Genomic DNA, 56110 nt, shown 5'->3' with positions numbered 1-56110 from the left:
CGGTGACACTGAAGAGCCTGACCATCGCCAATGCGGTGGCGCAGGGCGGAGCCGGTTTGGGCTCCGGTGCCGGCGCCGGACTCGGCGGCGCGGTCTTCGTCTCCAGCAACGGCGCATTGACCTTGTCGAACGTCGCCGTCTCGAACACGCAGGCCAAGGGCGGCGGCGTCGTGGACAACTTCGGAGAGGTGGGCGGCGGGGGCGGCATGGGCGGCAAGTCCTATCCTCTGACTCCGGCTGGAGGCGGTGGACTATTCGTCGGCTCGGACGCCAACAGCTCGGGCACTGCCGGCGGTTCGAGCGGTGGGGTGCATAACGGCGGTAGTGGTCCCCAGACCGGAGGCGCCGGTGGTTTCGCCAGCGGTGGCGGCGGTGGTTCGTCCGGCGGGGGGCCCGTGGCTGGAGGCGCGGGCGGTTTTGGCGGTGGCGGTGCCAATGCGGGCGGAGCAACAACGGGCGGTTCGGGCGGCTACGGCGGCGGAGGTGGCTCGGCAGCCGGATTGTCCACCTCGACCGGCGGTGCCGGCGGCTTCGGGGGAGGCGGCGGCGGCGGGATCACGGCTGCCGGGAGCGGCGGCTTTGGCGCCGGCAATGGCGGCAGTGGTGGGACCGGATCCAACTCCGGTGGTGGTGGCCTCGGTGCCGGCGGTGCCATCTTCGTGCAGAGCGGCGGGACGGTGGCCGTTCAGGGCGATCTTTCAAACGCGCTGACGCATTCGCGATGATGACAAAAGCCCCGCCGCAGACCTTTGCGCAACGCTGGAGCGTGTGGGCCGCGGGCTTCGGCGGGTCGCAGTCGACCGACGGCAACGCGGCGGGCGGTTCAAATGCAGCGACCAGCCGCATCGTTGGCACCGTGGTCGGAGCCGACTATCGGCTCTCACCGTACACGTTGCTTGGCTTCGCGCTCGCCGGTGGTGGCACCAGCTTCGGTGTGAACGGCCTCGGCTCGGGCCGCTCCGACCTGTTCCAGGCCGCCGCCTATCTGCGACACACGAGCGGGTCGGCTTATCTGTCGGCGGCGCTGGCCTATGGCTGGCAGGCCATCACGACCGACCGTACTGTAACGACCGCAGGCGCCGATCACCTGCGAGCCGAGTTCGACGCCAATGCGTATTCTCCATGTCGCGCCGTGGATCGGCGGGATCGGCATCACACCCTATGGCGCGCTACAGTTCACGACGCTCGATCTGCCGGCCTATGCCGAGCAGGCCGTTGCCGGCTCCGCCGCATTCGCCTTGCGCTATGCCGCCAGGACCGTCACGGACACCCGCAGCGAGCTGGGCCTGCGCACCGACAGATCCTTCGCCATGCAGGCCGGCGTGCTGACGCTGCGCGGCCGCCTCGCATGGGCGCATGATTTCAATCCGGACCGCTCGATTGCCGCGACCTTCCAGGCGCTGCCGGGCGCGAGCTTCGTCGTCAACGGCGCTGCGCAGGCTCGTGACTCCGCGCTCACCACGGCTTCCGTGGAGATGAGCTGGCTGAGCGGCTGGTCCGCGGCGGCGAGCTTCGAAGGCGAGTTCTCGAACGTCACCCGCAGCTACGCCGGCAAGGGCAGCGTTCGCTACGCCTGGTAGGCCGGCGACTGCGTCACGCGCTCCTCGCGGGCCAGGGCACGACCTGTCCCGACATCACCAGCCGGTCGCGGCCGCTGTCCTTGGCGGCATAGAGCGCGCGGTCGGCGGCCGCCACCAGCGCGCTGGAGTCGGTCGTGGTCTCGGATGGAAACGCCGTCGCGCCGCCCACGCTCGCGGTGACGAGCCGTGAGGGCGGATTCTGTGCATGCAGCATGGCGAGGTCGCGCAACGCACCGCGAATCTCCTCGCCGACCCTGGCGCAGCCGTCGGCATCGGTGTTTGGCAACAGCACGGCGAACTCCTCGCCGCCGTAGCGCGCCGCGAAGTCGGCCGGCCGCCGGGGATGAGCGGACAGGATCCGCCCCAGCGCACGCAGGCAGCCGTCGCCGGCCAAATGTCCGTAATGGTCGTTGAACGCCTTGAAATGATCGACGTCGATCAGCAGGAGCGAGAGTTGGGTGCCATCGCGGCGGGCGCGGGCCCATTCGTCCGCGAGGCGCTCATCGAATGCGCGCCGGTTGGCGAGCCCGGTGAGGCCGTCGGTCGCCGCGAGCGAGGCGAGCTTGTTCTGCAAGTCCTTCTGCTCGGTCATGTCGCGCACCACCGCGACGACGCCGTCGATCTCGCCGCTGTCGGATGCCCGGGTCACGTGCAGGGCCGACTCGGCCCAGATCTCGCCCTTGTCGCGATGGCGCTGACGGTAGACGAACCTCGCCTCCTCGGCCTCGCCATTCTTCAGCGCGGCAATGGCCTGCTCGACCCGTTCCATGTCCTCCGCGTGAACCCCGGCCACGGCCGACGTCCCCAGGAGTTCGTCGGAAGACCAGCCGATGATGCGCGCGCATGACGGAGAAACGTAGATCAGCCGGTTGTCCAGTCCGATCCGGGTCACCATGTCGCTGGATTGCTCGGCCAGCAGGCGGAAATGGGCTTCCTTGGCGATCAGAGCCTGTGCCATGCGCTGCCGCTGCAAGAGCTGACGGACCAGGTAAAAGCCGATCGCCGCGATCAGCAGGACGAGGCCGACGACAACGGTCATGCGTGCGCTCGCCGCGCGGCGCCAAGGGGCCAGCACGTCGTCTTGCGACTTGCTCGCCAGCACCATCAGGGGATAGCGGCTGCTGCGCTGGTAGTAGCTGAGCCGCTGCACGTTATCCAGCGGCGACTTGAAATAGTAGACTGCCGCAGCCGGACGGCTTTTCCATTGCTTGAACAACGGCGCGTTGGACAGGTCGCGTCCGACGAAGGCGCCGCTCTCGTCGTGGCTGCGCGCCAGCATGATGCCGTCGTTGTTCAGCAGCGACGCCGAGCTGTGCGGACCGAGGTCGAAGCGCTCGTAGAACTTGACGAAATAGCTGACGTCGATCGTGAGCAGGGCAACGCCGGCGAAGCTGCCGTCGGGATGGTTGACCCGGCGCGACGCGGTGATGATCCACTGGCCGCCGGCCCGGCTCTTGACGGGGCGTCCGATCAGCGTGCCCGGATCCGGCGAGTCGCGATGACGCTGGAAATATTCGCGGTCGCTGTTGTTGAATTTGGAGAAGTCGATCTGCTCGGTCGTGGCAAGCCAGCGGCCGGTCTCGTCATAGACGAAGATGCCGCGGATGCGGTCCGATGATTTGCGGGTCGGCAGATAGGTCTGGAGCTTTGCGATCGTGTCCGGACCCGTTCCATCGAGCTCGAGCCGATGGACCAGCCCGACGAGGATGGTATCGACGAGCTCGAACGTGTCGTCGGCATGCTGGATCAGCGATTGCGCGAGGTTGGTCACGTCGATTTCGGCGGTCCTGAGCTCGGCATTGCGCGTTTCCCATTCGCGCCAGCCGCTCAGGCCCAGGATGGCGAAGCAAGTCAGCATGACGAAACCCGCCGCCCAGAGCGGAAGACGCGTTTTCCCGAGGTCGCGGCCCGTATTCATCAGGCTTGCTCCATTTCGGTGCAAACCTCTCACTTTCGCCTTAACGGCCTGTTGCGTCATCCGCGCTGATTGTGCGAATCCCGTATTCGGCCGGAACCGGTCCTCGATGTTTCGACGGGTTATCGTCGGCTGATGTTAACCACGCTGACCTCACGCCGGATCCGCCCGGCGTTCCTGCCTCACTCCTCCAGTGTAAACCCGACGCGCAGTGTCACCTGGTAGTGGCGCACGGCGTTGTTCTCGATGTGGCCGCGCGTCTGCACCACCTCGAACCATTTCATCTCGCGGATGGTCTTGGCGGCGCGGCTGACCGCGTTCTTGATCGCATCCTCGATCGAGGTCTCGGACGATCCGACCAGTTCCAGGATCTTGTAGACGTGATCTTTCTCGGCTGTGGGCATGGCGCGTCTTCCCCTGTGCTTTGACGGGCCCGGATACCGCTCCCGCAGTGTATTCGAGAGCGTTGGGCCTCCAGATTGAACGGACGCCCGCGCTTCGGGTTCCGTGCTCCGTGATGGCCCGCATGCCAGCCAAGGTGGAGCAGGCCGCGCCCGCGAGTGTTGCCGCGGTGAAGAAGAGATAGCCGATGCCGACCGACAGAAATGCGAGCGGCGCCGTCAGCAGTCGTATTGCGGTGGATTGGTCCAGGGCCTGAAGCCATATGCCGCCGGCGACCTCGAACCTGACGGAGCGCCGGCCCGCCCACACCGCTGGTTCCCGGTTTGTGCAAGTGCACGAAAATATGGCTCCCGCCTGCGGGCGGTACCCTCAAATTCGTGCGCCGCCGCATGGCCGCTCTTGCTCGCGCCAATGCGGGCGCGTTAGCCTCAATCCGCTTCCTTATACCTTCGATGTGCAGCGATGATCGGCCGTTGGACGAAGAGCGCTTTGGTCGCAATCAGTCTGTCCGCCGTGCCCGCGATCGGCGCAGTGCAGGACGATCTCGACGGCGCGCCCGGCACCATGTCGCTGCAAGTGACGACCGATCCGTCGATGATCGAATGCCGCAAGCTCGAAACGGTCAATCCTGCCTCGCTGATGTTCCTGCCGTTGCGGCGGACGTTCAACGAGGATTTCGACGAGCACCCGCTGTCGGGCGGACGCTGGGTGCCGCACTATGCCGGCGGCGCGGCGTGGCCGGAGGCGCGCTATTGGGGCGGCGACGGCTCCGACTTCAAGCGCAAGACCAGCGCCAATGGCGAGCAGCAGATCTATGTCGATCCGCGCTACACGGGGCGCGCATCGGCGCCGCTCGGGCTTGATCCGTTCAAGGTGAAGGACGGCGTGCTCTCGATCGTCGCGAGCCGCACGCCGCAGGAATTGAAGTCCGTTCTGTTCAACAACGAGTACATCTCCGGGATCCTGACCACGCAGGGCAGGTTCGCGCAGAAGCACGGCTATTTCGAAATCCGCGCCAAGGTCCCGGTCGGCCATGCGGTGTGGCCTGCGTTCTGGATGCTGGCGGACGACGGCGGCTGGCCGCCGGAGGTCGATGTGCTGGAAGGCCGCGGCGAGCGGCCTGGCGATCTCGTGATGACGACGCATTGGCGGATTCCGTCGACCCAGAAGATCCAATCCTGCGGCTTCGACTTCGCGGTCGGCGACGCTTCGAGCACATTCCACAATTACGGTGTGCTGTGGGAGGAGGATCGCCTGGTCTACTTCATCGACCGCGAGCCGGTCTCCGACATCAAGGTGCCGATCGGCTTCGACGATCCCATGTATCTGATCGTCAATCTCGCGATCGGATCGAAGTTCTTCGTCGGCGTCGGTCCCGTCGATGCGGAATCGCCGCCGAGCGTCGCATTCGAGATCGACCGGATTTCCGCCTATCAGATCGATATGGAGCAGGCGCGGAGATAGATATGTCAGCGGATTTCTCGCGGCGTCATTTTGCCAAACTGGCGGGCCTTGCCGCGTTGGGAGCAGCGACGGGCGTCGGCGCTGCGGAGAGCGAAACGCCAGCATCGGCCGGGCGCGGTGCGCCTTTCCCCAAGGATTTCCTATGGGGCACGGCGACCTCTTCCTACCAGATCGAAGGCGCCGTCAACGAGGACGGCCGCGGCAAATCGATCTGGGACGTTTTCAGCCACACCCCCGGCAAGATCGAGGACGGCTCCACCGGCGACCGCGCCAACGAGCACTATCACCGCTACAGGGAGGACGTCGCGCTGATCAAGGCGCTCGGCGTCAGGGCCTACCGCTTCTCGATCGCTTGGCCGCGGGTGTTTCCTGATGGGACGGGTCAACCCAATCCCAAGGGGCTCGATTTCTACAACCGCCTCGTCGACGAGCTGCTTGCGAGCGGCATCGAGCCTTATGCGACGCTCTATCACTGGGACCTGCCGCAGGCGCTCCAGGACCGCGTCGGCGGCTGGCAGTCGAGCGACACCTCGAAGGCCTTTGCCGACTACGCTGCGTACGTCGCCGCACGCCTGACTGATCGCGTCAAGAACGTCTTCACCGTGAACGAGGTCGGGCGCTTCGTGAATTTCGGCTATGGCTGGGGCATCGACGCGCCCGGCCTCAAGCTGCCGGCGGTGCAGCTGAACCAGGCCCGCCATCACGTCGCGCTGGCGCACGGGCTTGCGGTGCAGGCGATTCGCGCCTCGGGGCGCGCCGGCACAAGGGTTGGCGCAGCCGAGAACATCGCGGCCTGCGTGCCGGCGATCGCAACGGCGGAAAACATCCGTGCCGCCGAGATCGCGACGCGCGAGCTTAATGCCGGCTTCCTCGGCGTGGTGCTGGAGGGCAGATATACCGACGGCTTCCTCGCCTACGCCGGCGCGGACGCGCCGAAATTCACCGCCGAGGAGTTGAAGATCATCGGTGCGCCGACCGACTTCGTCGGCCTCAACATCTACGCGCCGCAGTTCTATGTCACCGCCTCCGACCGCGCGCCCGGCTTCCATGTGCTGCCGTTCCCCACCTCGTTCCCGCACATGAATTCGGAATGGCTGCGGGTCGGCCCCGAAGTGATCTACTGGGCGCCGCGCCTTGCCGCGAAGATCTGGAACATCGAGACCATCTACATCAGCGAGAACGGCACCTCGTCCGAGGATAGGATCGCCGCCGACGGTCAGGTCTACGACCTCGACCGCATCATGTTCCTGCGCAACTATCTGACCCAGATGCAGCGCGCCGTCGCCGAGGGCGTGCCGATCCGCGGTTATTTCCTCTGGAGCCTGATGGACAATTTCGAGTGGATTTTTGGCTACGGCAAACGCTTCGGCCTCTACCGGGTCGACTTCGAGACACAGGCGAGGGTCGCGAAACTGAGCGCGGCGTTCTATCGCGACGTGGTGGCGAGGAACGCGATCGGGGTTTGAGGAGCTATTGCCTATTGACGCTTGCGGATCGGGTATTCGTGCTCCAGCCGCGCGATTTCTTCGGGGGGCGTGGAAATCAGTTTCAATTCGAGCGGCGAAAGAACCCCGCCGCCGCATGGACCAAACTGGCCGTCGATCCGCCCGCTTTTGATCCGGCCCACGCTCATTTTGTCCGCCGCGTTAGCCGCGGCCGCAACTCCAATTGTGAGCAATGCGCCTGGGTGCCACCGCTGCTGCTCCTCGGTACAGCCTCCATCGCACCACTCGTAACTCGCGATGACTGCCCTGCGATCGATCCTGCTCCGAGGTAAATCGCCACGCAGAATCTTGACGTCTACGAATGTCAGCAGTTCGGTTGGCAGGTTTGTCCCCGGACCGGGCAGCGGGCGAACCTTGGCAAGGCGGCCACTCAGGACGATTGGGCTTAGATTGGCCAGAGCCTCGCGGGCCCGAAGGTCCTCGGCCCTCTTGGCCTGATCGACATGGTTATCGAAGGATTCGAAGTTGGCAATTCTCGCGCAATCGAGAGCGTAGACGGAGGTAGGCCATCCAAATCCGAGTGCAATTGAAACCGCCGCTGACAGCACGCGGTGAGGGAAGCCCGGCTGCATCATCCGTAGCTCCTACGGATCCAGTTCGGTATCCCAGTAGAGATAGTCCAGCCAACTGTCGTGCAGGTAATTCGGCGGGAACATGCGGCCGTTGCGGTGGAGCTGGTGCACGGTCGGCGCGAAGGCGCTCTGGCGCGGAAACATCTTGGCCTGCGCCGGGGTGAGATTGCCCTTGCGCAGATTACAGGGCGAGCACGCCGCGACCACGTTTTCCCAGGTGGTCTGGCCGCCCTTGCTGCGCGGGATGATGTGATCGAAGGTGAGGTCTTCGGGCGAGCCGCAATATTGGCAGGCGAAACGATCGCGCAGGAAGACGTTGAACCGGGTGAAGGCGGGGTGGGTGGTCGGCTTGACGAAGGATTTGAGCGAGACCACGCTCGGCAGCTGCATTTCCAGCGTGGGACTTCGGACCGCCTGATCGTAATGCGCGACGATGTTGACGCGGTCGAGGAACACCGCCTTGATCGCGTCCTGCCACGACCACAGAGACAGTGGGTAGTAACTCAGCGGCCGGAAGTCCGCATTCAGCACCAACACCGGCCAACTGCCTTGCGAGACATGTGCGTTCAAGTAACGCTCCCGGCCTCCATGTACGCTGCGAAGCAGCATGTATTGACATACTACATGCAGCGTGACGGGATTGTGAAGCCCGTTGAGCGACTTATTCAGGCGCAGGCAATGCGGCGGCGGGGTGGCAAAAGCGCTCAAAAACGCCGTGATTCGAGGAGGGGCCGGCAACTGGCGCGGAACCGCCTTTGGCGGCGCGTCGTGGCTTGCCGCGGCGGCTACTCCCGTACCCGTTCCAGCTTCTGCAAGCACCGGGTTGCGCGCACGACGGCCGGCATCTCCTGGTCCGGGAAGCTTGTCGCCCAGTTGGTGACACCGACCTCACCGACGTAGATGTCGCCCTTCGAGTCCAGCGCGATGCCGTGGGGGGCCAGGAATTTGCCGCTGGCCACACCCGGACCTTCCTCGCCGCCGAGCCGCGCGATGCGATTTCCCTTGGCGTCCACGATCGACAGCCGCGGGCCGAGATTGGGCACATTGCGGTTGATATCGAGGCCGGGGCCCAGCTCGCCGATCACGAAGGTCGGGCTCCTGCCGCCGCAGCAGCACAGCGCGCAGGGCCGGTGCAGGTTGTTCCACTGCGTCTCGTATTTGCCCTCGCCATTGAACACCTGCACGCGATGGTTCTCGCGGTCGGCGACGTAGACCCAGCCATCGGAATCGGTGGCGATGTTGTGCACGATGTTGAACTGGCCGGGGTCGGTGCCGGGCTCGCCCCAGCTCTTGATCAGCTTGCCGTCCGGCGTGAACTTGTGCACGCGCGCATTGCCATAGCCGTCGGAGACATAGATCTCGCCTTTCGGCGACAATGCGGTGTGGGTGCAGCGGTGGAACGGCTCGCCGCTCATGAACGGTGCCGGCTTTGCGGGGATCCCGATCGTCAGCAGCACCTTGCCGTCGCTGGTGCATTTGCGCACGGTATGGTCGCCGTCGTCGGTGCAGTAGAGATTGTCGTCGGCATCGATGTGCAGGCCGTGCGCGCGCGAGAACAGGCCCTCGCCCCAACTGCGCAGGAAATTGCCCTCGCGATCCAGCACCACCATCGGATGGGCGCCGCGGTTGAAGACATAGACGCGGTCGAGGCTGTCGACCGCGACCGCGGCGACGTCGGTGAGCTGCCAGCCGTCCGGAAGTTTCGCGAAGTTTTCGACGACGCGGTAGCGGTGCTCGCCGGTGCCGAGAATGGCTGGCATTGGGTTTCTCCTCTTGTCATTCCGGGGCGCGCGTAGCGTGAACCCGGAATCCATCGGGCCGCATATCCCGGGGGTAGATGGATTCCGGGCTCGCGCTACGCGCGCCCCGGAATGACGTGTGTGTTACCTTGTATCCACCTCACGCCCCAAAATCCCTTCCTCGATGGCCTTGATCTGGAGCGCGAGATATTTCGAGTTGATCCGGCACTGGGCGAGGCTGCCGGCGATGAACCACAGGCCGGGCTGCTTCGTGCGCGCATACATGTTGCGCAGCTCGAAGCCTTCGCCAATCCCCAGACCGGGCCGACGCGATCGGCTACGCCATCGCCGAACAGCTTTCGCACCAGATATTCCTGCGGTTTGTAGCCGGTCGAGAGCACGATCAGGTCGGCCGGAATGGTCGTGCCGTCCTTCATCCGAACGCCCTCGGCGACGAAGCTTTCGATGTCGGAAAACTGCCTGAGCTTGATCGCCCCCTCGGCGATGAGGTTGGAGCAGCCGACGTTGAAATAATAACCGCCGCCGCGGGTGAGGTATTTGAACTGCCAGCCGGTGCCGGCCTCGCCGAAGTCGAGCTTGAAGCCGACGCGGGAGAGGCCGTCGAGCAGCTCCCTGTCGAGCTCCTTCGACTGCTCCGTCAGCATCACATGGGTCTTCTTCGCCAGCGGCGTCGGCATCGAGGTCGCGATCAGATCGTTGTCCTCGAGCGTGCCCTCATTGTAGGTCGCATAGGCCAACTGCGCCGACGGCTCGATATTGGTGACCAGCGTCGGCGAGCGCTGCACCAGGGTCACCTCGGCGCCGCTGGAATAAAGATCCTGCGCGATGTCGTGGCCGCTGTTGCCGGTGCCGATGACGATGGCGCGCTTGCCTGTCCAGTTTTCGCCGTCCTCGTAGCGGCTGGAATGCACCAGCGTGCCCCTGAAATTGTCGAGGGTCGGAATGTCTGGAACATTGGCGATGCCGCTGACGCCGGTCGCCATCACTACATGGCGCGGATGCATGGTGCGCTTGTCGCCGTCCGCGCGGCGCAGCGTGACGGTCCAGCGGCCTTTCGCCTCGTCGTAAGCGCCGTCCTCGAACTCGGTGCCGGTCCAGAAGTTCAGCTCCATCGCGTCGACGTAAGCTTCGAACCAGTTGGCGAGCTTGTCCTTGGGGATATAGACCGGCCAGTTCGCCGGGAACGGCATGTAGGGCAGGTGATTGACCTGCACCTGGTTGTGCAGCGTCAGCGCGTGATAGCGCTTGCGCCAATTGTCGCCGATCCGCGCCTCGCGATCGACGATCAAGGTATCGACCTTCAACTGCTTCAGCCGTGCCGCGATGGCGAGCCCGGCCTGGCCGCCGCCGACCACCAGCACGGCCGGGTCGCGATCGGCGTAGTCGCGCGACGTGTTGCGCTGGTCGAGCCAGTTCGGCCCGCGGAAATCGCGCGAATAGGCCTGGCCGCGCGGCCGTGACGTGCCGAGCTGTTCCTCGAAGCCTTTGAGCTCGTCGAGCGCGGTCAGCAGCGTCCACGCCTTCAACCGGTCGCCGTCGGTGCTATCAGGCACGAGCCGCAGGATGCCGCTGCCGCGGCCGAGCGCGGTCTCGAAATTGAAGATGGCTTCGATGTTGCTGGTGCCGGCGCGCGTCACCCAGCGCGGTGGCGCACGGTTCGGTGCGATCTCGAAATGGGTCGGCGCAGCCCTGGACGCGAGCGCGGCCAACGCCTGCGCGATTGCGCGGCGGCCGGCCAGCGTTTGCAAGTTCCAGCTCAGCGCCAGCACATCGCGCCAAAAGCTGTCGGGGAGGAAGAGGAGGTCCAGCGCGGCGGCGGGTTCCGGATTGCCTAGCGCGCCCGCGAATTCATCGAGCCAGGCCTGCGCGGCGACGGAAATATCCTTCGTCCTGTCCAGCATTCGCGACCTCGTGGCCGTCTTCGCGGCGTTTCCTCTGGAGCATGATCCGGAAAAGTGTGTAGCGGTTTTCCGAAGAGATCATGCTCCAATAATAATAGAGGTCGAACGCTATACTGGATCAGCCGATGTCAAAAGCGCTTTACCCGAGCAGCGAGAGCATATGGCCCTGCTCGGGCGGAATGCGCCCCTTCAACGTGCCGAGATAAATGCGCTGCACCGCCTCCGGCCCGCGGCTCTCGATCACACGCAGGCATTTCTCCAGCAGCGGCGCGAAGCCCGACCATGCCGCGCCAAAGCGCTGCTCGATGCCGCCAGGCCCCCAATCCTTCGCCCGCTTGCGAATATGGTCCGGCGCGAAGAACCAGCGCGGTTTTGCGCCGGGCAGGGCTCCTTCGTCGGCCTCGGTGGCGCGATGTGTCAAACCGACGCGCACCGAGCATTTCATCTGGTCACCAAAATGCCGGTGCAGTTCGGCGCGCAGGGCGCTGCTGCCGGCCATGTCGACGAAGGCGACCGGCGCATTCGATGGCAAGGACGTCACGCGGTCATAGGTGACGACCTCGTCGTAACATCCGAGCGACGTCACGAAGCCGGTATTACCGGCTGAGGTCAGGCCGATCACCTTGCGGCCGCGTGTGTGCAACAGATGCGCAAGGCCGAACGCGGTCTTGCTCGAGGCGCTCGACAGCAGCACGGTCCGCGCGCCAAAATCATCGTTCTCGGCGAGGAAGTCGTCGACCAGGAACGACAGCATGAACAGCGGTCGCAGCAGCGCCTGGTAGTCGCCCTGCCGGCCTGCGTAGGCGGGGTCGCCGGTGACGCGGGAGTAGAGATTGTAGACCGGCGCCACGCCTTGCCGATGCGCAGCCCCGTCGCGCAAGCCGCGCTTGCTGACGTCCGTGGCTTCGATGACGAGATGTGTCGCCATCGGAAAATAGCCGAACAACTGCTCGCCGGCTGCGACGCCGGGATGTTTCGAGGCGATCACCTCGCCAAAACCCCACACCGGAATGTTGCCGAAGCCCTGCGGCGCCGGAAAGATCTGCCAGTATTTCAGCTCGTCGCCCATCACGGCATAGGTGATGTTGTTGGCGGTGAGCGCGAAGCGCTCGACCTTCACCAGCAGCGCATCCTGCGGCAGCGCGGCTGCATCCGGAATGGCGGTCTCGATCAGCTTGCACTGCTCGAGATCGTTGCGCGCAACGACGAAGTCGGTCGAGGTCATGGCGAAGGTCCCGGCTTTTTTCGTGCCGGCATCTTCTCTTTCACCTGTGAGGGCTTTGCAACAGCAACATTGTTTAAAACGGCGTTCGCCTCGCCCGCGAGCACGCCCTCGCGTTTCTTCACCGCGCGGTAATAGCTCCACCACAGATGCGCCGCCGCGCCGCGCAGCGGACGCCAGGGTTCGGCGAGCGGCACCATCTGCTTCTCCGTCGGCCGTGCCTGAAGGCCGAGGCCGATCTTGATGCCCTCCTGCACCGCGAGGTCGCCGGCCGGCCAGGCATCGCCATGGCCGAGGCAAAACAGGAGATAGACGTCCGCGGTCCACGGTCCGATGCCGGGCAGCGAGATCAGCGTGTGATGCGCGGCGTCGGCATCTTCCTCGGCGAGCACGTCGAGGTTCAGCCGCTCCGCCGTGATCTCGCGCGCAAGATGTTTCAGCGTCTTGATCTTGGCGGCGGACAGGCCAAGCCGTCCCAGCCGGTCGGTGCGCGCGCGGCCCACCGCCTCATGATCGAACGGATCTAATGCGGCCGACAGCCGTCCCCAGATCGCCGCGGCGCTGGCGGTCGAGAGCTGCTGCCCGCAGACGATATGCGCGAGCCCGGGGAAGCCCGGTTCGCGTCGCCGCAAGGCCGGCATGCCCGCAGCCGCAAGCACGGGCTTGAGCCGAGGATCGCGCTTCACCAGCGCGTGGACGGCCTCTTCGAGATCGGACTGGGTTTCGAGGTGGATGGTCATTGTGGCCTAACTCGTCATGCGCGGGCTTGCCGTCTCTGCTAAAGCTGCGCTGGCCCAATACCGAAAAGCCCGTTGATGCCTTCGGCGTAGGCGGGACCCGCGCATCCATCTCCCATCGTAACAGAGTCATGGAAGATGGATGGCCGGGTCAAGCCCGGCCATCACGAGATCCTGTCATATGTCGCCACCCGTTTTCCGATTTGCTCCGAGCCCGAACGGCTTCCTGCATCTCGGCCACGCCTATTCGGCGTTGCTCAACTTCGACCGCGCGCGGGAGGCCGGCGGGCGGCTGTTGCTGCGGATCGAGGACATCGATGCGACGCGCTGCCGGCCTGAGTTCGAGGCGGCGATCTACGAGGATCTCGCCTGGCTCGGCATTGCCTGGGAAACACCGGTGCGCCGGCAGTCGGAGCATCTTTCCGATTACCGCGCCGCGCTGGAAAAGCTCTCTGCGCTCGGCCTCGTCTATCCCGCCTTCGAAAGCCGCGCCGAGATCGCAAGACTTGTGGCCGCGCGCGAGGCCGATGGGCCGTGGCCGCGCGATCCCGACGGCGCGCCGCTGTATCCCGGAGACGCCAAGTCGCTGTCCGCCGGCGAGCAGGCGCGGTTGATCGCATCCGGCGCGCCCTATGCGCTCCGGCTCGACATGGCGGCCGCCTGCTGGCGCGTTGCCAGTCTGGCCTGGAATGAACTCGGCGAGGGGCCGGACGGCGAGAGGGGCGTCGTTCCCGCGCGGCCGGAGGCCTGGGGAGACGTGATCCTGGCTCGCAAGGAGACGCCGACCAGCTACCATTTGTCCGTGGTCGTCGACGACGGCCTCCAGGGGATCAGCGAGGTGGTGCGCGGCCAGGACCTGTTTCACGCCACCTCCGTCCACCGCCTGCTGCAAACCCTGCTTGGCCTGCCGGAACCCGCCTACCGCCACCACGCCCTGATTCGGGATGAAGCCGGGCGGAAGCTGTCGAAATCGAGCCGCTCGACCGGCTTGCGGGAGTTACGCGACGCCGGTGCATCGCCCGTCGGCATCCGCGCTCTGGTGGGATTAGGTGAAGTTTCTCTGGGGTTTAGCCAAACACCGCCGTGACTCCAGGGGTTCCGCCGTGCCATGCTCGACTGACGGCCCGGGGGTTCGAAGGGGATACTTCGAAGGGGAATTATGGCGGCGAAAACGCGCCCAGCGCGCACTACGCGGACGTCCAGGCGATTGCCTCGGAAGCGGTCCGGGGCGGCCGGAAAGGTGCGCAAGCGCACCACCAAAGTGGTCGCGCCGGACGTGGTCCAGGCGGCGCTTGCCGCCTTTGCCCATGAGGTCCGCACGCCCCTGACCGGCATTCTCGCGATCAGCGACCTGCTCGCGACCTCGGATCTCGGGGAGCGGGAGCGGCGCTGGGCTGACACCATCAAGGCCGGTGCCGAGCATCTGGCGAGCCTCGCCACCCTGTTCGTGGACGCCGCCCGAACCGGGAAGGGTGGCGGCGCGCTGCGGCAGGATCTGTTCGACCTGCGGGCGCTGGCCCGCAGCGCCGGCGATTCGCTCGCCGGGCGCGCCGCGGCCAAGGGCCTCCAGGCCCAGGTCGAGCTCTCCGAAAAGCTGCCAGGGCTGGTGGTCGGCGATCCCGTCCGCCTGCGCGCTGCACTCGAGAACCTCATCGACAATGCGGTGAAGTTCACCGACCAGGGCGGCGTGGCGCTCGTGGTCGCGCCTTGGCGTCCAACCAAAGGCAAGAAAAACGACAAGATGAAGGGCAGGGTCGGCGTCGCCTTCGCGGTGTCCGACAGCGGCATCGGCCTGACCATGGCCGAGATCAAGCGGCTGTTCCGCCCGTTCACCCAGGCCAATGTCACCATCGCCTCGCGCTTCGGCGGCGCGGGCTTGGGGCTATCCTCGGTGAAGCAGCTGGCGCGCGGGATGGGTGGCGACATCTCGGTCGCACCGCGGCGCGGCGGCGGCGCCACCTTCACATTGACCGTGTCGCTGGACGCGGCGGGACCGGCCAGGTCCCGCAAGGCGAAGGGCGAAGCCGAGGCCGATGCGGCGGCCGCGCTGCGCGTGCTCAGCGTCGAGGACAATCCGTTCGGTCGCGTCGTGCTCAACACCATTTTGACCGAGCTCGGCCATCATGCCGAGTTCATCGGGCGCGGCGAGGACGCGGTGAACCGGCTGGCACAGGGGGCTTTCGACGCGGTGCTGATGGACATGGTGCTGCCGGGCATCGACGGCGTCGAGGCCATCCGGCGGATCCGCACCATGCCGGCGCCGCTCGCTCAAATACCCATCATCGGCGTCTCCGGGCGCGGCGAGGACGAGGCGGCCTCGCGCGAGGCGGGCGCCGACGCCTTCCTGGTCAAGCCCGTGTCTCCGCGTGCTTTAGCGACTGCGCTGCTTGAAGCGACACGCCGTGAGGTAGCCGCGACTTGATGATCGCGGCGTTGAGCTCGCCGCCGTAGACGAAGATCGCGGCGATGAAATACAGAAACACCAGCGCGATGATCACCGAGGCCAGCCCCGCATACATCGTCACGTAATTGTTGGCGAAGCGCGCCAGATATTGCCCGAACACGATGCCCGAGATCAGCGACGCCACCATGGTGAAGACGATGCCGGGCAGGATCTGGAGGAAGCTGCGCCGCCCCGCCGGCACCCACGCATGCAGGATGATCAGCGCCACCACCAGCGCGCCGATGGTGATGCCGTAGCGCAGCCAGGTGAGGATGCTCTCGTTGGACTCGACGAACAGCGGGATGTGGCGTCGCGTCGCCTCGATGATGAGTGGGCCGAGCACGATCAGGAACGCCATGGCAAGCGCGGTGAAGGCCGCAACCAGCGTATAGCCGATCGATTCCAGCCGCAGCCAATACCAGCGCCGCATCTCCACCACCGCATAGGCGCGGTTGAGCGCGACGCGGAGCGCCTCGACTCCGTTCGAGGCGAAATAGACCGACAGCGCCGCGCCGATGGTCAGCACGCCGGTGCGGGTCGTGGTCAGCACGTCGTGGATCTCGCCGGAAAGGCTGTCGGCGACCTGCTTGGGCCAGACCTCGAGCATCAGGCTGGCGGCCTGGTCGGCGAGCTCCTTGGAACCGAAGAAGCCGGCGAGCGAGGTCAGCACGATCAGGAACGGGAACAGCGCCATCAATGTCGACAGCGCGATGTGGCTCGCGATCGCCCAGCCGTCGTCGGCCAGGAACGTGTAGAACGCATCCATCACGACGACGTAGATGTAGCGGATGGCTTTCACGGCTTGCCCCGGCGCATACCATCTCCCCGCTTGCCGGGAGAGGCAAAGAAGACAGGCGACCTATGCAGATCAGAAATCATCCAGCTAGCTTCTGATATTATTGGCTTAAAAGCCAGATCGGCGACCAACCCAGTCGTCATTCTGGGGCGATGTGACGGGACCGCGCAAAGCGCGACCCAGAGCATCGAGCCCGGAATCCATTTCGCCGCGCGTGACGCTGCTTGATGGATTCCGGGCTCGCGCCACCGGGCCGCGTTGCCGACCCGTTGGCGCGCCCCGGAATGACGGGTGGGGGGAGATAGCGGACCGGCGCGCACGGTGTTATCTACCCCCGATGGCATCTATCCTGAGTACTTTCATTCTGCCGGCGGCGGCCGGTGCCGTGGCGTTGGTGCTGCTGCTCGGTCTCGTCAACATGATGCGCGGCGGCTCGCCCAACACCTCGCAGAAGCTGATGCGCTGGCGCGTGCTCCTTCAGTTCGTGGCGATTGTCATTGCCATGATCGCGGTCTGGGCGATGGGGCGTTGAACATGGTTGTGCTGAATCGCATCTATACGAAGACTGGTGACGACGGCACGACAGCGCTCGGCTCGGGCGAACGCCGTCCGAAGTATGATTTGCGCATCGAGGCCTATGGCACGGTGGACGAGACCAATGCCGCGATCGGCGTCGTGCGTCTCCATACCCATGATGCGCCCGAGTTCGATGCGATGCTCGGCCGCATCCAGAACGACCTGTTCGATCTCGGCGCCGACCTCGCCGTGCCCGAGCGTGAGGGCAAGGTGGAACGGCTGCGGGTGGTGGCAAGCCAGGTCGAGCGGCTCGAGCACGACATCGACGCGCTCAACGACAAGCTCGCGCCGCTCACTTCCTTCGTGCTGCCGGGGGGAACGCCCGCTGCCGCCTACCTCCATGTCGCACGCACGATATGCCGCAGGGCGGAACGCGTGATGGTGGAACTGGCGGCCCAGCCGGGCGAGCCGGTCGGCGCTGCTGGTATCCAGTATATGAATCGCCTGTCGGACTTCCTGTTCGTGGCCAGCCGCGCCGCCAACCATAACGGCGCCGGCGACGTGCTCTGGGTTCCAGGCCAGAACCGCTGACCCATTGGGGCGGCGCATTTCTAAGGTCTAAAATTTGGCCCCTTCGCGCGTTGACCGGGCCGGGTCAGGCCTTTAGGTTCCGCGCCAGTTGATACCCCCCTCCCAAATTGAGTGAAAGAGGATCGATGAAGGTCTTAGTGCCGGTAAAGCGGGTGGTCGATTACAACGTCAAGGTCCGCGTCAAGGGCGATGGATCGGGCGTTGAACTCGCCAACGTCAAGATGTCGATGAACCCGTTCGACGAAATCGCGGTCGAGGAAGCGCTGCGCCTGAAGGAAGGTGGCAAGGCCACCGAGGTCGTGGTGGTTTCCATTGGACCGGCGCAGGCGTCGGAGACGATCCGCACCGGTCTTGCCATGGGCGCCGATCGCGGCATCCTGGTGAAGGCCGAGGGCACCGTCGAGCCGCTCGCCGTCGCCAAGATCCTGAAGAAGGTCGCTGAGGAAGAGCAGCCGGGCCTGATCATCCTCGGCAAGCAGGCGATCGACGACGACAGCAACCAGACCGGCCAGATGCTGGCCGCGCTGCTCGGCTGGTCGCAGGCGACGTTCGCCTCGAAGCTCGAGGTCGAAGGAAGCGACTTCAAGGTCACTCGTGAAGTCGACGGGGGCTTGCAGACCGTGAAGCTGAAGGGACCGGCGATCGTGACCACCGACCTGCGTCTCAACGAGCCGCGCTACGCCTCGCTGCCCAACATCATGAAGGCGAAGAAGAAGCCGATCGCGGAGAAGACCGTCGCCGATTACGGCGTTGACGTCACCGCGCGCCTCGAGGTTCTCAAGACGACCGAGCCGGCGGGCCGCAAGGCCGGCGTCAAGGTCAAGGACGTCGCCGAGCTGGTGTCGAAACTCAAGAACGAAGCCGGGGTGCTCTGATGACGACGCTTCTGATTGCCGAACACGACAACGCGTCGTTGAAGGATGCGACCAACAAGGCCCTGACCGCGGCCGCCGCGCTCGGCGCGGACGTCGAGGTCCTGGTGGCCGGCGAGGGTGCCAAGGCCGCGGCGGATGCCGCCGCCAAGCTCGCGGGCGTGAAGAAGGTGCTGCTCGCCGATGGCGCGCTTTACGCGCACGATCTTGCCGAGCCGCTGGCCGCGCTGATCGTCTCGCTGGCCCCGTCCTATGACGCGATCGTCGCGCCCGCGACCTCGCGCTTCAAGAACGTGATGCCGCGCGTCGCAGCCCTGCTCGACGTCATGCAGGTCTCGGAGATCATCAAGGTGGTCGCCCCCGATACCTACGAGCGTCCGATCTATGCCGGCAACGCCATCCAGACGGTGAAGTCGAAGGACGCCAAGAAGGTCATCACGGTGCGGACCTCCACCTTCGCCGCAGCGGGCGAGGGCGGCAGTGCGCCGGTCGAGAGCGTTCAGGCGGCGGCTGATCCGGGCCTGTCGTCCTTCGTTGGCGAGGAGGTCGCCAAGAGCGACCGTCCCGAGCTGACCTCGGCGAAGATCATCGTCTCCGGTGGCCGTGCCATGCAGAGCCGCGAGAATTTCGCCAAATACATCGAGCCCCTCGCCGACAAGCTCGGCGCCGGCGTCGGTGCCTCGCGCGCGGCGGTGGACGCCGGCTATGCGCCGAACGACTGGCAGGTTGGCCAGACCGGCAAGGTCGTGGCCCCCGAGCTCTATGTCGCGGTGGGCATTTCCGGCGCGATCCAGCATCTGGCCGGCATGAAGGACTCCAAGGTGATCGTGGCGATCAACAAGGACGAGGACGCGCCGATCTTCCAGGTCGCCGATTACGGCCTGGTCGCCGACCTCTACCAGGCGGTTCCGGAGCTGACAGCCGAACTCGGCAAGCTCGGCAAGTAAAAGCCGTTCAAAACACCGGCCGGAGGTATACACTCCGGCCGGTGTTTCATTTTTGAGGCGTTTTCTTTGGCGTGGGGCACGCCGGGGGAGCGATCCAATCTAGGTTTCGAGCCAAGGTTCTGATTAAATCAAGGCTCTGATCAATCAGACCTCCCGGCTTGGGGGATAGGCAGGCGCGATATGCGCGCCGTTCCGGTGGATGACATTATGGCGGCAGTGATCAAGAAGGTCGGCGTGATCGGCGCGGGGCAGATGGGCAATGGCATCGCGCATGTTGCGGCGCTGGCTGGCTTCGACGTGGTGCTCAACGACGTTTCGGCCGATCGCCTCAAGTCGGGCATGGCCACCATCAACGGCAATCTGGCCCGCCAGGTCTCCAAGAAGGTCGTCACCGAGGAGGCCAAGACCAAGGCGCTGTCGCGCATCGTGGCCGCCGAGAAGCTCGACGATCTCGCCGACTGCGATCTCGTGATCGAGACTGCGGTCGAGAAGGAGGAGGTCAAGCGCAAGATCTTCCACGAGCTCTGCGCCGTGTTGAAGCCCGAGGCGATCGTCGCCTCGGATACGTCCTCGATCTCGATCACGCGCCTTGCCGCCGCCACCGACCGGCCCGAGCGCTTCATCGGCATCCACTTCATGAATCCGGTGCCGCTGATGGAGCTGGTGGAGCTGATCCGCGGCATCGCCACCGACGATGCGACCTTCGAGGCATCCAAGGAATTCGTCGCCAAGCTCGGCAAGCAAGTCGCGGTCTCCGAGGATTTCCCGGCCTTCATCGTCAACCGCATCCTGCTGCCGATGATCAACGAGGCGATCTACACGCTGTACGAAGGTGTCGGCAACGTCGAGGCGATCGACGCGGCGATGAAGCTCGGGGCGCACCATCCGATGGGTCCGCTCGAGCTTGCCGATTTCATCGGCCTCGATACCTGCCTGTCGATCATGCAGGTGCTGCACGAGGGCCTCGCCGACTCCAAGTACCGTCCGTGCCCGCTCCTGGTGAAATACGTCGAGGCCGGCTGGCTCGGCCGCAAGACCCAGCGCGGCTTCTACGATTATCGCGGCGCCAAGCCGGTTCCGACGCGCTGACGTCGTAGGGTGGGAAAAGGCGCAAAGCGCCGTGCCCACCGTGTCTCCGCAACTAGGATGCTGATTGGTGGGCACGCTTTGCTTTGCCCGCCCTACGGCTCCGTGACAATTCATGTCGCGTTAACCCCTCGCGCCTAGGTTACGGCCGGTACGAGGGTTCGCGTAATGGACATGATGGCAATGGTCAGCACCATGCTGGCCGCTCAGCAAGGCGCGTTGCAGTCGAATATCGCGGCGACGCTGACCAAGCAGAACATGGATATGGAGAAATCCACCATCCTGACGCTGATGGGCGCCGGTCAGCCCTCGCTCGCCAACGTCGGCCCCGGCGTCGGCGGCAATCTCAACGTTACGGCCTGAAACTCTTAAAGCGCCGCGGCGGCCTTGCCCGTCGCAGCCCGGATCAGCTTGAGCGCGTCCTCGCTCGCCCATTCCGCCGGTCCCGCGATCGTCGCGATCTCGCAGCCCTGCGGGTCGACCAGCACCGAGGTCGGCATGCCGAGCGCCCGGCCTATGGCCTTAAGATCCTGGAAAACCTTGGCTTTCTGATCGTTGAAATAGCCGAGCCGGGTCAAATTGGCCTCTTTCAGGAAGGTCTTGGGCTTCTCGGGGTCGCGGGTGTCGATATTGATCGCGACCACCTCGAAATTCGGGCCCGAAAGCTTGCCCTGGAGCTCGTCCAGCGCCGGCATTTCCTTCCGACAGGGCACGCACCAGGTGGCCCAGAGGTTCACCAGCAGCGTCTTGCCGCGGAAATCGGACAGCTTTTTCGGCTTGCCGTCGGCGTCCTCGAAAGCGAGGTCGGGCAGCTTCAGGGGCGCGCTCGCCATGGTCAGCGCCGCCACCTCGCCATGGGCGAGCGGGGCGATTTTTTGCGCCGTAGCCACTGCCGCCCGGCAGGCCGGATCGCCGGTAGGCGCCCGGCTCAGGCCCAGCCCGTACAGCGCAGCGAAGCCGGCCAGTCCGCCGACCGCCACGGTGGCGATGACGAGGGGGATCCGGCGCGTGGCGGAGGGCTTCGTGTCGAGCATATCGTTTGTCATCCGGTCGCAGATATGGCTATCAGGGGCCTCTTAATACGGCTGGCGGCGGCCAGCAAACGTGACCAGCGACAAGCAAGGCGTGAGCAGGGGATCATGAGCAACAAGATGTGGGGCGGCCGGTTCTCGGAACGTCCCGATGAGATCATGGAAGAGATCAACGTCTCCATCGACGTCGATCGTCACCTCTATGCCCAGGACATTGCCGCGTCCAAGGCCCACGCCGCGATGCTTGCCACGCAGGGCATCATCACGGCCTCTGATGCGAAAAATATCGGCAAGGGTCTAGACACGATTTTGTCAGAGATCGGCAAGGGCGGCTTCACGTTCAAGCGCGCGCTCGAGGACATTCACATGAATGTCGAGAGCCGCCTGTCCGAGCTGATCGGCCCCGCCGCCGGCCGGCTGCACACCGCGCGCTCGCGCAACGACCAGGTCGCCACCGACTTCCGTCTCTATGTCCGCGACGTCATCGACGAGACCGATGCCGCGCTCGCCGCGTTCCAGCAGGCGCTGGTCGCGCGCGCGCTGGAGCATGCCGGCACCGTGATGCCCGGCTTCACGCATCTGCAGACCGCGCAGCCCGTGACCTTCGGCCATCATTTGCTCGCCTATGTCGAGATGGCCGCGCGCGACCGCGGCCGTTTCCAGGACGCCCGCAAGCGGCTCAACGAATCGCCGCTCGGCGCCGCCGCGCTTGCCGGCACCTCGTTCCCGATCGACCGCCACGCGACCGCAAAGGCGCTTCTGTTCGACCGGCCGATGGCGAACTCGCTCGACGCGGTCTCCGACCGCGACTTCGTGCTGGAGACGCTGTCGGCGGCTTCCATCTGCGCCGTGCACATGTCGCGCTTTGCCGAGGAGATCGTGATCTGGACCTCGCCGCTGGTCGGCCTCATCCGCCTCAGCGACAAGTTCACCACCGGCTCCTCGATCATGCCGCAGAAGCGCAACCCGGATGCCGCCGAGCTCGTACGCGCCAAGACCGGCCGCGTCATCGGTGCGCTCAACGGTCTCCTGATCGTGATGAAGGGCCTGCCGCTCGCCTACCAAAAGGACATGCAGGAGGACAAGCAGGGCGCGATGGAGGGCTTTGCCGCGCTGTCGCTCGCCATCCGCGCCATGACCGGCATGGTCCGCGACCTCGCGCCCGATGAGGCCAAGATGAAGGCCGCCGCCGGCGAGGGCTATGCCACCGCGACGGATCTGGCCGACTGGCTGGTGCGGACGCTGAAGATGCCGTTCCGCGAGGCGCACCACGTCACCGGCCGCATCGTGGCCAAGGCCGCCGAGGGCGGCGTGGCGCTGCACGAGCTGCCGCTGAAGGAGATGCAGGCGATCGAGCCCAGGATCACCAAGGACGTGCTCGGCGTGCTCTCGGTCGAATCGTCGGTGAAGAGCCGGACCAGCTTCGGCGGTACCGCGCCGAAGAACGTGGCGTCGCAGGCAAAGAGCTGGGCGAAGCGGCTGGAAAAAGAGCGAAAATTGGGCTGAGGGGCAAAATTTCGCTTATGTTTCATGGTCATCCGGCTCTCGCCAGAGCGCGCCAATCTCTGTATGGTGCGCCCCGCGTAGTGGGGAATTCGTCGTGACGTCAAAGTTTCGCCCGGCCGGCTCGGGGTGGGCCATCATTGTCTTGAGCCTGACGGCGCTCGCGCTTGCCGGCTGCGGCCGCAAAGGTCCCCTCGACCTGCCGCCGACCGCCTCCGGCGCGTCCACGGCCAACGTCGCAGCTCCAACCGACACCGAGACCGCAGCCCAAAAGACGCCGAGCCTGTTCAACCCCAGCTCCGCCGCCGACGCCGCCCCCGCGGCGTCCAAGGGCAAGAAGAAACCGTTTATTCTCGACCCGCTCCTGGACGACCAACCCAGCAAATAGGCTGGGGCAACTGAGCCAACGCCATGAACCATTTCGACTACCGCAACGGCGTGCTGCACGCCGAGGCGGTGAACCTGTCCGAGCTGGCCGCAACCGTCGGCACGCCGTTCTATTGCTATTCGACCGCGACGCTGGAGCGGCATTACCGCGTCTTCGCCGATGCTTTCGCCGGCGAGAAGGTGCTGGTCTGCTACGCCATGAAGGCGAACTCCAACCAGTCGGTGCTGCGTACGCTCGCCAGGCTTGGCGCCGGCGCCGACGTGGTCTCCGGCGGTGAATTGAAGCGTGCTCTGGCCGCGGGTATCCCCGCACGCAAGATCCTGTTCTCCGGCGTCGGCAAGACGGAAGACGAGCTGCGCGCTGCGCTCGCCGCCGACATCCTCTGCCTCAACGTCGAATCCGAGCCGGAGCTCGAGCTGTTGTCGCGCCTTGCGACCGAGATGGGCAAGACCGCGCGGATTTCCGTGCGCGTCAATCCCGATGTCGACGCCGGCACGCATGCCAAGATCTCCACCGGCAAGTCCGAGAACAAGTTCGGCATCCCGATCGCGCATGCCCGCGAGGTCTATGCGCGCGCGGCGAAGCTGCCCGGGATCCAGGTGACCGGCACCGACGTGCATATCGGCAGCCAGATCACCGATCTGTCGAAGATGGAGACGGCGTTTCGCATCCTCTCCGAATTCGTGCAGACGCTGCGTGCCGACGGCCACGACATCTCGCATGTCGATTTCGGCGGCGGCCTCGGCATTCCCTATTACATGGATCGCGAGGCGCCGCCGGCGCCCGATGCCTATGCCGCCATGGTCAAGCGCGTCAGCCATAATCTCGGCTGCACGCTGATGTTCGAGCCGGGCCGCATGATCGTCGGCAATGCCGGCATCCTGGTTGCCAAGGTGATCTATGTGAAGCACGGCGACGGCAAGAATTTCGTCATCATCGACGCTGCGATGAACGATCTGATCCGCCCGACGCTGTATGAGGCCCATCACGATATCCTGCCGGTAACGCAGCCGGCCCGGGACGCGGCCACGATGGTGGCCGATGTCGTCGGGCCGGTCTGCGAGACCGGCGACTATCTCGCGCTCGACCGCACGCTGCCGACGCCGAAGGCGGGCGATCTCCTCGCCATCATGACCGCCGGCGCCTATGGCGCGGTGCAGGCCGGCACCTACAACACGCGGCCGCTGGTGCCCGAGGTGCTGGTGAAGGACGACCAATACGCCGTGGTTCGCCCGCGCATCGATGTCGAGCAACTGATCGCGATGGACACGCCGGCGCCGTGGCTGTGAGGCGTGTCGTGATCTCATCGTGAGACGCGACGTAACCTCGACAATTTCGGTGTCGTCCTGGCGAAAGCCAGGACCCATTACCCCAGGGAGTACTTTGGCGGGAGGCTGGTAACCACGAGTCTTCGCCAAACCTCGCCCTGTGGTAATGGGTCCTGGATCAGCGCTTGCTACGCTCGCTTGTCCAGGACTACCTGGAAAGGGGATGCGCGAGAAAACTACTTCCCCGCCAAACCGCCCGTCTTTCCCCCAACCACAACCCCCGCCTTCTTCTCGATCGGCTTGATCGCCGCGGTGAAATCGGAATCGGCGCCTTCCGCGCTGATCACGGTCTCCCACAGGCGCCCCACGGCGTCCGCGACCTCCATCGACAGGCCGAGCTGCTTCATTTCCTCCAGCGCGAGGCGCACGTCCTTCACCATCAGCCCCGTGGCGAAGCCGAAATCGAACGTGCGCGGCAGCACCGAGCGCGGAAACTTGTCGCGGCTCGCAGTATTCATGCCCGAGCCGGCATTGATGACGTCGATCATCACGGCGGGATCGAGCCCGGCCTTCACACCCATGACGACCGCCTCCGACGTCGCCACGATCGCGGTGGCCGAGAGGAAATTGTTGGCGAGCTTCATGGTCTGCGCGGCACCCGGCTTCTCGCCGATGAAGAACACTTTTCCGATCACATCGAGCGCCGGCTTGAGCAGCTCGAACTCCGCCTTCGGCCCCGACACCATTACCGCCAGCGTGCCCTTCTCGGCGCCGCCGACGCCGCCGGAGACGGGGCAGTCGATCTGTACGATGTCGCGCTTGGCGAGCAGGCCGTGAATCTTCGAAGCCATCGTCGAGCCGACGGTGGACAGATCGATGAAGCGCTTGACGCGGCTCCCCTCGATCACGCCGTTCGTCCCCGTTGCAACTTCGAGCGAAGCCTGCAGCGAGGGCAGGCTCGCCATCACGGTCTCGACCTGATCGGCAACGTCCTTTGGCGACGTCGCCGGCGTCGCACCGCGCGCCACGAGCTTGTCCACGACCTCCTTGCGCGTGTCGAACACGACGAGCCGGTTGCCAGCCTCGATCAGGCGCCGCGCCATCGGAAAACCCATGTTTCCGAGGCCGATGAATCCGATGTCCATGGTGTTCCTTGTGTTGATTATTCGTTGTTGTCGTGAAAATCCGCGCTCTATCCCCGGTGTCGTCCCGGACAAGCGCGCCTCAAGCGCGCGCAGATCCGGGACCCATAGCCCCAGGAGCAGTCGCAGCGCGAAAGCGGTCACTCCGAGTCCCGCTAACCACATCCGCCTGTGGGTATGGGTCCCGGATCGGCGCTACGCTCCGCTTCGCTTGTCCGGGACGACAGTGGCGAGAGCCTGCCCCCTCACGCCTTCCCATCAATCTCCGCGAACACCTCGCGCGCGATGCGAAAGCTGTCGACTGCGGCCGGCATGCCGCCGTAGATCGCGACCTGCATCAGGATCTCGCGGATCTCGTCGCGGGTGACGCCGTTGGTGAGCGCGCCCTTCAGATGCGCACGGAATTCGTGCTGGCGGTTGAGGATCGCGATCATCGCGATGTTGAGCATGCTGCGGGTCTTGCGCGGCAGCTCCTCGCGGCCCCACACCGTGCCCCAGCAATATTCGTTGAGCATCTCCTGGAACGGACGGTTGAAGTCGTCGACGTTCTTCAGGGCGTTGTTGACATAGGCTTCCCCCAGCACCGCTTTGCGGACTTCCAGGCCCTTGTCGTGCATCTTCTTGTCCATGGCGTTTCCTTCGTTTCCCTTTGCATGTCCCTTGGATGGCGGCGCGGAAATTACGGGGTTGCGGCGGGCCAGTCACGTCCTCGTGTTATGCGGGAAAAGGGGTGTCTCCCGTACAGGAACGGATGCCTCAGTGCTGCCGTTGTGATACGCTCTTCTCCACCGGGCAACCTGGAGAGCTTATTGAACGGCGTCACCCCTGACCCGTCAGACCCGATCCGCGATGGCGACGCTCTGTCGCGGTTGAAGCTGGCGCAGGCCCTCGATCGGGCGAGATATGCCATCGCGTGGGAGCGTGCCTGGCCGAATCTGGCGCGGCTTCTGACCGTCGTCGGCCTGTTCCTGGCGCTGTCCTGGGCCGGTCTCTGGCTGGCGCTGCCGTTCCTTGCCCGCGCCATCGGTCTCGTCGTTTTCGCCGGCATCGCGATTGCCGCCCTGTTCCCGCTGGTTCGCTTCCGCTGGCCGAGCCGCGAGGAGGCTTTGGGCCGGCTCGATCGCGGCTCCGGCATCCGTCACCGCCCGGCCACCACGCTCACGGACACGCTGACCTCGCAGGACCCGGTTGCGAAGGCGCTGTGGCAGGCGCAGCGTGAGCGCACGCTGGCCTCGCTCAAGCGCATCCGCGCCGGTCTGCCGCACCCGCGGCTCGCTCTGCACGATCCCTGGGCGCTGCGTGCGCTGGTCATGGTGATGCTGGTTGCGACCTTCTTCGCCGCCGGCGACGAGCGTGCGATGCGGCTAGGGGCGGCCTTCGACTGGAACGGCGTGCTGGCGCCGACCAATGTTCGCGTCGATGCCTGGGTCACGCCGCCGCTCTACACCGGCAAGCCGCCTGTGATCCTGTCGGCCGCCAACAGGGAGGCCGCGGCGCTGCCCGCCAGCGGTCCGCTCGCCGTTCCCGCCGGCTCGACCCTGATCGTGCGTTCCTCCGGCGGCAGCCTGGATGTCGCCGTCTCCGGCGGCCTCAAGGAGGTCGCCCCCACTGAAGCCACGCCCAAGGGCACCAACGAGAAGCATTTCGCCATCACCGGCGATGGCACCGCGCATGTCCGCGCGCCCTCCGGCCAGCCGCAATGGGCGTTTGCGGCAACGCCGGACCGCGCGCCGACGATTGCGCTGGCCAAGGATCCGGAGCGCCAGGCGCGCGGCGCGCTTCAGCTCTCCTACAAGATCGAGGACGATTACGGCGTCACCGGCGCCGAGGCGCACATTGGCCTGCGCGCCGCCGACGCCAAGGACGGCGCGAAGGAAGCCACCAAGGACGCCGATACCAAGGCGGCCGCACGGCCGCTGTTCCAGCCGCCGCAATTCCCGCTGGTGCTGCCGAATGCGCGCACCCGCAACGGCGTCGGCCAGACGGTGAAGGACCTCAGCGAGGACCCCTATGCCGGCGCCGACGTCACGCTGACCCTCACCGCCAAGGACGAGGCCGGCAACGAGGCTAGAAGCGAACCCTTCAACATGCGCCTGCCCGAGCGGCTGTTCACGAACTCGCTCGCGCGCGCACTGATCGAGCAGCGCCGCATCCTCGCGCTCGACGCCAACAAGAATTCCGACGTCTATGCCGCGCTCGACGCGCTGATGATCGCGCCCGAATTGTTCACCCCGGATGCCGGCTGCTATCTCGGTCTCCGCAGCCTCGCGCTCCAGCTCGAGGCGGCCCGCACCGACGACGCGATGCGCGACGTCGTGGCGAGCATGTGGGCGTTCGCGGTCACCATCGAGGACGACGGTGTCGCCGGCAGCGTCAACGCGGCGCTGCGCTCGGCGCAGGACGCGCTCAAGCGGGCGCTGGAGCGCGGTGCCGGCGAGGACGAGATCAGGGTGCTGACGCAAAAGCTCCGCGAGGCCATGGCCGGCAAGGTGCGCGACCTCGCCCGGCGCGCCGAGCAAAATCCGCTGGGACCCCGGCAGCCGTTCCCCGCGGAGGTCCAGCTCATCCTCGACAAGGCCGTCGAGCTGCGACAGAAGACCCAGCACGCGACGCCCGAGCAGCTCGAGGAGCTGGCGCAGCAGCAGGACGCATTGCGTCAGCAGCTTCAGGCCTATCGCAAGTCGGCGAGCAACCGGGCCAAGGCGGGGGACGACGGGGCCAATCAGTTTACGCGGGACCGGAAATGCGGAAGCTAGCGCGCGTGCCAGTCTTGAGGGCGATCTCGATCGCCTGCCTCGCCTTCCTGTTGGGAGGCCTTCCGTCCGTCGCTGCCCAGCAGGATCAGGATCCCGATGCGCTGCTCGATGGCGCGGAAAAGGCGATGCAGGATGCCGGCGATAACCTCCGACAGAAGGAATCCGGGCGCAGCCTGAACAATCAATCCGATGCCATTCAGAAGCTCGAGGAGTACAAGCGCGCGACGGAAAGGAACCAATCCTCCAATCGCGATCGCTCCGTCATCACGCAGCGGGATCTGGAAGATCTCCTGAAGCAGATCGAGAAGGCGGCGCGCGAAGGCAATCGCGAGGCGGCGCAGCGCATGCTCGAGCAGCTGGCGCAGATCATGGAAAATCTCCAGATGGCGCAGCCCGGGCAATCCGGCGACAGCGACATGGAGCAGGCGCTCAACGAGCTCAGCGACATGATCCGCAAGCAGCAGCAATTGCGCGACAAGACCTACAAGCAGGGCCAGGACTCCCGGCGTGACCGCTCGCGCGGCAAGCAGCAGGGCGATCAGTCGATGTCGGACCTCCAGCAGGACCAGCAGGCGCTGCGCGACCGGCTGAAGAAGCTGCAGGACGAGCTCGCCAAGCGCGGCCTCACGCAGAAGGGACAAAAGGGCCAGAAGGGGCAGAAGGGCCAGCAGGGCGATCAGGGACAGCCCGGTCAGGATGGCGATCAGGACGGTGACGATGACGACGGCAGCCTGGACACCGCCGACGGTGCCATGGGCGATGCGGGCTCAAAGCTCGGCGAGGGCAATGCAGACGGCGCCGTGGACTCGCAGGGCAAGGCTCTCGACGCCTTGCGCAAGGGTGCGCAGAAGATGGCCGAGGCGATGCAGCAGGGGGATGGCGAGGGGCAGGGCGATGGTCCGGGCAACCGGGCCGGCCGCCAGCAGAGCGGCGGCAATCAGACCGATCCGCTCGGTCGCCCGCTTCACGGCCGTGAGTTCGGCGACGACTACACGGTCAAGATCCCCGGCGAGATCGACGCCCAGCGCGTCCGCCGCATCCTCGAAGAGCTCCGCCGCCGCTTAGGGGATACCTCGCGTCCGCAGATCGAGCTCGATTATATCGAGCGGCTGCTGAAGGATTTTTGAGGCGAGAACCCGGTTATCTCCCCAATGTCGTCCTGGCGAAAGCCAGAACCCATTACCCCAGGGAGTGGTTTGGCGAAGACTCGTCGTCCGGTACGGCTATCGATTCCTAAAAGATAGGCCTCGCGGTATGGGTCCTGGCCTTCGCCAGGACGACACCGTGTATGAGGGACGAGGATCGCGTAACAGCAGTGCTACAAGTGCGGCGCGCGCTACCTCTTCTTCGCCGCCAGCGCGTCCGCCACCGCCGTGCGGATGTCGGCGACCGAGAACGGTTTTGTCACGACGTCATGCACCAGCGCGTTGAGGTTCGAGGCGCGCTCGCGCTGGTCGGCAAATCCCGTCATCAGCAAAATCGTCAGGTCGGGGAAATCGCGCGCGGCGGAGAGCGCCAGCGCGATGCCGTCCATGACCGGCATCTGGATGTCGGTGAGCAGCAAATCGAATGCGCCGTCCTCGCGGGTCAGGATCTCAAGCGCCTCGGCGCCGTCCTGCGCGGTCACGGTCTCGTGCCCGTCCATGGCGATGGCGCGCGCCACCAGCTGGCGCATCGAATCCTCGTCGTCGGCGATCAAGATTTTTGGCATGGGACCAACCTTGGGACCAACCTCCCGTGCGGACCTTGCGAGCCTGATTACACGCTGCCGCCGGCAATGTCGCGCCGGTTGAAGAAGCGAACGTCGATATTGCGGCCCTCCGGCGGCGGGGAGGCCAGGCGCGAGCGGAAGAAGGCGCGCTCGCCGGGCCGCAGCACGGTCTGCTCCAGCACCGTATTCCAAGCATAGATCTCCGCGCCCTGCGCGTCGCGCACCGCGAAGCGCAGCCGCGGGATATCGAGCGGCTTCTTGCCCTCGCCGACGATGACGCCCTCGATCACCAGCACCTGCTTACCGTCAACGGTCTCGCTGGAGAGCTTCACGTCCTTGAAGGCCAGCCCGCGCAGGTTAACGTCGAGGCCGACCATCTTGTAGAAGGCCGCGGTCTGCGGCAGCAGCCGAACCATGTCGCCGCGCCAGACGATCAGGGCCAGCACCAGCGCGCCCATGGCGGCGCAGGCGGTCGGCAGGCCGAAATGGGACTTTCGCGGCGCCGCCGTGGGGGCCTGACGCCTCACCCGTGCCCCGCGCCGGCTGAACAGGCCGCGGAACCAGGACTGGTGCTGCGCGCCGTCGACCTCGTCCTCGGCGTCCCGGGCCGCCGCCGACCACTCGTCCTCGGTCTCCTTGGCGTCCTCCTCCGGCCAGTCGCTGGCGATGGAGGGGCTGTCGACCACAGGCGTGTCAGTGGCGCCGTCGTCCTTGGCGTAGGAGTTCCACTGCTCGGCGAGGTCGGACTGGTCGTCGGCCTGGCTGGCGGCGGCCATGGCCGGGACGGACGCCTCCTCGATGGCATCCTCGGCATAGGCGACCCAGGTCTGCTTGCACCGGGAGCAGCGGACTGTCCGCCCGTTCGCCCCCAGGCTTGCAAGCTTGATGGCGTAGGATGTCGTACAATGGGGGCAGACGATATGCATGGACGAGCCTTGATGCATGAACGAGTCTTGACGATGCCAAGGTCGCGGAGACCCGGGCGTACTGGATGCTACAGGGCGACCGTTAACGAACCGGAAACCATAACGGTCGCAAAAACCGTTGATCGCGTGTGGCGGAGCGTCGCGTCGCGGCCATCGCCCCCTCTCGAACGGAGCTGAGCTTGGTTCGGTTCGAAAATGTCGGATTGCGTTACGGCCTGGGGCCGGAGATCCTGCGTGACCTCAATTTCCAGATCCCGGCGCACTCCTTCCAGTTCCTCACCGGCCCGTCCGGCGCCGGCAAGACCTCGCTCTTGCGCCTGCTGTTCCTGTCGCACCGGCCGACGCGCGGCCTCGTCAACCTGTTCGGCCACGACATCTCGCAGCTCGGCAAGGACGAGATCGCCGACTTGCGCAAGCGCATCGGCATCGTGCTCCAGGATTTCCGCCTGCTCGACCACATGACGACCTACGAGAACGTCGCGTTGCCGTTTCGCGTCATGGGCCGCAGCGAGTCGAGCTATCGCAAGGAGGTCATCGACCTCTTGCGCTGGGTCGGACTCGGCGAACGCATGGACGCGCTGCCGCCGATCCTGTCCGGCGGCGAGAAGCAGCGTGCGGCGATCGCGCGCGCCGTGATCTCGCGGCCGCAGCTTCTGCTCGCGGACGAGCCGACCGGCAGCGTCGATCCGACGCTCGGCCGCCGCCTGCTGCGCCTTTTCATCGAGCTCAACAAATCGGGCACCGCCGTCATCATTGCGACCCACGACATCGGCCTGATGGATCAGTACGAGGCGCGGCGGCTGGTGCTGCATCAGGGCCGGCTGCACGTCTATGAGTAAGCCCGACGAGCGCGGCGTGCTGGTCGACCTCGGACAGGAGCGTCCGCAGCTTCCGGCCAAGGCGCGCAACATGTCGCCGATCGTGCCGCGCGCCTCGATCCACGGCCGTGCGCTGGTTGCCGTCGTCGCCATCATGACCTTCCTCGCTTCGATGACCACGGGCACGGTGCTGCTGGTCAGCGCCTCCGCCGCCGAATGGCAGTCGGACGTCGCGAGCGAAATCACCATCCAGGTTCGTCCGCAGTCCGGGCGTGACCTCGAGCGCGACACCGCCGCGGTGACCGAGGCGATGCGCGCGCAAGCCGGTATCGTCGAGGTCAAGCCGTTCACCAAGGACGAGAGCGGCAAGCTGCTCGAGCCCTGGCTCGGCACCGGACTGTCGATGGACGATCTGCCGGTTCCGCGCATGATCATCGCGCGCGTGCAGCCCGGCACGGCGCTCGATCTCGCCGCCTTGCGCGCCCGCGTGACGCAAGTGGCGCCAAGCGCCAGTGTCGACGATCACCGCGCCTGGATCGAGCGCATGCGCTCGATGACCAACGCAACCGTGCTCGCCGGTCTCGGCATCCTCGCGCTCGTCATCATCGCGACGATCATCTCGGTCTCGTTCGCGACCCGCGGCGCCATGGCGGCGAACCGTCCGATCGTCGAGGTCCTGCATTTCGTCGGCGCCGGCGACCGCTACATCGCCAACCGCTTTCTGCGCCATTTCCTCAGGCTGGGCCTGGAGGGCGGCGTGATCGGCGGCGGCGCCGCCATGCTGGTGTTCGGCTTCTCCGAGTCGATCGCCGGCTGGTTTTCGGGGACGCCCGTCGGCGACCAGTTCGCGGCCCTGCTCGGCACCTTCTCGCTGCGGCCCTCCGGCTATGTCGTGCTCGCGGTGCAGGCGGTGCTGATCGGCGCCATCACCGCCGTCGCCTCGCGCCAGACGCTGTTCGCGACGCTGAATGATGTGGATTGAGGTTGTGCTTCTTCCTTCCCCCGTGTGGGAGAAGGTGAATAAACCGGACTCCACTTCGCCTCAAAACGTTTTAAAATCATCCGGGAAGGGATTACCGACATCGCATGACCTCGCCGACCGACGATCGATCGCCGAAATTGCCGCGCGGCTGGCTGCGCGCAGCCGTGGTGTCGACGATCGCGTTCGCCTTCGTCGGCGCGGCGGCGGGCTTCATCGCGTTCCTGTCGCAGTTGCGCGGCGCCGAGATCGCGCCGGACCGCAAGGCGGACGGCATCGTGGTCTTGACCGGCGGCTCCTCGCGGGTGTCGGATGCGATGGAGTTGCTGGCTGCCGGCTACGGCAGGCGGCTCCTGATTTCCGGGGTGCATCCGACCTCGACCGCAAGCGACATCTCGCGGACCCTGCCGGAGAACCAGTCCTTCATGACCTGCTGCGTCGACCTCGACCGCACCGCGCTCTCGACCCGCGGCAACGCGGCGGAGGCGCGGCGCTGGGCGCAGGCGCGCCGCTTCAAGTCGCTGATCGTGGTGACCTCGAACTATCACATGCCGCGCGCGCTGGTGGAATTCTCGCACGCGATGCCGGAGACGATTCTGATCCCGTTCGCCGTGGTCGGCGACAAATGGCGCGAGGAGCCGTGGTGGGCCTCGGCGTCCACCTTGCGGCTGCTGCTGTCGGAATATGTCAAATATATCGCGGCCGAAGTCAGGGTGCGGCTGGAGGATTTCGGGATTGACCTTTCGCCCGAAGTATCGGAGCAGCCTCCCGGGATGCAGCCGAAGCGGCCCGCCACTGCACAGGCCAATTGATCGGCAATTGATCGGATCGTCGATGTTCTTGATTTTCCTGCGCTCGCTCGTGTTCAACGTGCTGTTCTACGCCGTGCTGGTGTGTCTCGCGATCGTGGCGCTGCCGACCTTTGCAATGCCTCCGCGCGCCATGCTGACGGTCGCGCAATGGTGGGCGAAGGCGACGCTGGTCCTGATGCGCGCGATCTGCAACATCAAGGTGGAATTCCGCGGGCAGGAGAAGATCCCGCAGGGGCCGCTGGTGATCGTGGCAAAGCATCAGTCGTTCTGGGAAACCTTCGTGTTGCCGGGGTTCTTCGATCGCCCGATCTTCATCCTCAAGCGTCAGCTCATGCAGATCCCGGTGTTCGGTCAGTTCCTGGTCAAGACCGGGATGATCGCGATCGACCGCAAGGCCGGCGTGAAGGCGCTGCTGGACATGACGCGGCGGGCGCGCGACGCGGTGCGCAGCGGCCGCCAGCTCGTGATCTTTCCGGAAGGCACGCGCCGCGCGCCGGGCGCGCCCCCCGACTACAAGACCGGTTTTGCGCAGATCTATTCGTCCTGCGGCGTGCCGTGTCTGCCGATCGCCCTCAATTCCGGCCTGTTCTGGCCGCGCCGCACTTTCATGCGCTATCCCGGCACGCTGGTGGTGGAGTTTCTCGATCCGCTGCCGCCGGGCCTGCCGAAGGACGAGTATCTCTCCCGCGTGCAATCGGCGATCGAAGAGGCGACCGACCGCCTCGTCGAAGCGGGCCGCAAGGAGCAGGAGCAGCTGATCGGTTCGGCGCCGAGCTACGCGCCGACTGGCAGCTAGCGGCTTTCGCGATCTTCGCTCGGAGCCGGCGCGTGCAGGGAATGCGCCTCCCCATGCAGCATCGTCGCGAGCTGATGCAGTTGCGTGTCGCGAAAGCCTTCGGCCTCGATCGCCTTCACCGTCGCCGTCACGTAGTCGCGGTTGGCCCCGGACTGGCCGTGCCCCTGGAGCACGTGGCGATGCTGATCGGCGAGCGACAGCCGGCCGGCATATTGCACATGGCCGCGGTCGACGACATAAGCGAGTGCGGAGACGCGCTGCCGCGCATCGTTCTCCAGCCACACCGAACGCATCACCTCGCGATAGACCGACGTCACCTGCTCGCGTTCGCGCAAATAGGCAACGACGTCGGCACGGTTCTTTTCGGCGACGCGGAAGGCGATGCCGCGACAGGCGCCGCCGCGATCGAGCCCGAGCACCAGGCCCGGCTTCTCCGGCGTGCCGCGATGCACGAAGGAATAGACGCAGAGCGCACGATGCTCGCCGACCAGCCGCGCCGGGACGCGCTCCTCGAATTCGAAGCCCGGCCGCCACATCAGCGAGCCGTAGCCGAACACCCAGAGGTCGCCGTTGGCTGTGGTGACGGATGGGAGGGTGATTTCCGACATGGCGGGCACGGCTACCAGAACCGCGCCCCCAAGCGAAGCGAATTCTCCGCCTTTCGGAGCAAGCCAACCTCGCTTACATTTGACAAAATCTGAGGCCAAAGGGTCGCCGCATGTCCAATCTGACCGTTGCCGCAGGCCGCCGCCCCCGTTGGGGCCTTTTCATCGCTCCCATTCTCCTCCTGATCCTCGCCGTCGCGTGGAGCTGCTTCTGGTTCTACGCCGCTTCGCAGGCCGAAATCGCCGCAGACGCCTGGCGCGCGCAGGAGGCCAAGTCCGGCCGCATCTATGATTGCGCCAAGCGCTCGATCGCGGGCTTCCCGTTCCGCTTCGAGGTCCAGTGCTCCGGCGCCAGCGTCGCCCTGGTCTCGCAGAACGCGAGCAAGACGCCGTTCACGGCGAGGCTCGACAACATCCTGGTCGTCGCCCAGGTCTACGATCCCAAGCGCGTCATCGCCGAATTCTCGGCGCCGGCGACCCTCACCGACGGCGTTACGCAAAACACCTTCGTGGTGAACTGGAGCAGGGGCCGCAGCAGCGTGGTCGGCCTGCCGGCGGTGCCGGACCGCGCCTCCATCGTGTTCGACGATCCCGTCATCAACCGGCTCGACGGCAGCGTGCAGGTGCCGCTCGCGCGCGCCAAGCAGGTCGAGCTGCACGGGCGCCTCGCGGACGGATCGCCGTCCGATCATCCCGTGATCGAGACCGTGCTCCACGTCGCGCAGGGCAGCATCCAGGGTGTTCACCCCTTGCTCGCCGAGCCGTTCGAGGCGGACACGCGCGCCAAGGTCACCGGGCTCTCCGACCTCACCCCAAAGCCATGGCCGCAACGCTTCCGCGAGATCCAGGCCGCCGGCGGCCATATCGAGATCGTGCAGTCGCGGATCCAGCAGGGCGAGATGATCGCGGTCGCGGCCGGCACGCTCGGGCTCTCGGCCAATGGCCGACTCGACGGCGAATTGCAGATGACGGTGACGGGCCTCGAGCGCGTGATCCCGGCGCTGGGTATCGAGAAAATGCTGGAAGAGGGTGTGCCGCAGGCAACCCTCGACCGCGTCGCACCCGGCGTGAAGTCGCAGGATCTCAACAATCTGTTCGGCGCGCTCGATCGCGCCGTTCCCGGCCTCGGCAAGGTCATCAAGCAGAACGCCAATGCCGGCGTCGCCGCCGGCATCAATTCGATCGGCACCGAGAGCACGCTGGAAGGCAAGAAGGCCCGCAGCTTCCCGCTGAAGTTCGTCGACGGCGCCGTGCTGCTCGGCCCGGTCAAGGTCGGCCAGATTCCGCCGCTGTATTGAAACCTCTCTCGTCATTCCGGGGCGATGCGTAGCATCGAACCCGGAATCCATTTCACCGCGTGCGCTGTGGCCCAATGGATTCCGGGCTCGCCCTTCGGGCGCCCCGGAATGACAGGAGCTACGGCTTCTTCAGCGCCGCATGCGGCCGGCCGAAGTCCGGCGCCGCCGAATCCTGGCCGATCTCGACGATGCCGCGACGGATGGCGCGGGTGCGGGTGAAGTGGTCGAACAGCGCTTCGCCGTCGCCGCGCCGGATCGCGCGGGTGAGTTTTGCCAGATCCTCGGTGAAGGTGCCGAGCATCTCCAGCACGGCTTCCTTGTTGGCGAGGAAGACGTCGCGCCACATCGTCGGGTCGGACGCCGCGATGCGGGTGAAGTCGCGGAAGCCGCCGGCGGAGAACTTGATCACTTCCGATTCCGTCACCTGCGCCAGCTCGTCGGCGGTGCCGACGATGGTGTAGGCGATCAGATGCGGCAGATGGCTGGTGATCGCGAGCACGAGATCATGATGATCCGGCGTCATCACCTCGACCTTGGCACCCATCGCAGCCCAGAAGGCGCGCAAGCGATCGGTGGCCGACGCGTCGACGCCTTCCGGCGGGGTGAGGATGCACCAGCGGTTGATGAAGAGCTCGGCAAAGCCGGAATCCGGCCCCGAGTGCTCGGTGCCCGCCACGGGGTGCGCCGGCACGAAATGAACGGTCTTCGGCAGATGCGGCGCCATGTCCCTGACGATCGCGCCCTTCACAGAGCCGACGTCGGAGACGATCGCGCCGGGCTTCAGATGCGCGGCGATCTCCTGCGCCACCGGTCCGCAGGCGCCGACGGGAATGCAGAGGATGACGAGATCGGCATCCTTCACCGCTTCCGCATTGGTCGCCACGACCTGATCGACGATGCCGAGCTCGAGCACCCGCGCGCGCGTCTTCTCCGAGCGCGCGGTGGTGACGATCTCGCCGGCCAGGCCCTGGAGCTTCGCAGCGCGCGCGATCGAGCCGCCGATCAGGCCGAAGCCGATCAGGGCGATGCGCTGGAAGTGCGGCTGTACGCTCATTTGCCGGCCATGAAGTCGCGCAAACCGTCCACGACGAGGCGGTTGGCCTCCTCGGTGCCGATGGTCATGCGCAGGGAATGCGGCAGGCCGTAATTCTTCAATGCCCGCAGCACGAGGCCTCGCTTGGTGAGGAAGGCGTCGGCGTCGTCCGAGGTCCTGCCCCTGTCGGTCGGGAAGTGGATCAGCACGAAATTGGCGACGCTCGGCGTCACCTTCAGGCCGAGCTTGCCGATCTCCTCGGTGAGCCAGTTGCGCCAGGTCTCGGTGAACTGCTTCGACATCGCCTGATGCGCGGTGTCCTCGATCGCGGCGACCGCGGCATACATCGCCGGTGTCGAGACGTTGAAGGGACCGCGGATGCGGTTGACCGCGTCGATGATGTGCTCGGGCCCGAACATCCAGCCGATGCGCAGCGCGGCGAGGCCGTGGATCTTGGAGAAGGTGTGCGTCACCACGGTGTTCTCGGTGGTGGCGACGAGCTCGATGCCCATCTCGTAATCGTTGCGCGAGACGTAGTCGCAATAGGCGGCGTCCAGCACCAGCAGCACGTGCGAGGGCAGGCCGGCGCGCAGGCGCTTGACCTCGTCGAACGGAATATAGGTGCCGGTCGGGTTGTTCGGATTGGCGAGCCACACCAGCTTCGTCTTCGGCGTCACGGCCTTGAGGATGGCGTCGACGTCGCAGGTGAGGTTCTTCTCCTGTGCAATGACGTTCCTGGCGCCGACCGCCATGGTGGCGATCGGGTAGACCAGGAAGCCGTGGGTGGTGGAGATCGCCTCGTCGCCCTGGCCGAGATAGGTGTGGGCGAGCAGGTTGAGGATCTCGTCAGAGCCGGCGCCGCAGATGATGCGGTTGGGGTCGAGGCCGAAGGTGCGGCCGATGGCTTCGCGCAGCACCCGCGAGGTGCCTTCCGGATAGTCTTCCAGATGATCAGCCACCTTCTTGAAGGCCTCGATCGCCTTGGGTGAGGGGCCGAACGGCGTCTCGTTGGCCGAGAGCTTGAACACCTTGCGGCCCGGCTCCGGCACCGGGCTCTTGCCGGGCGTGTAGGGCGCAATATCGAGAATGCCGGGGTTCGGCACGGGGCAGGACATCTTCAACTCCGGAATGGCAGGCGGCTCGTAACTTACGATTTCGACCCGGTCGGGGGCACCGTATAGCGCGTCGCGTGGCTGCCGACGAGGGCCGTGGAGCGCACCGAGGCCCCCGCCTCGATCAGGGCAGCCTTGATCTTGTCGATGCTGCTCGCGCTCGTGACCGAGACCAGCAGCGCGGCGCCATCGAAGGCGGTATCGGGCACCGCCACGATGTCGGCGAGCGGCGACAGCGCCCGCGCGATCTCGGCATTCCATCCCGAGACGCGCACGCTGAAAGTCTCCACCTCCGTCACCAGGGCACTGTCGGCGACGCGTGAGATCGCGAACACGGGCAGCGCGGCCGGATGGTCGGCACGCTCGACGAAGGGCAGCCGCGCGATGATCTTCGGTGCGCCTTCTGCTTCCAGCTCCAGCCACCACGGGGTGCGGCTGGAAGTCGCCGAGACCAGCGCCAGATCGCCCTTGGATTTCGCGACCGCCTCGACCGCGGCCTGCGCGCTGAAATGCGCGACGTAAGGCACGGTGAAGCCGAAATGGAATCGCACGGAATCGCGCATCGCGGGCTCGCTCACCGAGATGTCGGCATGCACCGCGAACGGCGCCTGCACGTAAGTGAACGTCGCGATGATGACGCGCCAGATGCTCTCGACCGTGTCGAGCGGCAGGATGCCGCGATGGCGCTCCACGATCCGCCGCATCATGTCGGCCTCGCGCGCAGGCCGGAACGCCGAGCCCACCTCCTGGGTCTGCTTCACCTGGATCAGGCGGTCGATGATGTCGCCGCGCTGCATCAGGAGGCGATGCATGCCCTCGTCGATCGCGTCGATCTCCTTGCGCAATTCCTGCAACGATGGTGGCGCGGGCGGACGTTGGGACATATCTGGCAAGTGCTGTTGAGAGGCGTTCCAATGCGGGTCCATCAGGTCGGACCCGCCGCGGTCGATGTCTTGATTAGGCAGTCGGAGCGGCGAAAGCAAAGAGAAATGCAAAGGGAAATCGGGCCTTTTCGGCTGACGCGACGGGGACGAATTTGGTCAATCAGGACCGTATCTTGACGAAAACCGTCCAAGCCGTTAAGTTTTGCCTGTTCCGTGGTCATTTGAGCCGGCCGGCTTGCAGCCACGTTAAAAAACTCGCTAAACAGGCCGGGGACGCTTCCGATCCCGGCCGAACCTATCGTTCAGGCCGGGTTTTTTATGGCCTGATGCAAGTAGCGGTCTGAAGTCCGATCGCAAACGAGGTCGATGGTCAGATGGTTGGCGTCACGTCGATATCCAGTCCCGCGATCAGTGCCGATGAGCGGTCGCATGAGGTGGATCATCCGAGCTCGCTCGTCGCGCATTTCGGCGCTGATCAGCCGTTGCCGCTCGACTGCGGCATAGATCTCACCCCGTTCCAGATCGCCTACCAGACCTATGGCGAGCTCAACGCGGACCGCTCCAACGCGATCCTGATCTGCCATGCGCTGACCGGCGACCAGCATGTCGCCAATGTGCACCCCGTCACCGGCAAGCCCGGCTGGTGGGAAACCCTCGTCGGTGCGGGCCGTCCGCTCGATCCGAGCCAATACTTCATCATCTGCGCCAATGTGATCGGTGGCTGCATGGGCTCGACCGGGCCGGCCTCGATCAATCCCGCGACCGGCAAAGTGTGGGGCCTGGATTTCCCGGTCATCACCATCCCCGACATGGTTCGCGCGCAGGCGATGCTGATCGACCGGCTCGGCATCGACACGCTGTTCGCGGTGGTCGGCGGCTCGATGGGCGGCATGCAGGTGCTGCAATGGACGGCGGCCTACCCCGAGCGCGTGTATTCCGCGCTGGCAATTGCCTGCTCGACGCGGCACTCGGCGCAGAACATCGCCTTTCACGAGCTCGGTCGCCAGGCTGTGATGGCCGATCCCGACTGGCACAATGGCGGCTACGCCGATCGCGGCATCCATCCGCATCGCGGCCTTGCGGTCGCACGGATGGCGGCGCACATCACCTATCTCTCCGACGCGGCGCTGCATCGCAAGTTCGGCCGGCGCATGCAGGACCGCGACCTGCCGACCTTCTCGTTCGACGCCGACTTCCAGGTCGAGTCCTATCTGCGCTACCAAGGCTCGTCCTTTGTCGAGCGCTTCGACGCCAACTCCTATCTCTATCTAACGCGCGCGATGGACTATTTCGACATCGCCGGCGACCATGGCGGCGTGCTGGCGAAGGCGTTCGCGGGCATCAAGACGCGCTTCTGCGTGGTCTCTTTCACCAGCGACTGGCTGTTTCCGACCTCGGAATCGCGCGCGTTGGTGCATGCGCTGAATGCGTCGAGCGCGCGGGTGTCGTTCGCCGAGATCGAGACCGATCGCGGCCATGACGCCTTCCTGCTCGACGTGCCCGAATTCTTCGACATCGCCCGCGCCTTCCTGGAATCGGCCGGCAAGGCGCGCGGACTCAACGGCAGGGGTGGCTAGGATGTCAGTGCAGGAAGTGCTGCCGCTGGGCGGCCTTAGCGCGGAACAGTCCGGTCATTTTCGCGCCGACCATCTGCTCGTCGCCGAGATGGTCAAGCCGGGCTCCAAGGTGCTCGATGTCGGCTGCGGTGACGGTGATCTGCTCCAGCTTCTGGAGACCCGCGGCATCGACGGTCGCGGCATCGAATTGTCGCGCGAGGGCGTCAACCGCTGCGTCGCCAAGGGCCTCGCGGTGGTGCAGGGCGACGCCGATACCGACCTCGTGAACTATCCCGATGATGCCTTCGACTACGTGATCCTGTCGCAGACGCTCCAGGCGACGCGGCAGCCGCGTGTGGTGTTGGAAAATCTCCTGCGCATCGGCCGCCGCGCCATCGTCTCGTTCCCGAACTTCGGCTTCTGGAAGATGCGGCTCCAACTCCTGATCGGCGGCCACATGCCGCGCACCGAGAACCTGCCGGCGACCTGGTACGACACCGCCAACATCCACTTCTGCACCATCAAGGATTTCGTCGAGCTCTGCGACGAGATCAACGTCAAGATGGAACGCTCGGTGGCGCTCGATCTCTATGGCCGCCCGGTGCCGCTGAACCTGCCCTGGTGGGTGTGGAATATGTTCGGCGAGCAGGGCGTGTTTCTGCTCACGCGCGGGCAGGGGAAGTGACGCCGTAGGCGTCATTCCGGGTTCGCTCTTCGAGCGCCCCGGAATGACAGGGTAAACTATTGCGCCGCCACCGACCTCGGATCGCGCGCCGGCCAGCGACCTGCTTCCACCAGCGTGACGAACCGCTCCACGGTCTCGTTGAACAGCGCGGGCTCCTCGAGGTTGAGCACGTGCCCCGACTTCGGAAACATCGCGAGGCCCGCGGCCGGAAGATGCTTCTTCAGGAACAGGCTCGGCCCGACGCAAGGGTCATCCTCGTCGCCACAGATGATCAGCGCCGGCGTCGCGACGCCCCTGATCGCGTCCGTCATGGTGTAGATCGAGGGACGGCCGCCCTGGAAGCCGCGCATCGTGCGCGCCGATCCCCTGGCATCGTGCCGCGCCAGCGCGGCGTAGAAATCGGCGTGGCCGCGTGGGTCCTTGACCAGGAAGGGAATCCGGCTCGGTGCCTCGCGTGTGACTTTTGCCACCTCCGTGGAGCCGAGCGTCTCGAACTGCTCGGCATTGGCGCGGCATTGCCTGCGCCAGGCGTCGAGATGTTCGATCTCCGAGCCGGAGCCGACGCCGGCGAGCGTCATCGACAGCGCCCGCTGCGGCGCGTTCAGTCCGATTTGAAGCGACGAATAAGCGCCCATCGAGAGCCCGACGAGATGCGCGCGATCGATCCCGAGATGATCGAGCACCGCGAGCGCGTCGGTGTAGAAATGCGTGTAGGTGTAGACCTCGCCCTCAGGCACGTCCGACGGCGTGTAGCCGCGCGCCGAATAGGTGATGCAGCGGTGGCCGCGCGAGAAGTAGCGGATCTGCGGCTCCCAATTGGTGTAGTCGGCCGCGAACTCGTGCAGGAAAATAATCGGCGTTCCCTGGCCAGCTTCCTCGAAATAGATGCGGACGTCGTCCCTGGTCGTGGCGTGGGGCATTAACCGTTTCCCTCTCTTCTAGCCGCAGGTGGAGGATCGCAGTTAATGCTGTTGTCCGCAATGCGGCAGCGTCAGGCCGGCACCGACACAAAATCAACTCAGCTATTCACCGGCACGGTGTCTTTTTCTCGCCACATGGGGCGGCTTAACGGCCCGAGGGATGTCGGCCGCGCACGGGCCGGCTGGGAAGTGGGGGTGTCAACGAAGGATGACTAATGTTCGAGTTGTTTGCGTCTCGCCTGTCGCGTTGTGTTGTCGCGCTGGCGCTGTTCTTCGCGGCGGTCGCCGCGTTCTCGTCTCCGGCCTCGGCACGGCCGCATCGTCATAGCGCAGAGCGGCACGCTTACGCGCATCACGCCAGCAGATATCATCATTACCGGCACCAGGCCCGCAGCTCGCGCTTCGAGCGCAGCGCGGCGCAGTTGCAGGCCGGCGGATTCATGGACACGCAGGCCAGCTACGATCCGAACGCCAATAGCGGCGGCATGGGTGACACGCGCTATCTGAGCGGTGGTGACATGGCCATCGGTGGAAACGTGAGCCGCGCCGGCAAAGTGAGCCGCGCCCGTAACATGAGCCACGCTGTCAACAACAGCAGCGCCAGCGACAATGGCAGCGCCGGCAACATGGGTATGAGCAGCGGCTTCGGCGGCGGATCGGGCCTCGTGTCCGAGGCGCGCCGCTATCTCGGCGGCAACCCGACCGGGCGTGGCAGCCTGTGGTGCGCGCGCTTCATGAACATGGTGCTTGAGAAGACCGGCCACCGGGGCACCGGCTCGGACATGGCGAATTCGTTCGCGCGTTACGGCACGCGTGTCTCCGGCCCGCAGGTCGGTGCCATCGCGGTGATGTCGCGCGGCGGCCGGGGCGGCCACGTTGGCATCATCACCGGCGTCGACGCGCAGGGAAATCCGATCATGATCTCCGGCAACAACGGCAACCGCGTCCGCGAGGCGCCGGTCTCGCGCGGCCGCATCTATGCGTATGTGATGCCGAACTGAGGTGAGGGAGCGTAGGGTGGGCAAAGGCGCGTTAGCGCCGTGCCCACCATCTCGCTCCGCAGAGATAAAGTTGGTGGGCACGCTTCGCTTTGCCCACCCTACGAAGCTCACACCAGCTTCGGCTCTTCCACCGCGACCGCATCCCCCACGCCGATCTCGCCATCGGTGATCACCTCGGCATAGATGCCGCAGTCCATATGTCCGAGATACCGCGAGAGCGTCGGCGGGATTTCGAGGTCGCGCATTGCGGTCTCCGGATCGACATTGGTGGCCGGGCAGCGGACGATGCGCTTGACCACCTTCAGCCGGGCCTGACCGATCGCGAGCGTCTGGCCGACGAGGTCGAGCTCGGACCAGGCCGGCCAGCCCTTCACGTAGAGATTGGCGCGGAAGCGCAGGGGATGCACGGCGGTGCCGCCGAGCATGGTCTCGATCGCGCGGACGCTGTCCAGATTGATGATGGAGACGACCTTGCGGGCGACGTCGGAAAAGCTGTGGTCGCGGCCCGACAGGACTTTCGGTGGGCCCTTCAACTCCGGCTGGAAGTTCTCGGTGAAATAGCGCTCGATGGCGGCGCGCCCGGCGGCGGTCTCCAGATCGCCGCTGGCGACGATCTGGCCGTCCTTGCGGATGGTCAGGCGGTTGGTCGCGTCCTCGAACCGGCTGTCGAGCGAAGCCAGCCGCTCATTGCGCGCCAGCATCAGAAACTGGATTTTCGGCTTCCAGGCCGGCGCCTCGGGATCGAACCCGCTCGGGCCGTTCTCGATGGCGTAGCGGCGGTCGGCGGGCAGGGTCTGGCCGACCCGCAAGGCAACGCGGGGCAGGGGTTCCGGGGTGAGGCCCTTGATGGGATAGCGGTAGAGGCCGGTAATCTCGGCGGTCTGGCTGGCTGTCATGGCGCTACTTAGGGGATTCGGCCACGCCGCGCCAAGCGGGCCGATGCGCGCACGAAATTGTGAAGACGCCTCTTTCGCTCCCGCAGCCCGCTTCCCACATCTGCCTCAGGCCGGCGGCAGCGTCGGTAAATAACGACCGTTACCGGTTGAGAAACGTCAATGCGGTAATCGGAAACCCAATGAAGATGCCGTTTGGAGTGCCTTAGAGGGCTCCATGGGCAGGCCGAGGGAAAGAAAAGATGAACATCGAGAAGTATACCGAACGCTCCAGGGGCTTCATCCAGTCCGCGCAGTCGCTTGCGGTGCGCGAGGGGCACCAGCAGTTTTCGACCCTGCACGTTCTGAAAGTGCTGCTGGACGACAATGAGGGGCTCGCTGCCGGTCTGATCGACCGTGCCGGCGGCAACTCCCGCGCAATTTTGAAGGCGACCGAGGACGCCCTGAACAAGGTGCCGAAGGTCTCCGGCGGCGGCGCCGGGCAGATCTATCTGGCGCCCGAGCTCGCACGCACCTTCGATGCCGCCGAAAAGGCCGGCGAGAAGGCCGGCGACAGTTTTGTCACCGTCGAGCGGCTGCTGCTCGGCCTCACGCTGGAGAAGACCAGCGAGGCCGGCACGATCCTCAGCAAGGGTGGTGTCACCCCGCAAAACCTCAACGCGGCGATCGAGGCCCTGCGCAAGGGCCGCACGGCCGACTCGGCGACCGCCGAGAACGCCTATGACGCGCTGAAGAAATATGCCCGCGACCTGACCCAGGCCGCGCGCGACGGCAAGCTCGACCCGGTCATCGGCCGCGACGAGGAGATCCGCCGCACCATCCAGGTGCTCTCGCGCCGGACCAAGAACAATCCCGTCCTGATCGGTGAGCCCGGCGTCGGCAAGACCGCCATCGCCGAGGGCCTCGCGCTGCGCATCGTCAACGGTGACGTGCCGGAGAGCCTGAAGGACAAGAAGCTGCTCTCGCTCGACTTGGGCGCACTGATCGCCGGCGCGAAATACCGCGGCGAGTTCGAGGAACGGCTGAAGGCCGTGCTCCAGGAGGTGACCGGGAGCGAGGGCACCTTTATCCTGTTCATCGACGAGATGCACACGCTGATCGGGGCCGGCAAGGGCGACGGCGCGATGGACGCATCGAACCTGCTGAAGCCGGCGCTCGCCCGCGGCGAGCTGCACTGCATCGGCGCGACCACGCTCGACGAGTATCAGAAGCATGTCGAGAAGGACGCGGCGCTGGCGCGGCGCTTCCAGCCGATCTTCGTCAGCGAGCCCTCGGTCGAGGACACCATCTCGATCCTGCGCGGACTGAAGGACAAGTACGAGCAGCACCATGGCGTGCGGATCACCGATTCCGCGCTTGTTGCCTCCGCGACATTGTCCAACCGCTACATCACCGACCGCTTCCTGCCGGACAAGGCGATCGACCTCATGGACGAGGCCGCCGCGCGCCTGAAGATGCAGGTCGATTCGAAGCCGGAGGAGCTCGATTCGATGGATCGGGAAATCATCCGGCTGAAGATCGAACAGGAAGCATTGAAGAAGGAGAGCGACGCCGGTTCGAAGAGCCGCCTGCAGACGCTTGAAAAGGAACTCGTCGAGCTCGAGGAAAAATCCGCGTCGTTGACGGCGCGCTGGAGCGCGGAGAAGAACAAGCTCTCCGATGCGCAGAAGCTCAAGGCCGAGCTCGACGGCTTGCGTGTCGAGCTCGCCAATGCCCAGCGCCGCGGCGAATTCCAGAAGGCCGGCGAGCTGGCCTATGGCCGGATCCCCGAGCTCGAACGGCAGCTCGCGGACATCGAGGCCAAGGAGAACTCCGGCGAGATGATGGAGGAGGCGGTCACCGCCAATCACATCGCGCAGGTGGTCTCGCGCTGGACCGGCGTGCCCGTCGACAAGATGCTGGAGGGCGAGAAGGACAAGCTTCTGAAGATGGAGGACTCCCTCGGCAAGCGCGTCGTCGGCCAGGCCGAAGCCGTCCATGCGGTCGCAACCGCCGTGCGCCGCTCCCGCGCCGGCCTCCAGGACCCGAACCGGCCGATGGGCTCGTTCATGTTCTTGGGCCCCACCGGCGTCGGCAAGACCGAGCTGACCAAGGCCCTGGCGGAGTACCTGTTCAACGACGAGACCGCGATGGTCCGCCTCGACATGTCCGAGTACATGGAGAAGCATTCGGTCTCGCGGCTGATCGGCGCGCCTCCGGGCTATGTCGGCTATGACGAGGGCGGCGCGCTCACCGAAGCGGTGCGGCGCCGGCCCTACCAGGTCGTGCTGTTCGACGAGATCGAGAAGGCGCATCCTGACGTCTTCAACGTCCTGTTGCAGGTGCTCGACGACGGCCGCCTGACCGATGGCCAGGGCCGCACCGTCGATTTCCGCAACACGCTGATCATCATGACCTCGAACCTCGGTTCGGAGTTCTTGGTGAATCAACCCGAGGGCGAAGACACGTCGGCCGTGCGCGAGCAGGTGATGGGAATGGTGCGGGGACATTTCCGCCCCGAATTCCTCAACCGTGTCGACGAGATCATCCTGTTCCATCGCTTGCAGAGGAGCGAGATGGGCCGGATCGTCGAGATCCAGTTCGCCCGGCTGCAGAAGCTGCTGACCGATCGCAAGATCGTGCTGACGCTCGACGGCGCGGCCCGCGACTGGCTCGCCGCCAAGGGCTGGGATCCCGCCTACGGCGCACGGCCGCTCAAGCGGGTGATCCAGCGCTACCTCCAGGACCCGCTCGCCGAGATGATCCTGGCCGGCGACGTCAAGGACGGCGACAACGTCGCGATCTCGTCCGAAGGCAACGTGCTGACCTTCAACGGCAAGGCCCCGCAAACCGCGGAGATCGCCCAGTTCGAGGCGCCGGCGTCGAAGCGGAAGCTGAACTGAGCGTCATCGCTGCCTGAAACGACAGATCGCCCCGGAGAGGTTCACTTCTCCGGGGCGAATTGTTTTGGGCTGATCCTAGCCGACGGCGGACGCGGAGCCGGGCTCGGCCGGTCCAGCCTCGTCGTCTTCTTCTTCAAGCTCGGACAGGATATCGACCAGCTCGCGCACCCGTCCCTGCGCCAGCGGTCGCAAATCGTTGATCAACGGCTCGTCATTGGCGAGCCAGGCCTGGGCTTCGGCGAGCTCCTCGACGGTCGCGCCGGTCCCGATAATCTGGGCAATGGTGACCTCGTCGGCCCGATCCACGGCCTTGACGACATCGTCGCGTGAGAGGCGCGTCATGGGGCGATCCTCCTGCTGGTCGGTCCCGTTAGCCTCTAACCGGGAACCCGCGCGCCGGTTCCCCCGCAGCCGGATTCCGCTGGCAGACGCTACTTCTTCACCGCCTTGTAGATCGCATTCTCGATGTCGGAGGAAAAATAGATGACGCCGGTGGCGCCGATGGCGACGCCGGTCGGGATGTGGGTCGGCAGGCCGCCGGGTGCGCCCGCAAGGCCGATCGGGAGATCGGCCGCGATCTCGGTGATCTTGCCGTCCTCCGGCGTGATCTCGATCAGCCGCCTGGCGCCGACTTCCGCCACGATCAGCTTGCCGTCGCTGGTACGTGCGAGGCCCTCGGGCATCTTCAACTCCTTTACGAGCACGGTCTTCTCGCCGTTTTGCTCGATCTTGGACACGACACCCGCGAAGGCTTCGGTGACATAGACCTCGCCACGCGATCCGGCGACGAGCCCCACCGGACCCTCGAGGTCGCCGATCAGCGTGGTGCGGTCCTTGCCGTGCTCGCCGCTGACGCGGACCAGCGATTTGGTGCCGAGCTCGGCCACCAGGATGCTGCCGTCCTCGAGCACGATCGCATCATGCGGCGCCTTGAAGTCATGCAGCATGTCGCGCGTCGCGCCGGTCTTGTTGTCGATCACCTGCACCGTGCCGGTGAACCAGCTCGACAGGATCACGTCGTTGCCCTTTGCCGTCGCGCTCATCGGATATTCGAGCGTGACGCCGGCGGCATGCATGCGCGCCTTCTCGGTGACCTCGCCGGTCGTACCGTCCACGGTGCGATAGGCGAACACGTCGGCGACGTGGATCGTATCCTTGCCATTCTCCGAGGTGACGCCGATGCCGCCGGGCAACGCGAGCTTGCCGATGATGATTTGCTTGGCCTGGCCGCTGGCCGGATCGACTTCCTGGATGCCGTTGTCGGCCATGTTGGAGACGTAGATGCGGTCCTTCTCGTCGATCGCGAGGTTGTCCAGCGACGGCTTCAGCTGCGCGACCATGGTCTTGGCGCCCGACTTGGGATCGACCCGAACGAGCTGGCCGAGCGCGGTGTCGACCACCCACAGATTGCCCTTGGAATCGAAATTCACCGCGGCCGGGACCTTGAAGCCGTCGGCAACCACCGTCAGCTCGGCCTTGTCGACGTCGACCTTGGCGACCTGTCCCTTGAACCAGAGCGGGCCGTAGAGCTTGTCGTCGGGACCGAACTCGAAGCCGTTGAGGCCGCCCATCTTCTCCATGATCTGACGCGGCGGTTTGACGCCTTCGACGTCGATCTCGTAGAGCGTGTCGCCGAGGAAGACCGTCGTGGCGTAGAGCCTGCCGTCCTTGCGGAAGGCCAGCGAATTGATGCCGGGAAGGCCGGAGGCGAGCTTCTTGATCGGGCCGTCGCCCTTGCGCGAATAGAGATCGCCGGCCAGGAAGCCGGTCCAGGCCATGGTGCCGTCGGGCGCGAATGCGATGTCGTCGGCCATTCCGATCGGAGCCGGGATTGCAACCTTGGCGGTACCGCTAGCGATATCCACCTCGTAGAGCATGGCGCCGGCGACGCTGCCGGCAAACAGATGGCCGGCCTTGTCGATCCCGAGCCCATGCACGCCATGGAACGCCGAGCCGGGGACGAGTTTCGTGACCTCCCAAATCTCCGGTAATTTCTGGGCTGACGCGCTCGTGGTGCAGAAAATCGCAGCAATGACGGCTGTGCAGGCAAGCCTGTTCTTCATGGCGTGACCTCCCATTTTTGGAAAGTATTCGCCCGTCATCCGGCTTTGGCAAACGAAACTTGACGTTGTGTCGCCGTAAAGCGGCGCCGCTTCGAAAGCGTCCCATTCAACCGTGTTGGTGAAGATGTCCGGTCGATGTCGGCCGGTTGCCGGCCTACCGGTTGGTGACCTGCAACGGTCCGCCGGTCGCATCCGAGATACGGGCGATGGCGCCGCCCCGGCCGCTCATCATGCCGTCGAGCCGGTCGCGCTCCTTCTCGAAGCCGGCCAGCATCGGGCCTTCCAGCGATCGGCCGCGCGGCAGTTTCACGCGCAGCGGATCGACGAAGCGGCCGTTCACGAGGATTTCGTAGTGCACGTGCGGGCCGGTCGACGCGCCGGTCGAGCCGACGAAGCCGATGACCTGGCCCTGGCGGACCTTCTTGCCGGCTTCCATGCCCTTGGCGAAGGCCGACATGTGGCCATAGGCCGTCTCGTACCCGTTGTTGTGCTTGATGCGGATGTATTTGCCGTATCCGCCCTCAGTGCCGGCCTTCTCGATCACGCCGTTGCCGGAGGCGAAGATCGGCGTGCCGTAGGCGGTGGCCCAGTCGACGCCGGTGTGCATCTTCACATAGCCGAGGATCGGATGGCGGCGGCCGCCGAAGCCGGAGCGCATGATGGCGTTGTTGACGGGCTTCCTGACCAGGAACTTCTTCGCGCTCTTGCCGCTCTCGTCGTAGTAGTCGACGACGCCGTCGTCGGGACTCTGGTAGCGGTAGTATTTCTTGGTCTCGCCGCCGACCGTGAGGGAAGCGAACAGAACGTCGTTCTTTTCGTTCGACGTCACGCCCTCGTCTTCGCCGGCGTAGAACACGTCGAAGGAATCGCCAGGCTGCACCTTGCGCTGGAAATCGACGTCGTAGGAGTAGATCTTGATCATGTCGTCGATGACCGGCATCGGCACTTTGTTGCGCATCGCGGTCTCGTAGATGCTTTGGTAGAGCCGCACGCCGGTGCCGTCATCGTCGTCATCGTCGTCGCTGTTGGCGTTGGCCGTGGCATCAGCGACGGTGTTCATGCTGGAGACGTCGACCGCGACGTATTTGCCGAGGTCGGACAGCGCCGCGATCGCCTCGACCATGGTGTCGTTTGCAACCACGACGCGATAGGGCTGGAGCCGGGCGCCGGGGCTTGCGGGCGCCATCAGGATGCGGAGCTTCTCGCCTTCCTTCAGGCCGCCGTCGCGGCCGCGCGGGCCGAGCGTCGCGGCGATCGCCTTGATCTCGTCCGCCGTGGCGCCGAGATCGCGCAGGACGGAGGCGACGCTGTCGCCCTTCTTGACCAGATGGACGCGCTCGCCGTTGGGATTGCCGCCGGTGATCTGCTCCTTGGTCTTCGGCAGCAGCGTGACGTTTTCCGGCACCACGCGCGTCTCGAAGCCGGCATAGGGATCCGACGGCGACACTTCGGTGGCGTAGGCCATCTTCATGTCGGACGCGCCGGAAACGTCGGCGGTGGCATTGGCGAGCGAGGCGTAGCGCACCCCGCCATTGCCGCGCCAGTTGGCGGCATCGCGGACCCGCATCAGGATGTCGTCGAGCGCCACCACCGCGGAAATCTTGGCCTTCGGCAGCACCGGCGACAGGTCCTTGGTGACGAAGGAGACCTCGGCGTCGGGTTCGACCGCTTCGGGGTTGTTGGGATCGTCGGCGGCGGTCTTCGGATCGGAGCCGACGTCGGTGAGAAGGCGCTGGGCGTTGAACGGCGGAATTTTTGCCGACAGGTCGCTCGTCGTCATCGACAGATTGCCGGCGATCCGGACGAAGGGACGCACCCGCATCACGTCGCGATTGCCGACGCGGGCCACCGTGGAGACGCGCACGATGTTGCGCGATGCGGTGGATTCGTTCGGTGGCGGCAGGCGGTCGCTCTTGTGCAGCGTGGCGGCGCGATCAGCTGCGCCAAACGCGCCACGCAGCGCGCCTTCGACCCGCTCCGGCACCTTGGCGAAGGTCATCTCGCCGTCGAGCGAAGCGAAAACGGCGCCGCCGATCAGGGCTGCGCCGCAAAGTCCGGTCAGAATTGTCCCGCTGAACCATTGGACCGAAACACGACGGCGGTCGATGACGGCGGCTTCGGAACCATCGACGGAAAGCGGCGGCTCGTGGCCGAGATCGATGATCCCGGTCTCACGCCCGTAAGCGCCGCGTGACGTCCTGTGGTTCAACCCAAGTCCCCCAATCAACGACCCAAGAGGCCCATACCAGCCCGGTTTCGAGCCCCTCCCTGGTCGCCCTCTTGGAGGGGCATCGCAGGAAACGGCAAGCCGCACAGGCGCTCGCGGTCAGAAGGCCCTGATGACGGGCCGGCCGAAATTACGAACAGCTAAGCGGAAAAAGATCTCTCGATGTCTCTCGAATGTCTGAAGAAGGCCGCTTCATCGTATGATCGCCTTCCTCTGACCCCACGCAAACCGCCGGCAGCCCCCACTGGCATCCCCGCGATTCAAGCTTGTCTCTTATCAGAACGCCGCGGGATTGTGGCTCTAGTACGGCGCCTAATATGGAAAAAGTTTCCTGAAGGGGCGACCGGCCGAGCCCGTCCGGGGAGGGCGCCCGAAGCCGCTTCCGGAGCCCCTCCGAAGCCCTTCCGGAGCTCCCTGGGGCGCAAACTTTTTTTGAGATTTTTTGCGGCGCGGCCGCGGTCGGCGCGCTCATGCCCTCTCTAATCGACTGGAATCACTGGATTTTTTTCAACAATCCACTGTGCGACGATTTGTTGACGATTGGCGTTGACAGCCCGGAAGGTGGGGCCTATAACCCCAACCACTGAGCGCGGCGCCGCCGGGTCACTGACCAAGGCGAGCGAACGCGCCACTGATGCTCCTCACCTTGTTGAGTGACACAACAGCCGACACCAGTCGGTTGGAGTTCATCCATCGTCGGTAAGGGTGTCGGAACCCTTCCTCTCAGGAAGGTTGGGGCCTCTCCGGTCCCGGGCTGTTTGACAAGTGAAGATGAAGAAAGAGAAACGTGGACGGCGGAGTCCTTGCGGGTCTCGGCTCTGAAAAGCTTCGGCTTTTCTGATCGAGACCGGACGAAAGACTTCGGCGGTACACGTTTTAAAGGAAACACCATCGTTGCCAGCGATGTGAATCGCAGGCAGCTCGTCGATTTCGGTCGATGAAAAATGGTGGGACCTCGTCAAACGTTGTGATCAGCCGGTTCAAAGTTCAAGTCCAACTTGAGAGTTTGATCCTGGCTCAGAGCGAACGCTGGCGGCAGGCTTAACACATGCAAGTCGAGCGGGCGTAGCAATACGTCAGCGGCAGACGGGTGAGTAACGCGTGGGAACGTACCTTTTGGTTCGGAACAACACAGGGAAACTTGTGCTAATACCGGATAAGCCCTTACGGGGAAAGATTTATCGCCGAAAGATCGGCCCGCGTCTGATTAGCTAGTTGGTAGGGTAACGGCCTACCAAGGCGACGATCAGTAGCTGGTCTGAGAGGATGATCAGCCACATTGGGACTGAGACACGGCCCAAACTCCTACGGGAGGCAGCAGTGGGGAATATTGGACAATGGGGGCAACCCTGATCCAGCCATGCCGCGTGAGTGATGAAGGCCCTAGGGTTGTAAAGCTCTTTTGTGCGGGAAGATAATGACGGTACCGCAAGAATAAGCCCCGGCTAACTTCGTGCCAGCAGCCGCGGTAATACGAAGGGGGCTAGCGTTGCTCGGAATCACTGGGCGTAAAGGGTGCGTAGGCGGGTCTTTAAGTCAGGGGTGAAATCCTGGAGCTCAACTCCAGAACTGCCTTTGATACTGAAGATCTTGAGTTCGGGAGAGGTGAGTGGAACTGCGAGTGTAGAGGTGAAATTCGTAGATATTCGCAAGAACACCAGTGGCGAAGGCGGCTCACTGGCCCGATACTGACGCTGAGGCACGAAAGCGTGGGGAGCAAACAGGATTAGATACCCTGGTAGTCCACGCCGTAAACGATGAATGCCAGCCGTTAGTGGGTTTACTCACTAGTGGCGCAGCTAACGCTTTAAGCATTCCGCCTGGGGAGTACGGTCGCAAGATTAAAACTCAAAGGAATTGACGGGGGCCCGCACAAGCGGTGGAGCATGTGGTTTAATTCGACGCAACGCGCAGAACCTTACCAGCCCTTGACATGTCCAGGACCGGTCGCAGAGATGTGACCTTCTCTTCGGAGCCTGGAACACAGGTGCTGCATGGCTGTCGTCAGCTCGTGTCGTGAGATGTTGGGTTAAGTCCCGCAACGAGCGCAACCCCCGTCCTTAGTTGCTACCATTTAGTTGAGCACTCTAAGGAGACTGCCGGTGATAAGCCGCGAGGAAGGTGGGGATGACGTCAAGTCCTCATGGCCCTTACGGGCTGGGCTACACACGTGCTACAATGGCGGTGACAATGGGATGCTAAGGGGCGACCCTTCGCAAATCTCAAAAAGCCGTCTCAGTTCGGATTGGGCTCTGCAACTCGAGCCCATGAAGTTGGAATCGCTAGTAATCGTGGATCAGCACGCCACGGTGAATACGTTCCCGGGCCTTGTACACACCGCCCGTCACACCATGGGAGTTGGCTTTACCTGAAGACGGTGCGCTAACCAGCAATGGAGGCAGCCGGCCACGGTAGGGTCAGCGACTGGGGTGAAGTCGTAACAAGGTAGCCGTAGGGGAACCTGCGGCTGGATCACCTCCTTTCTAAGGATGATCCTTCAGCGAGCTTCGGCTCACTATCGGATCGTTTTAGAAACATCAGTGGCCAACAGTCGTCAGGATTGTTGAGCTGCATTGGCGGGATTTCGCCGTCTTCGTTTCTCTTTCTTCGCGGACGAACACGCGCCGGGGCTGCGTTGTGCGATTGCATTTGGCGCTAGTCGCCGGTTGCTGCACGCCAAGACCCTAGTCCTTGATAGGATAGCGTTAGGGGCTTGTAGCTCAGTTGGTTAGAGCGCGCGCTTGATAAGCGTGAGGTCGGAAGTTCAAGTCTTCCCAGGCCCACCACTTTCATCGAGTGAGCATTCGTCTTCTGGTTACGGGGCCATAGCTCAGCTGGGAGAGCGCGTGCTTTGCAAGCATGAGGTCGTCGGTTCGATCCCGTCTGGCTCCACCAGATGGTTTGATCATCGACTGATCGTGCACCTAAATCGTCCGCGAAACATCACTTCGCACTTGCTAGTCCGGATGGACAGCAGGCTGCGTGATTTCTGACATCGTAAAGAGGAGATCGATCCGAGTTGGATCGTGCAGAAGATTTCTGCGCGATACTTCATTATCTCCGGATCATTTCGGCGCTCACGCGTCCTTCAAGGTCAAACTTGAAAGACGGGCGAGTTGTAAATGATCCTTTTAGCGAAGCTTGACCGCCTCGCTATCGGAACGATCTTACGAAGCAAGCTGGTCTTTCTAATCATTGTCCGGCTGCAGATAGCGTTCATCGAGGGCGCGTGCCGCAAGGCAGTTCTGCAGACAACATTCTGCCGAGTGTGTGGACATTGATAATGAGAGCAATCAAGTGCCTTAAGGGTGTTCGGTGGATGCCTTGGCGCTGAGAGGCGATGAAGGACGTGCTACGCTGCGATAAGCCGTGGGGAGCTGCGAAGAAGCTTTGATCCGCGGATTTCCGAATGGGGAAACCCACCTTCGATAGCCGGAACTCCAAGACCTTTGTCGAAAGACATCGGTGTGGGGTTCGACCAGATAATGGAAGATGCCTAGGCCTTTAGATTTCGATCGAAGAGGTTTTGGATTTCCGGTTATCAAGAGAAGGTATGAGACTTCTGAATACATAGGAGGTTTCAAGCAAACCCAGGGAACTGAAACATCTAAGTACCTGGAGGAAAGGACATCAACAGAGACTCCGTTAGTAGTGGCGAGCGAACGCGGACCAGGCCAGTGATACATCAAAGACAATCGGAACCAGTCAGGAAAGCTGGGCCTCAGAGGGTGATAGCCCCGTACGAGTAATGCGATGATGTATCCACGAGTAAGGCGGGACACGTGCAATCCTGTCTGAACGCGGGGGGACCACCCTCCAAGCCTAAGTACTCCTCAGCGACCGATAGTGAACCAGTACCGTGAGGGAAAGGTGAAAAGCACCCCGACGAGGGGAGTGAAATAGACCTGAAACCGGACACCTACAAACAGATGGAGCCCAAGATTCGTTCTGGGTGACATCGTACCTTTTGTATTATGGGCCAGCGACTTAATTTAACGAGCAAGCTTAAGCCGATAGGCGAAGGCGTAGCGAAAGCGAGTCTGAATAGGGCGTCAAGTTCGTTGTATTAGACCCGAAACCTAGTGATCTAGCCATGAGCAGGTTGAAGGTGAGGTAACACTCACTGGAGGACCGAACGGGTGCCTGTTGAAAAAGGCTCCGATGACTTGTGGTTAGGGGTGAAAGGCCAATCAAACTGGGAAATAGCTGGTTCTCCGCGAAAGATATTTAGGTATCGCCTCGGATGAATACCTCAGGGGGTAGAGCACTGGATGGGCTAGGGGGACTTACCGTCTTACCAAACCCAACCAAACTCCGAATACCTGAGAGTACTATCCGGGAGTCACACGGCGGGTGCTAACGTCCGTCGTGGAGAGGGAAACAACCCGGACCTACAGCTAAGGCCCCTAATTCGTGGCTAAGTGGGAAAGGATGTGGAAATCCCAAAACAACCAGGAGGTTGGCTTAGAAGCAGCCATCCTTTAAAGAAAGCGTAACAGCTCACTGGTCTAA

At 64.7% G+C, this 56110-nt stretch carries 47 protein-coding genes, 2 tRNA genes, 2 rRNA genes, 2 pseudogenes and 1 riboswitch (2 of these 54 cut by a window edge); of the genes and pseudogenes, 30 read left to right on the top strand and 23 right to left on the bottom strand.

All coding sequences use genetic code 11. The features are described 5' to 3' along the window. Nucleotides 1-725: the 3' portion of a hypothetical protein gene (locus AB5K84_RS40265; protein WP_063921387.1), read on the top strand. 286 nt of this gene lie to the left of the window's left edge; only the last 725 of its 1011 coding nucleotides appear in the window; its start codon lies off the left edge, out of view; its stop codon occupies nt 723-725. Next, nucleotides 677-1580 (top strand): annotated as a pseudogene (locus AB5K84_RS40260) (autotransporter outer membrane beta-barrel domain-containing protein); the annotation flags it as partial. The gene AB5K84_RS40265 and the pseudogene AB5K84_RS40260, both read left to right, overlap by 49 nt. Before the next feature lie 13 nt (nt 1581-1593). On the opposite strand, the gene AB5K84_RS40255 reads toward AB5K84_RS40260, so the two are convergent. Further along, nucleotides 1594-3498, bottom strand: coding sequence for a sensor domain-containing diguanylate cyclase (locus AB5K84_RS40255; RefSeq protein ID WP_038965350.1), 1905 nt, complete (start codon nt 3496-3498; stop codon nt 1594-1596). A 179-nt stretch (nt 3499-3677) separates the two neighbouring features. Continuing rightward, nucleotides 3678-3899 carry a dodecin gene (locus AB5K84_RS40250; RefSeq protein WP_011084181.1) on the bottom strand — a complete coding sequence of 74 codons (222 nt, stop codon included), beginning with the start codon at nt 3897-3899 and terminating at the stop codon, nt 3678-3680. A 460-nt stretch (nt 3900-4359) separates the two neighbouring features. On the opposite strand from AB5K84_RS40250, the gene AB5K84_RS40245 reads away from it, so the two are divergent. Together AB5K84_RS40245 and AB5K84_RS40240 are read left to right on the top strand one after the other, a co-directional pair. After that, on the top strand, nt 4360-5361 hold the full coding sequence (locus AB5K84_RS40245) for a glycoside hydrolase family 16 protein (RefSeq protein WP_011084182.1): 1002 nt from the start codon (nt 4360-4362) through the stop codon (nt 5359-5361). 2 nt (nt 5362-5363) lie between these two features. Further along, nucleotides 5364-6827 carry a GH1 family beta-glucosidase gene (locus AB5K84_RS40240; RefSeq protein ID WP_011084183.1) on the top strand — a complete coding sequence of 488 codons (1464 nt, stop codon included), beginning with the start codon at nt 5364-5366 and terminating at the stop codon, nt 6825-6827. An 11-nt stretch (nt 6828-6838) separates the two neighbouring features. Here AB5K84_RS40240 and AB5K84_RS40235 read toward each other — a convergent pair whose 3' ends face one another. From AB5K84_RS40235 to AB5K84_RS40210, 6 genes and pseudogenes are all read right to left on the bottom strand, one after another. Next, complete coding sequence (locus AB5K84_RS40235; RefSeq protein WP_011084184.1) at nt 6839-7441, bottom strand: hypothetical protein; 603 nt, start codon at nt 7439-7441, stop codon at nt 6839-6841. Nucleotides 7442-7450: 9 nt separating this feature from the next. Continuing rightward, nucleotides 7451-8008, bottom strand: a complete 558-nt coding sequence (locus AB5K84_RS40230) for an HNH endonuclease (protein ID WP_028173554.1) — start codon at nt 8006-8008, stop codon at nt 7451-7453. Nucleotides 8009-8223: 215 nt separating this feature from the next. After that, nucleotides 8224-9198: a peptidyl-alpha-hydroxyglycine alpha-amidating lyase family protein gene (locus AB5K84_RS40225; protein ID WP_038965351.1), complete on the bottom strand. Its 975-nt coding sequence runs from the start codon at nt 9196-9198 to the stop codon at nt 8224-8226. Between the two features lie 123 nt (nt 9199-9321). After that, nucleotides 9322-11099 (bottom strand): annotated as a pseudogene (locus tag AB5K84_RS40220) (flavin-containing monooxygenase). A gap of 139 nt (nt 11100-11238) precedes the next feature. Then, on the bottom strand, nt 11239-12324 hold the full coding sequence (locus tag AB5K84_RS40215; RefSeq protein WP_011084188.1) for a DUF2855 family protein: 1086 nt from the start codon (nt 12322-12324) through the stop codon (nt 11239-11241). Then, nucleotides 12321-13061, bottom strand: a complete 741-nt coding sequence (locus AB5K84_RS40210; protein WP_011084189.1) for a DNA-3-methyladenine glycosylase family protein — start codon at nt 13059-13061, stop codon at nt 12321-12323. Before AB5K84_RS40210 ends, AB5K84_RS40215 begins: the two co-directional genes overlap by 4 nt. Nucleotides 13062-13239: 178 nt before the next feature. On the opposite strand from AB5K84_RS40210, the gene gluQRS reads away from it, so the two are divergent. Both gluQRS and AB5K84_RS40200 read left to right on the top strand, forming a co-directional pair. After that, nucleotides 13240-14145: a tRNA glutamyl-Q(34) synthetase GluQRS gene (gene gluQRS / locus AB5K84_RS40205; protein ID WP_011084190.1), complete on the top strand. Its 906-nt coding sequence runs from the start codon at nt 13240-13242 to the stop codon at nt 14143-14145. 72 nt (nt 14146-14217) lie between these two features. After that, nucleotides 14218-15480 carry an ATP-binding protein gene (locus tag AB5K84_RS40200; protein ID WP_011084191.1) on the top strand — a complete coding sequence of 421 codons (1263 nt, stop codon included), beginning with the start codon at nt 14218-14220 and terminating at the stop codon, nt 15478-15480. Here the strand turns inward: AB5K84_RS40200 and AB5K84_RS40195 are convergent. Next, a complete protein-coding gene (locus AB5K84_RS40195; protein WP_011084192.1) occupies nt 15407-16300 on the bottom strand; it encodes a YihY/virulence factor BrkB family protein in 894 nt (297 codons plus the stop codon). The two genes, AB5K84_RS40200 and AB5K84_RS40195, sit on opposite strands and share 74 nt — an antisense overlap. A 334-nt stretch (nt 16301-16634) precedes the next feature. On the opposite strand from AB5K84_RS40195, the gene AB5K84_RS40190 reads away from it, so the two are divergent. The 6 genes from AB5K84_RS40190 (at nt 16635) to AB5K84_RS40165 (ending at nt 20672) form a co-directional block, all read left to right on the top strand. Further along, complete coding sequence (locus AB5K84_RS40190; protein ID WP_027544319.1) at nt 16635-16829, top strand: twin transmembrane helix small protein; 195 nt, start codon at nt 16635-16637, stop codon at nt 16827-16829. Nucleotides 16830-16831: 2 nt separating this feature from the next. Continuing rightward, on the top strand, nt 16832-17404 hold the full coding sequence (locus AB5K84_RS40185) for a cob(I)yrinic acid a,c-diamide adenosyltransferase (RefSeq protein WP_011084194.1): 573 nt from the start codon (nt 16832-16834) through the stop codon (nt 17402-17404). Between the two features lie 125 nt (nt 17405-17529). Continuing rightward, entirely contained in the window at nt 17530-18279 is a 750-nt protein-coding gene (locus tag AB5K84_RS40180) for an electron transfer flavoprotein subunit beta/FixA family protein (RefSeq protein ID WP_011084195.1), read from the top strand. After that, the gene (locus AB5K84_RS40175; protein ID WP_011084196.1) at nt 18279-19223 is read left to right on the top strand and encodes an electron transfer flavoprotein subunit alpha/FixB family protein; all 945 of its coding nucleotides are present in this window, start codon (nt 18279-18281) and stop codon (nt 19221-19223) included. The genes AB5K84_RS40180 and AB5K84_RS40175 overlap by 1 nt, the downstream gene beginning before the upstream one ends. A gap of 207 nt (nt 19224-19430) precedes the next feature. After that, nucleotides 19431-20312: a 3-hydroxybutyryl-CoA dehydrogenase gene (locus AB5K84_RS40170; protein WP_011084197.1), complete on the top strand. Its 882-nt coding sequence runs from the start codon at nt 19431-19433 to the stop codon at nt 20310-20312. 165 nt (nt 20313-20477) lie between these two features. Beyond that, nucleotides 20478-20672 (top strand): hypothetical protein, encoded by a 195-nt coding sequence (locus tag AB5K84_RS40165; RefSeq protein WP_038965352.1) that lies wholly within the window; start codon nt 20478-20480, stop codon nt 20670-20672. 5 nt (nt 20673-20677) lie between these two features. Here the strand turns inward: AB5K84_RS40165 and tlpA are convergent, their stop codons facing one another. After that, complete coding sequence (gene tlpA, locus AB5K84_RS40160) at nt 20678-21343, bottom strand: thiol:disulfide interchange protein TlpA (protein ID WP_011084198.1); 666 nt, start codon at nt 21341-21343, stop codon at nt 20678-20680. Nucleotides 21344-21448: 105 nt separating this feature from the next. On the opposite strand from tlpA, the gene argH reads away from it, so the two are divergent. From argH to lysA, 3 genes are all read left to right on the top strand, one after another. Then, nucleotides 21449-22846 carry an argininosuccinate lyase gene (gene argH, locus AB5K84_RS40155; protein WP_038965353.1) on the top strand — a complete coding sequence of 466 codons (1398 nt, stop codon included), beginning with the start codon at nt 21449-21451 and terminating at the stop codon, nt 22844-22846. 94 nt (nt 22847-22940) lie between these two features. Then, on the top strand, nt 22941-23231 hold the full coding sequence (lptM, locus tag AB5K84_RS40150) for an LPS translocon maturation chaperone LptM (RefSeq protein ID WP_011084200.1): 291 nt from the start codon (nt 22941-22943) through the stop codon (nt 23229-23231). A gap of 23 nt (nt 23232-23254) precedes the next feature. After that, nucleotides 23255-24520, top strand: a complete 1266-nt coding sequence (gene lysA, locus AB5K84_RS40145; RefSeq protein ID WP_011084201.1) for a diaminopimelate decarboxylase — start codon at nt 23255-23257, stop codon at nt 24518-24520. 215 nt (nt 24521-24735) lie between these two features. On the opposite strand, the gene AB5K84_RS40140 is transcribed toward lysA, so the two are convergent. Both AB5K84_RS40140 and AB5K84_RS40135 read right to left on the bottom strand, forming a co-directional pair. Further along, nucleotides 24736-25644: an NAD(P)-dependent oxidoreductase gene (locus tag AB5K84_RS40140; protein WP_028173543.1), complete on the bottom strand. Its 909-nt coding sequence runs from the start codon at nt 25642-25644 to the stop codon at nt 24736-24738. Between the two features lie 242 nt (nt 25645-25886). Further along, on the bottom strand, nt 25887-26270 hold the full coding sequence (locus tag AB5K84_RS40135) for a carboxymuconolactone decarboxylase family protein (protein WP_008567285.1): 384 nt from the start codon (nt 26268-26270) through the stop codon (nt 25887-25889). 180 nt (nt 26271-26450) lie between these two features. Between AB5K84_RS40135 and AB5K84_RS40130 the strand changes: the two genes are divergently transcribed. Both AB5K84_RS40130 and AB5K84_RS40125 read left to right on the top strand, forming a co-directional pair. After that, nucleotides 26451-28397, top strand: a complete 1947-nt coding sequence (locus tag AB5K84_RS40130) for a TIGR02302 family protein (RefSeq protein WP_028173542.1) — start codon at nt 26451-26453, stop codon at nt 28395-28397. Then, the gene (locus AB5K84_RS40125) at nt 28385-29524 is read left to right on the top strand and encodes a DUF4175 family protein (protein WP_011084204.1); all 1140 of its coding nucleotides are present in this window, start codon (nt 28385-28387) and stop codon (nt 29522-29524) included. The genes AB5K84_RS40130 and AB5K84_RS40125 overlap by 13 nt, the downstream gene beginning before the upstream one ends. A 209-nt stretch (nt 29525-29733) precedes the next feature. On the opposite strand, the gene AB5K84_RS40120 is transcribed toward AB5K84_RS40125, so the two are convergent. Together AB5K84_RS40120 and AB5K84_RS40115 are read right to left on the bottom strand one after the other, a co-directional pair. Further along, nucleotides 29734-30108, bottom strand: a complete 375-nt coding sequence (locus AB5K84_RS40120; protein ID WP_011084205.1) for a response regulator — start codon at nt 30106-30108, stop codon at nt 29734-29736. Nucleotides 30109-30155: 47 nt separating this feature from the next. After that, on the bottom strand, nt 30156-31034 hold the full coding sequence (locus AB5K84_RS40115; RefSeq protein ID WP_038965355.1) for an MJ0042-type zinc finger domain-containing protein: 879 nt from the start codon (nt 31032-31034) through the stop codon (nt 30156-30158). A 179-nt stretch (nt 31035-31213) separates the two neighbouring features. Here AB5K84_RS40115 and ftsE point away from each other — a divergent pair, with 179 nt between their 5' ends. The 4 genes from ftsE to AB5K84_RS40095 all read left to right on the top strand — a co-directional run bounded on the left by ftsE (nt 31214) and on the right by AB5K84_RS40095 (nt 34439). After that, a complete protein-coding gene (ftsE, locus tag AB5K84_RS40110; protein WP_027544305.1) occupies nt 31214-31873 on the top strand; it encodes a cell division ATP-binding protein FtsE in 660 nt (219 codons plus the stop codon). Further along, nucleotides 31866-32834: a cell division protein FtsX gene (locus tag AB5K84_RS40105; RefSeq protein ID WP_011084208.1), complete on the top strand. Its 969-nt coding sequence runs from the start codon at nt 31866-31868 to the stop codon at nt 32832-32834. The genes ftsE and AB5K84_RS40105 overlap by 8 nt, the downstream gene beginning before the upstream one ends. 104 nt (nt 32835-32938) lie before the next feature. Continuing rightward, nucleotides 32939-33643: a YdcF family protein gene (locus AB5K84_RS40100; protein ID WP_011084209.1), complete on the top strand. Its 705-nt coding sequence runs from the start codon at nt 32939-32941 to the stop codon at nt 33641-33643. A 22-nt stretch (nt 33644-33665) separates the two neighbouring features. Then, entirely contained in the window at nt 33666-34439 is a 774-nt protein-coding gene (locus AB5K84_RS40095; protein WP_011084210.1) for a lysophospholipid acyltransferase family protein, read from the top strand. On the opposite strand, the gene AB5K84_RS40090 is transcribed toward AB5K84_RS40095, so the two are convergent. Next, the gene (locus AB5K84_RS40090; protein ID WP_028173537.1) at nt 34436-35047 is read right to left on the bottom strand and encodes a gamma-glutamylcyclotransferase; all 612 of its coding nucleotides are present in this window, start codon (nt 35045-35047) and stop codon (nt 34436-34438) included. The two genes, AB5K84_RS40095 and AB5K84_RS40090, sit on opposite strands and share 4 nt — an antisense overlap. Before the next feature lie 110 nt (nt 35048-35157). Here AB5K84_RS40090 and AB5K84_RS40085 point away from each other — a divergent pair, with 110 nt between their 5' ends. After that, nucleotides 35158-36342 (top strand): DUF2125 domain-containing protein, encoded by a 1185-nt coding sequence (locus tag AB5K84_RS40085; protein WP_011084212.1) that lies wholly within the window; start codon nt 35158-35160, stop codon nt 36340-36342. A 118-nt stretch (nt 36343-36460) separates the two neighbouring features. Here the strand turns inward: AB5K84_RS40085 and AB5K84_RS40080 are convergent, their stop codons facing one another. From AB5K84_RS40080 to AB5K84_RS40070, 3 genes are read right to left on the bottom strand one after another with little or no spacing between them, the layout of a single operon-like run. Further along, nucleotides 36461-37396: a prephenate/arogenate dehydrogenase family protein gene (locus tag AB5K84_RS40080; protein WP_011084213.1), complete on the bottom strand. Its 936-nt coding sequence runs from the start codon at nt 37394-37396 to the stop codon at nt 36461-36463. Further along, a complete protein-coding gene (hisC, locus tag AB5K84_RS40075; RefSeq protein ID WP_011084214.1) occupies nt 37393-38490 on the bottom strand; it encodes a histidinol-phosphate transaminase in 1098 nt (365 codons plus the stop codon). Before hisC ends, AB5K84_RS40080 begins: the two co-directional genes overlap by 4 nt. A 32-nt stretch (nt 38491-38522) precedes the next feature. Continuing rightward, nucleotides 38523-39371: a chorismate mutase gene (locus AB5K84_RS40070; RefSeq protein ID WP_011084215.1), complete on the bottom strand. Its 849-nt coding sequence runs from the start codon at nt 39369-39371 to the stop codon at nt 38523-38525. Between the two features lie 203 nt (nt 39372-39574). Beyond that, nucleotides 39575-39654, top strand: a riboswitch (SAM riboswitch). Nucleotides 39655-39745: 91 nt separating this feature from the next. On the opposite strand from AB5K84_RS40070, the gene metX reads away from it, so the two are divergent. Then, a complete protein-coding gene (gene metX / locus AB5K84_RS40065) occupies nt 39746-40948 on the top strand; it encodes a homoserine O-acetyltransferase MetX (protein WP_011084216.1) in 1203 nt (400 codons plus the stop codon). Between the two features lies 1 nt (nt 40949). Then, on the top strand, nt 40950-41612 hold the full coding sequence (metW, locus tag AB5K84_RS40060; RefSeq protein WP_028173533.1) for a methionine biosynthesis protein MetW: 663 nt from the start codon (nt 40950-40952) through the stop codon (nt 41610-41612). A gap of 56 nt (nt 41613-41668) precedes the next feature. Here the strand turns inward: metW and AB5K84_RS40055 are convergent, their stop codons facing one another. Next, nucleotides 41669-42532: an alpha/beta fold hydrolase gene (locus AB5K84_RS40055; RefSeq protein WP_011084218.1), complete on the bottom strand. Its 864-nt coding sequence runs from the start codon at nt 42530-42532 to the stop codon at nt 41669-41671. A gap of 215 nt (nt 42533-42747) precedes the next feature. On the opposite strand from AB5K84_RS40055, the gene AB5K84_RS40050 reads away from it, so the two are divergent. Next, nucleotides 42748-43533 carry an NlpC/P60 family protein gene (locus AB5K84_RS40050; RefSeq protein WP_011084219.1) on the top strand — a complete coding sequence of 262 codons (786 nt, stop codon included), beginning with the start codon at nt 42748-42750 and terminating at the stop codon, nt 43531-43533. A 107-nt stretch (nt 43534-43640) separates the two neighbouring features. Here the strand turns inward: AB5K84_RS40050 and AB5K84_RS40045 are convergent, their stop codons facing one another. Continuing rightward, a complete protein-coding gene (locus tag AB5K84_RS40045) occupies nt 43641-44429 on the bottom strand; it encodes an MOSC domain-containing protein (RefSeq protein WP_011084220.1) in 789 nt (262 codons plus the stop codon). Between the two features lie 239 nt (nt 44430-44668). Between AB5K84_RS40045 and clpB the strand changes: the two genes are divergently transcribed. Beyond that, the gene (gene clpB, locus AB5K84_RS40040) at nt 44669-47308 is read left to right on the top strand and encodes an ATP-dependent chaperone ClpB (protein WP_011084221.1); all 2640 of its coding nucleotides are present in this window, start codon (nt 44669-44671) and stop codon (nt 47306-47308) included. 75 nt (nt 47309-47383) lie between these two features. Here clpB and AB5K84_RS40035 read toward each other — a convergent pair whose 3' ends face one another. The 3 genes from AB5K84_RS40035 to AB5K84_RS40025 all read right to left on the bottom strand — a co-directional run bounded on the left by AB5K84_RS40035 (nt 47384) and on the right by AB5K84_RS40025 (nt 51580). After that, nucleotides 47384-47650 (bottom strand): hypothetical protein, encoded by a 267-nt coding sequence (locus AB5K84_RS40035; RefSeq protein ID WP_011084222.1) that lies wholly within the window; start codon nt 47648-47650, stop codon nt 47384-47386. An 89-nt stretch (nt 47651-47739) separates the two neighbouring features. Continuing rightward, nucleotides 47740-49371 (bottom strand): SMP-30/gluconolactonase/LRE family protein, encoded by a 1632-nt coding sequence (locus AB5K84_RS40030; RefSeq protein WP_038965356.1) that lies wholly within the window; start codon nt 49369-49371, stop codon nt 47740-47742. A 154-nt stretch (nt 49372-49525) separates the two neighbouring features. Next, complete coding sequence (locus AB5K84_RS40025) at nt 49526-51580, bottom strand: M23 family metallopeptidase (RefSeq protein ID WP_038965357.1); 2055 nt, start codon at nt 51578-51580, stop codon at nt 49526-49528. Nucleotides 51581-52592: 1012 nt separating this feature from the next. Here AB5K84_RS40025 and AB5K84_RS40020 point away from each other — a divergent pair. From AB5K84_RS40020 to AB5K84_RS40005, 4 genes are all read left to right on the top strand, one after another. Continuing rightward, nucleotides 52593-54081: ribosomal RNA gene (locus AB5K84_RS40020) — 16S ribosomal RNA — on the top strand. A gap of 226 nt (nt 54082-54307) precedes the next feature. Next, a tRNA-Ile gene (locus AB5K84_RS40015) sits at nt 54308-54384 on the top strand. 33 nt (nt 54385-54417) lie between these two features. Next, nucleotides 54418-54493 (top strand) — tRNA-Ala (locus AB5K84_RS40010). A 396-nt stretch (nt 54494-54889) separates the two neighbouring features. After that, nucleotides 54890-56110, top strand: a 23S ribosomal RNA gene (locus AB5K84_RS40005) (it continues 1653 nt past the right edge of the window). The 16S and 23S rRNA genes sit together here with 2 tRNA genes alongside, the layout of an rRNA operon.

Source organism: Bradyrhizobium sp. 1200_D9_N1_1, assembly GCF_052075915.1.
Taxonomy (GTDB): domain Bacteria; phylum Pseudomonadota; class Alphaproteobacteria; order Rhizobiales; family Xanthobacteraceae; genus Bradyrhizobium; species Bradyrhizobium diazoefficiens.
This window is presented reverse-complemented; position numbering and strand designations above follow the sequence as displayed.

What these genes read in the sequence shown, in the direction of transcription:
- AB5K84_RS40255 (WP_038965350.1), bottom strand. Translation starts at nt 3,498, where the DNA reads ATGAATACGGGCCGCGACCTCGGGAAAACGCGTCTTCCGCTCTGGGCG.
- AB5K84_RS40250 (WP_011084181.1), bottom strand. Translation starts at nt 3,899, where the DNA reads ATGCCCACAGCCGAGAAAGATCACGTCTACAAGATCCTGGAACTGGTC.
- AB5K84_RS40245 (WP_011084182.1), top strand. Translation starts at nt 4,360, where the DNA reads ATGATCGGCCGTTGGACGAAGAGCGCTTTGGTCGCAATCAGTCTGTCC.
- AB5K84_RS40240 (WP_011084183.1), top strand. Translation starts at nt 5,364, where the DNA reads ATGTCAGCGGATTTCTCGCGGCGTCATTTTGCCAAACTGGCGGGCCTT.
- AB5K84_RS40235 (WP_011084184.1), bottom strand. Translation starts at nt 7,441, where the DNA reads ATGATGCAGCCGGGCTTCCCTCACCGCGTGCTGTCAGCGGCGGTTTCA.
- AB5K84_RS40225 (WP_038965351.1), bottom strand. Translation starts at nt 9,198, where the DNA reads ATGCCAGCCATTCTCGGCACCGGCGAGCACCGCTACCGCGTCGTCGAA.
- AB5K84_RS40215 (WP_011084188.1), bottom strand. Translation starts at nt 12,324, where the DNA reads ATGACCTCGACCGACTTCGTCGTTGCGCGCAACGATCTCGAGCAGTGC.
- AB5K84_RS40210 (WP_011084189.1), bottom strand. Translation starts at nt 13,061, where the DNA reads ATGACCATCCACCTCGAAACCCAGTCCGATCTCGAAGAGGCCGTCCAC.
- gluQRS (WP_011084190.1), top strand. Translation starts at nt 13,240, where the DNA reads ATGTCGCCACCCGTTTTCCGATTTGCTCCGAGCCCGAACGGCTTCCTG.
- AB5K84_RS40200 (WP_011084191.1), top strand. Translation starts at nt 14,218, where the DNA reads ATGGCGGCGAAAACGCGCCCAGCGCGCACTACGCGGACGTCCAGGCGA.
- AB5K84_RS40190 (WP_027544319.1), top strand. Translation starts at nt 16,635, where the DNA reads ATGGCATCTATCCTGAGTACTTTCATTCTGCCGGCGGCGGCCGGTGCC.
- AB5K84_RS40185 (WP_011084194.1), top strand. Translation starts at nt 16,832, where the DNA reads ATGGTTGTGCTGAATCGCATCTATACGAAGACTGGTGACGACGGCACG.
- AB5K84_RS40180 (WP_011084195.1), top strand. Translation starts at nt 17,530, where the DNA reads ATGAAGGTCTTAGTGCCGGTAAAGCGGGTGGTCGATTACAACGTCAAG.
- AB5K84_RS40175 (WP_011084196.1), top strand. Translation starts at nt 18,279, where the DNA reads ATGACGACGCTTCTGATTGCCGAACACGACAACGCGTCGTTGAAGGAT.
- AB5K84_RS40170 (WP_011084197.1), top strand. Translation starts at nt 19,431, where the DNA reads ATGGCGGCAGTGATCAAGAAGGTCGGCGTGATCGGCGCGGGGCAGATG.
- AB5K84_RS40165 (WP_038965352.1), top strand. Translation starts at nt 20,478, where the DNA reads ATGGACATGATGGCAATGGTCAGCACCATGCTGGCCGCTCAGCAAGGC.
- tlpA (WP_011084198.1), bottom strand. Translation starts at nt 21,343, where the DNA reads ATGCTCGACACGAAGCCCTCCGCCACGCGCCGGATCCCCCTCGTCATC.
- argH (WP_038965353.1), top strand. Translation starts at nt 21,449, where the DNA reads ATGAGCAACAAGATGTGGGGCGGCCGGTTCTCGGAACGTCCCGATGAG.
- lysA (WP_011084201.1), top strand. Translation starts at nt 23,255, where the DNA reads ATGAACCATTTCGACTACCGCAACGGCGTGCTGCACGCCGAGGCGGTG.
- AB5K84_RS40140 (WP_028173543.1), bottom strand. Translation starts at nt 25,644, where the DNA reads ATGGACATCGGATTCATCGGCCTCGGAAACATGGGTTTTCCGATGGCG.
- AB5K84_RS40135 (WP_008567285.1), bottom strand. Translation starts at nt 26,270, where the DNA reads ATGGACAAGAAGATGCACGACAAGGGCCTGGAAGTCCGCAAAGCGGTG.
- AB5K84_RS40125 (WP_011084204.1), top strand. Translation starts at nt 28,385, where the DNA reads ATGCGGAAGCTAGCGCGCGTGCCAGTCTTGAGGGCGATCTCGATCGCC.
- AB5K84_RS40120 (WP_011084205.1), bottom strand. Translation starts at nt 30,108, where the DNA reads ATGCCAAAAATCTTGATCGCCGACGACGAGGATTCGATGCGCCAGCTG.
- AB5K84_RS40115 (WP_038965355.1), bottom strand. Translation starts at nt 31,034, where the DNA reads ATGCATATCGTCTGCCCCCATTGTACGACATCCTACGCCATCAAGCTT.
- AB5K84_RS40105 (WP_011084208.1), top strand. Translation starts at nt 31,866, where the DNA reads ATGAGTAAGCCCGACGAGCGCGGCGTGCTGGTCGACCTCGGACAGGAG.
- AB5K84_RS40100 (WP_011084209.1), top strand. Translation starts at nt 32,939, where the DNA reads ATGACCTCGCCGACCGACGATCGATCGCCGAAATTGCCGCGCGGCTGG.
- AB5K84_RS40095 (WP_011084210.1), top strand. Translation starts at nt 33,666, where the DNA reads ATGTTCTTGATTTTCCTGCGCTCGCTCGTGTTCAACGTGCTGTTCTAC.
- AB5K84_RS40090 (WP_028173537.1), bottom strand. Translation starts at nt 35,047, where the DNA reads ATGTCGGAAATCACCCTCCCATCCGTCACCACAGCCAACGGCGACCTC.
- AB5K84_RS40085 (WP_011084212.1), top strand. Translation starts at nt 35,158, where the DNA reads ATGTCCAATCTGACCGTTGCCGCAGGCCGCCGCCCCCGTTGGGGCCTT.
- AB5K84_RS40080 (WP_011084213.1), bottom strand. Translation starts at nt 37,396, where the DNA reads ATGAGCGTACAGCCGCACTTCCAGCGCATCGCCCTGATCGGCTTCGGC.
- hisC (WP_011084214.1), bottom strand. Translation starts at nt 38,490, where the DNA reads ATGTCCTGCCCCGTGCCGAACCCCGGCATTCTCGATATTGCGCCCTAC.
- AB5K84_RS40070 (WP_011084215.1), bottom strand. Translation starts at nt 39,371, where the DNA reads ATGTCCCAACGTCCGCCCGCGCCACCATCGTTGCAGGAATTGCGCAAG.
- metX (WP_011084216.1), top strand. Translation starts at nt 39,746, where the DNA reads ATGGTTGGCGTCACGTCGATATCCAGTCCCGCGATCAGTGCCGATGAG.
- metW (WP_028173533.1), top strand. Translation starts at nt 40,950, where the DNA reads ATGTCAGTGCAGGAAGTGCTGCCGCTGGGCGGCCTTAGCGCGGAACAG.
- AB5K84_RS40055 (WP_011084218.1), bottom strand. Translation starts at nt 42,532, where the DNA reads ATGCCCCACGCCACGACCAGGGACGACGTCCGCATCTATTTCGAGGAA.
- AB5K84_RS40050 (WP_011084219.1), top strand. Translation starts at nt 42,748, where the DNA reads ATGTTCGAGTTGTTTGCGTCTCGCCTGTCGCGTTGTGTTGTCGCGCTG.
- AB5K84_RS40045 (WP_011084220.1), bottom strand. Translation starts at nt 44,429, where the DNA reads ATGACAGCCAGCCAGACCGCCGAGATTACCGGCCTCTACCGCTATCCC.
- clpB (WP_011084221.1), top strand. Translation starts at nt 44,669, where the DNA reads ATGAACATCGAGAAGTATACCGAACGCTCCAGGGGCTTCATCCAGTCC.
- AB5K84_RS40035 (WP_011084222.1), bottom strand. Translation starts at nt 47,650, where the DNA reads ATGACGCGCCTCTCACGCGACGATGTCGTCAAGGCCGTGGATCGGGCC.
- AB5K84_RS40030 (WP_038965356.1), bottom strand. Translation starts at nt 49,371, where the DNA reads ATGAAGAACAGGCTTGCCTGCACAGCCGTCATTGCTGCGATTTTCTGC.